General features: G+C 46.9%; 46 protein-coding genes and 1 riboswitch (2 of these 47 only partly in view). Of the genes, 15 read left to right on the forward strand and 31 right to left on the reverse strand.

Annotation, left to right across the window (positions count from 1 at the left end):
• On the forward strand, positions 1 to 730 hold the 3' portion of the coding sequence (locus GV64_RS16890) for an AraC family transcriptional regulator (protein WP_020583754.1). Its footprint begins 41 nt before the window's first position; the window shows 730 of its 771 coding nt (coding positions 42-771); the start codon falls outside the window, past its left edge; the stop codon is at positions 728 to 730.
• 3 nt (positions 731 to 733) lie between these two features.
• Here GV64_RS16890 and GV64_RS16895 read toward each other — a convergent pair whose 3' ends face one another.
• On the reverse strand, positions 734 to 1,483 hold the full coding sequence (locus GV64_RS16895; protein WP_020583753.1) for an SDR family NAD(P)-dependent oxidoreductase: 750 nt from the start codon (positions 1,481 to 1,483) through the stop codon (positions 734 to 736).
• Between the two features lie 91 nt (positions 1,484 to 1,574).
• On the opposite strand from GV64_RS16895, the gene GV64_RS16900 reads away from it, so the two are divergent.
• The 6 genes from GV64_RS16900 (at position 1,575) to GV64_RS16925 (ending at position 7,529) form a co-directional block, all read left to right on the forward strand.
• The gene (locus GV64_RS16900) at positions 1,575 to 2,747 is read left to right on the forward strand and encodes a sugar diacid recognition domain-containing protein (RefSeq protein WP_020583752.1); all 1,173 of its coding nucleotides are present in this window, start codon (positions 1,575 to 1,577) and stop codon (positions 2,745 to 2,747) included.
• Between the two features lie 123 nt (positions 2,748 to 2,870).
• The gene (locus tag GV64_RS16905) at positions 2,871 to 4,133 is read left to right on the forward strand and encodes a GntP family permease (protein ID WP_026258428.1); all 1,263 of its coding nucleotides are present in this window, start codon (positions 2,871 to 2,873) and stop codon (positions 4,131 to 4,133) included.
• Positions 4,134 to 4,144: 11 nt separating this feature from the next.
• The gene (locus GV64_RS16910) at positions 4,145 to 5,278 is read left to right on the forward strand and encodes a glycerate kinase (protein WP_020583750.1); all 1,134 of its coding nucleotides are present in this window, start codon (positions 4,145 to 4,147) and stop codon (positions 5,276 to 5,278) included.
• A 205-nt stretch (positions 5,279 to 5,483) separates the two neighbouring features.
• Positions 5,484 to 6,200: a hypothetical protein gene (locus GV64_RS16915; RefSeq protein WP_020583749.1), complete on the forward strand. Its 717-nt coding sequence runs from the start codon at positions 5,484 to 5,486 to the stop codon at positions 6,198 to 6,200.
• A 181-nt stretch (positions 6,201 to 6,381) separates the two neighbouring features.
• Positions 6,382 to 7,083 (forward strand): hypothetical protein, encoded by a 702-nt coding sequence (locus GV64_RS16920; RefSeq protein ID WP_020583748.1) that lies wholly within the window; start codon positions 6,382 to 6,384, stop codon positions 7,081 to 7,083.
• Positions 7,020 to 7,529 (forward strand): hypothetical protein, encoded by a 510-nt coding sequence (locus GV64_RS16925; RefSeq protein ID WP_152554102.1) that lies wholly within the window; start codon positions 7,020 to 7,022, stop codon positions 7,527 to 7,529. The genes GV64_RS16920 and GV64_RS16925 overlap by 64 nt, the downstream gene beginning before the upstream one ends.
• A gap of 42 nt (positions 7,530 to 7,571) precedes the next feature.
• Here the strand turns inward: GV64_RS16925 and GV64_RS16930 are convergent, their stop codons facing one another.
• From GV64_RS16930 to GV64_RS16945, 4 genes are all read right to left on the reverse strand, one after another.
• Positions 7,572 to 8,396, reverse strand: a complete 825-nt coding sequence (locus tag GV64_RS16930) for a MetQ/NlpA family ABC transporter substrate-binding protein (RefSeq protein WP_020583746.1) — start codon at positions 8,394 to 8,396, stop codon at positions 7,572 to 7,574.
• A 105-nt stretch (positions 8,397 to 8,501) separates the two neighbouring features.
• On the reverse strand, positions 8,502 to 9,158 hold the full coding sequence (locus GV64_RS16935) for a methionine ABC transporter permease (protein ID WP_020583745.1): 657 nt from the start codon (positions 9,156 to 9,158) through the stop codon (positions 8,502 to 8,504).
• Positions 9,148 to 10,179, reverse strand: coding sequence for a methionine ABC transporter ATP-binding protein (locus tag GV64_RS16940; protein ID WP_020583744.1), 1,032 nt, complete (start codon positions 10,177 to 10,179; stop codon positions 9,148 to 9,150). Before GV64_RS16940 ends, GV64_RS16935 begins: the two co-directional genes overlap by 11 nt.
• Before the next feature lie 203 nt (positions 10,180 to 10,382).
• Positions 10,383 to 10,458, reverse strand: a riboswitch (SAM riboswitch).
• Positions 10,459 to 10,503: 45 nt separating this feature from the next.
• On the reverse strand, positions 10,504 to 11,223 hold the full coding sequence (locus tag GV64_RS16945) for a sulfite exporter TauE/SafE family protein (protein ID WP_020583743.1): 720 nt from the start codon (positions 11,221 to 11,223) through the stop codon (positions 10,504 to 10,506).
• A gap of 378 nt (positions 11,224 to 11,601) precedes the next feature.
• On the opposite strand from GV64_RS16945, the gene GV64_RS16950 reads away from it, so the two are divergent.
• Positions 11,602 to 12,207 (forward strand): MarC family protein, encoded by a 606-nt coding sequence (locus GV64_RS16950; protein ID WP_020583742.1) that lies wholly within the window; start codon positions 11,602 to 11,604, stop codon positions 12,205 to 12,207.
• Positions 12,208 to 12,487: 280 nt separating this feature from the next.
• On the opposite strand, the gene GV64_RS16955 is transcribed toward GV64_RS16950, so the two are convergent.
• Positions 12,488 to 13,075 carry a thymidine kinase gene (locus GV64_RS16955; RefSeq protein ID WP_020583741.1) on the reverse strand — a complete coding sequence of 196 codons (588 nt, stop codon included), beginning with the start codon at positions 13,073 to 13,075 and terminating at the stop codon, positions 12,488 to 12,490.
• A 170-nt stretch (positions 13,076 to 13,245) separates the two neighbouring features.
• On the opposite strand from GV64_RS16955, the gene GV64_RS16960 reads away from it, so the two are divergent.
• A complete protein-coding gene (locus GV64_RS16960) occupies positions 13,246 to 15,660 on the forward strand; it encodes an ATP-dependent helicase (RefSeq protein WP_020583740.1) in 2,415 nt (804 codons plus the stop codon).
• Here the strand turns inward: GV64_RS16960 and GV64_RS16965 are convergent.
• Complete coding sequence (locus GV64_RS16965; RefSeq protein WP_020583739.1) at positions 15,637 to 16,146, reverse strand: hypothetical protein; 510 nt, start codon at positions 16,144 to 16,146, stop codon at positions 15,637 to 15,639. The two genes, GV64_RS16960 and GV64_RS16965, sit on opposite strands and share 24 nt — an antisense overlap.
• 168 nt (positions 16,147 to 16,314) lie before the next feature.
• On the opposite strand from GV64_RS16965, the gene GV64_RS16970 reads away from it, so the two are divergent.
• Both GV64_RS16970 and GV64_RS16975 read left to right on the forward strand, forming a co-directional pair.
• Positions 16,315 to 16,671, forward strand: coding sequence for a hypothetical protein (locus GV64_RS16970; protein ID WP_020583738.1), 357 nt, complete (start codon positions 16,315 to 16,317; stop codon positions 16,669 to 16,671).
• Between the two features lie 27 nt (positions 16,672 to 16,698).
• Entirely contained in the window at positions 16,699 to 17,034 is a 336-nt protein-coding gene (locus GV64_RS16975) for a hypothetical protein (protein ID WP_020583737.1), read from the forward strand.
• A 221-nt stretch (positions 17,035 to 17,255) separates the two neighbouring features.
• Here the strand turns inward: GV64_RS16975 and GV64_RS16980 are convergent, their stop codons facing one another.
• The 7 genes from GV64_RS16980 to ahpC form a co-directional block, all read right to left on the reverse strand.
• Positions 17,256 to 19,457: a YgiQ family radical SAM protein gene (locus GV64_RS16980; protein ID WP_020583736.1), complete on the reverse strand. Its 2,202-nt coding sequence runs from the start codon at positions 19,455 to 19,457 to the stop codon at positions 17,256 to 17,258.
• 155 nt (positions 19,458 to 19,612) lie between these two features.
• Positions 19,613 to 21,181: a long-chain-fatty-acid--CoA ligase gene (locus GV64_RS16985; protein WP_020583735.1), complete on the reverse strand. Its 1,569-nt coding sequence runs from the start codon at positions 21,179 to 21,181 to the stop codon at positions 19,613 to 19,615.
• Between the two features lie 88 nt (positions 21,182 to 21,269).
• Entirely contained in the window at positions 21,270 to 23,669 is a 2,400-nt protein-coding gene (locus tag GV64_RS16990) for a DNA polymerase II (protein ID WP_020583734.1), read from the reverse strand.
• A 143-nt stretch (positions 23,670 to 23,812) separates the two neighbouring features.
• Complete coding sequence (locus GV64_RS16995; RefSeq protein ID WP_020583733.1) at positions 23,813 to 25,198, reverse strand: 3-hydroxyacyl-CoA dehydrogenase NAD-binding domain-containing protein; 1,386 nt, start codon at positions 25,196 to 25,198, stop codon at positions 23,813 to 23,815.
• A 134-nt stretch (positions 25,199 to 25,332) separates the two neighbouring features.
• Positions 25,333 to 26,412, reverse strand: a complete 1,080-nt coding sequence (locus tag GV64_RS24450) for a homeobox domain-containing protein (protein WP_157237070.1) — start codon at positions 26,410 to 26,412, stop codon at positions 25,333 to 25,335.
• A 242-nt stretch (positions 26,413 to 26,654) separates the two neighbouring features.
• Positions 26,655 to 28,238, reverse strand: coding sequence for an alkyl hydroperoxide reductase subunit F (gene ahpF / locus GV64_RS17010; RefSeq protein WP_020583730.1), 1,584 nt, complete (start codon positions 28,236 to 28,238; stop codon positions 26,655 to 26,657).
• A gap of 199 nt (positions 28,239 to 28,437) precedes the next feature.
• Entirely contained in the window at positions 28,438 to 29,007 is a 570-nt protein-coding gene (gene ahpC, locus GV64_RS17015; protein ID WP_020583729.1) for an alkyl hydroperoxide reductase subunit C, read from the reverse strand.
• A 156-nt stretch (positions 29,008 to 29,163) separates the two neighbouring features.
• On the opposite strand from ahpC, the gene GV64_RS17020 reads away from it, so the two are divergent.
• Entirely contained in the window at positions 29,164 to 29,922 is a 759-nt protein-coding gene (locus tag GV64_RS17020) for a sulfite exporter TauE/SafE family protein (protein WP_020583728.1), read from the forward strand.
• 13 nt (positions 29,923 to 29,935) lie between these two features.
• Here the strand turns inward: GV64_RS17020 and GV64_RS17025 are convergent, their stop codons facing one another.
• The 7 genes from GV64_RS17025 to GV64_RS17055 form a co-directional block, all read right to left on the reverse strand.
• Positions 29,936 to 31,033: a hypothetical protein gene (locus tag GV64_RS17025; protein WP_020583727.1), complete on the reverse strand. Its 1,098-nt coding sequence runs from the start codon at positions 31,031 to 31,033 to the stop codon at positions 29,936 to 29,938.
• Between the two features lie 150 nt (positions 31,034 to 31,183).
• The gene (locus tag GV64_RS17030) at positions 31,184 to 32,452 is read right to left on the reverse strand and encodes an OmpP1/FadL family transporter (protein ID WP_020583726.1); all 1,269 of its coding nucleotides are present in this window, start codon (positions 32,450 to 32,452) and stop codon (positions 31,184 to 31,186) included.
• A gap of 286 nt (positions 32,453 to 32,738) precedes the next feature.
• Positions 32,739 to 34,109 (reverse strand): DUF1329 domain-containing protein, encoded by a 1,371-nt coding sequence (locus tag GV64_RS17035; protein ID WP_020583725.1) that lies wholly within the window; start codon positions 34,107 to 34,109, stop codon positions 32,739 to 32,741.
• 19 nt (positions 34,110 to 34,128) lie between these two features.
• Positions 34,129 to 35,721, reverse strand: coding sequence for a DUF1302 domain-containing protein (locus tag GV64_RS17040; RefSeq protein WP_157237068.1), 1,593 nt, complete (start codon positions 35,719 to 35,721; stop codon positions 34,129 to 34,131).
• Positions 35,722 to 36,106: 385 nt separating this feature from the next.
• Complete coding sequence (locus GV64_RS17045) at positions 36,107 to 37,792, reverse strand: hypothetical protein (protein ID WP_020583722.1); 1,686 nt, start codon at positions 37,790 to 37,792, stop codon at positions 36,107 to 36,109.
• Between the two features lie 299 nt (positions 37,793 to 38,091).
• Positions 38,092 to 39,222: a helix-turn-helix transcriptional regulator gene (locus GV64_RS17050; protein WP_020583721.1), complete on the reverse strand. Its 1,131-nt coding sequence runs from the start codon at positions 39,220 to 39,222 to the stop codon at positions 38,092 to 38,094.
• Between the two features lie 172 nt (positions 39,223 to 39,394).
• Positions 39,395 to 40,045, reverse strand: a complete 651-nt coding sequence (locus GV64_RS17055; protein WP_020583720.1) for a TetR/AcrR family transcriptional regulator — start codon at positions 40,043 to 40,045, stop codon at positions 39,395 to 39,397.
• 112 nt (positions 40,046 to 40,157) lie between these two features.
• On the opposite strand from GV64_RS17055, the gene GV64_RS17060 reads away from it, so the two are divergent.
• The 3 genes from GV64_RS17060 to GV64_RS17070 all read left to right on the forward strand — a co-directional run bounded on the left by GV64_RS17060 (position 40,158) and on the right by GV64_RS17070 (position 44,279).
• Positions 40,158 to 41,465, forward strand: a complete 1,308-nt coding sequence (locus tag GV64_RS17060; protein WP_020583719.1) for an aromatic ring-hydroxylating oxygenase subunit alpha — start codon at positions 40,158 to 40,160, stop codon at positions 41,463 to 41,465.
• Positions 41,465 to 42,010, forward strand: a complete 546-nt coding sequence (locus GV64_RS17065) for an aromatic-ring-hydroxylating dioxygenase subunit beta (protein WP_020583718.1) — start codon at positions 41,465 to 41,467, stop codon at positions 42,008 to 42,010. Before GV64_RS17060 ends, GV64_RS17065 begins: the two co-directional genes overlap by 1 nt.
• 136 nt (positions 42,011 to 42,146) lie before the next feature.
• On the forward strand, positions 42,147 to 44,279 hold the full coding sequence (locus GV64_RS17070; protein WP_020583717.1) for a hypothetical protein: 2,133 nt from the start codon (positions 42,147 to 42,149) through the stop codon (positions 44,277 to 44,279).
• A 45-nt stretch (positions 44,280 to 44,324) separates the two neighbouring features.
• Here GV64_RS17070 and GV64_RS17075 read toward each other — a convergent pair whose 3' ends face one another.
• From GV64_RS17075 to GV64_RS17120, 10 genes are all read right to left on the reverse strand, one after another.
• Complete coding sequence (locus tag GV64_RS17075) at positions 44,325 to 45,200, reverse strand: hypothetical protein (protein ID WP_020583716.1); 876 nt, start codon at positions 45,198 to 45,200, stop codon at positions 44,325 to 44,327.
• 176 nt (positions 45,201 to 45,376) lie between these two features.
• The gene (locus GV64_RS17080; protein ID WP_020583715.1) at positions 45,377 to 46,861 is read right to left on the reverse strand and encodes an MBL fold metallo-hydrolase; all 1,485 of its coding nucleotides are present in this window, start codon (positions 46,859 to 46,861) and stop codon (positions 45,377 to 45,379) included.
• A 110-nt stretch (positions 46,862 to 46,971) separates the two neighbouring features.
• On the reverse strand, positions 46,972 to 47,604 hold the full coding sequence (locus GV64_RS17085; protein WP_026258425.1) for a DsbA family protein: 633 nt from the start codon (positions 47,602 to 47,604) through the stop codon (positions 46,972 to 46,974).
• Between the two features lie 80 nt (positions 47,605 to 47,684).
• Complete coding sequence (locus GV64_RS17090; RefSeq protein WP_051087831.1) at positions 47,685 to 50,057, reverse strand: efflux RND transporter permease subunit; 2,373 nt, start codon at positions 50,055 to 50,057, stop codon at positions 47,685 to 47,687.
• 97 nt (positions 50,058 to 50,154) lie between these two features.
• Positions 50,155 to 51,279 carry a WD40/YVTN/BNR-like repeat-containing protein gene (locus GV64_RS17095; RefSeq protein ID WP_020583712.1) on the reverse strand — a complete coding sequence of 375 codons (1,125 nt, stop codon included), beginning with the start codon at positions 51,277 to 51,279 and terminating at the stop codon, positions 50,155 to 50,157.
• A 410-nt stretch (positions 51,280 to 51,689) separates the two neighbouring features.
• Positions 51,690 to 54,344 carry an aminopeptidase N gene (gene pepN / locus GV64_RS17100; protein ID WP_020583711.1) on the reverse strand — a complete coding sequence of 885 codons (2,655 nt, stop codon included), beginning with the start codon at positions 54,342 to 54,344 and terminating at the stop codon, positions 51,690 to 51,692.
• Between the two features lie 56 nt (positions 54,345 to 54,400).
• The gene (locus tag GV64_RS17105; protein ID WP_026258423.1) at positions 54,401 to 55,282 is read right to left on the reverse strand and encodes a DUF2797 domain-containing protein; all 882 of its coding nucleotides are present in this window, start codon (positions 55,280 to 55,282) and stop codon (positions 54,401 to 54,403) included.
• Positions 55,283 to 55,517: 235 nt separating this feature from the next.
• The gene (locus GV64_RS17110; protein WP_020583708.1) at positions 55,518 to 55,787 is read right to left on the reverse strand and encodes a YeaC family protein; all 270 of its coding nucleotides are present in this window, start codon (positions 55,785 to 55,787) and stop codon (positions 55,518 to 55,520) included.
• 244 nt (positions 55,788 to 56,031) lie between these two features.
• Positions 56,032 to 56,907, reverse strand: coding sequence for a rhomboid family intramembrane serine protease (locus GV64_RS17115; protein WP_020583707.1), 876 nt, complete (start codon positions 56,905 to 56,907; stop codon positions 56,032 to 56,034).
• Positions 56,908 to 57,001: 94 nt separating this feature from the next.
• Positions 57,002 to 57,671 carry the 3' portion of an NAD(+) kinase gene (locus GV64_RS17120; protein ID WP_020583706.1) on the reverse strand. It continues 215 nt past the right edge of the window, so 670 of the gene's 885 nt are visible here — the last part of the coding sequence; its start codon lies off the right edge, out of view — the gene reads right to left on this strand; the stop codon is at positions 57,002 to 57,004.

Raw genomic sequence — 57,671 nt, forward strand, 5'->3', positions numbered from 1 at the left:
ACTGGACTGCCCCTTGATGGGGATTGCTGTGGACTCAGGGCCGCACCAGTCAGGAGAGCACGCTCATCAAAAATCCCAGCTGCTCTATGCCGTTCAGGGGGTAATGACCATTACCGTTGGCAACCAGTTGCATATCCTCACGCCAAACCGGGCAATCTGGTTACCTGCAGGGCTCAAACACAGTGCAACAACGTCAGGATTTCATTACCGCAGTCTGTACTTCTGCCCACGTTCTTTTAATGATCTGCCGGAAGGCCCCTTTCAGCTGAACGTCACAGCGCTTTTACGAGAGCTTATTTTAAGAGTCTGTCAGTGGCCTGCTCATTACCCGGAGGAAGGGGCTGAGAAAAGACTGGCAGATGTTCTTGTTGATGAAATTCAAAATGCAGAGCAAAGTTCATTGCAGCTGCCATTACCTGCAGACCGGCGGTTGCAGGTCGTTGTGCAATTATTAATGGAAACACCTTCTGGCCAGTGGACAATGGAGGAACTGGCAAAGCAGGCTGGTGCCAGTGCCCGAACATTATCGCGACGATTCAGGGAAGAGACCGGGATGAGTTTCAGTCACTGGCGACAACAGTTATTACTGCTTAAGTCACTGGAATTTCTGTCTGAAGGACTTTCTGTGACCGAGGTGAGTTCGAGGCTGGGTTTTGCCAGTGACAGCGCCTTTATATCCATGTTTCGTCGTTTGATGGGCATCTCGCCAGGGCGCTATCTGAAACAGTGATCATTAAGAAGGCAGCTTTTCCCCGTCCCAGGCAAACAGGTGTCCACTGTCCCCAGGTGTCAGTTGATCAATCACATTCAGGAGCTGTTCTGCGGAATACTCGGCCGTAAAGAGTTTGCCTTCAGGCACACCGGACTGAAACGGCATGGATAAATGGCTATCAACCGTTCCCGGGTGCAGTGCTGCAATAATTGATGATTTGTTTTTTCTGCCGGTTTCAATGGCCAGGTTTTTTACAATCATATTCAGCGCTGCCTTTGATGCCCGATAGGCATACCAGCCTCCCAGTCGGTTATCAGAAATACTGCCGACTCTGGCGGATAACACCGCAAATACGTTCTTACGATTTCTAGCCATTTTGGGAAGGAAGTGTTTAGCGACCATGGCAGGCCCTGTCGTATTGATGGCAAACACTCTGGAAAAATGGTCAGCTTCGAAATCTTTGATGGATTTCTCCGGCTTAAGACCTTCCCCCTCATGGAGGATACCCGTCGTGATGATCACCAGGTCCAACGGTTCCGTGGTTAGCGCTGCGCCACTAGCAATACTGTTTTCATCCAGAAGATCCATGTACTGAACATCGACTTTATGCACTGCGTCAAAAGCTGCATCACTTCGTGAAAAAGCATAAATTCGGCTGACGGCTGGTATCTGTTCCAGCAAATGAACCATGGCCTTTCCAATGGCACCGGAAGCTCCGATGACAGCAACATTCAAACCTTCATCGAATGAACCCAATTTCAATTCTGTCATGGAGACTCCTTAGTACCGGTAGAAAACCCTTATTTTGGGAGCAGCCTCAAGCAGGTAGGCTGAACTGCGTTGCTTTTGACCAATTACTTATATGACAGCTTTTCTTACGGAGCCTGTAGCCCAGCAGATCGTCCAGCGGGCTATGAATATCATCCCACATAATGTCAATGTGATGGATCGGGCAGGCATTATTATCGGCACCGGTTTTCCTGAGCGAAAGCATCAGGTGCATGCCGGTGCTTTGAAAGTGCTTGAATCAGGCCGGGCCTTTGATATCGATGCCTCCCATGCCACCCGGTTAAAAGGGGTCCAGGCCGGTATTAACCGCCCTATTCGCTTTCGTCGAGAGATTATCGGCGTTGTCGGTGTCACCGGGGCGCCTGAGGCTGTCTCTCAATTTGCGGATCTGGTGGTGATGACCGCTGAACTGATGGTGGAAAACGCTTCCGTCATGTCAGAAATTCACTGGAACCAGAGGCAACGGGAAAATGTGGTTTCGGAAATGATCCACGGGGAAGCTGAGGTTGATGACCTGTTCGAGATCCGTACCCGCAAACTGGGTATTGACCCTCACCTTCCCAGGGTTGCGATGGTCATCAGTGCCAGAACCCGCGATGGCCGTGACCTTAAAGTACACGACATTGAACACATACAGCAGCTGCTCTGTCATCACCGGCCCGAAAATCTGGTGGCCCTGGTATGCCCGACACAAGCCGTTGTACTTCATAAAATCGACACTGCACATCAATGGCACCCTGACCAGGTGGATGACTACATTCAGAAAGTCATTGGCAAGATCGAAGCCTATGGGGATATTGATTTCAGAATCGCCGTGGGAAGGTATGTGCCGGGCCTTAATGGGCTTGCCATATCCTATCAAACCGCTCAGGAAGCCCTTCAACTTGGTCTGGAGCTAAATCCGGGAAAACGCCTTTATCGCTATTACGACTATCAGATGGACAGTCTTCTGCTGGAGCTGAACACCAGCTGGAAAGGCCGGGAATTTCAGCACATCATAAAGCCTCTGATTGCCAAAGATAACCGCGGTACCCTGCAGAAAACGCTTCGCCGCTATATCGACTGCCATGGCGACCCAGGCATTACCGCAAACAGCCTGCACATTCACCGTAATACGCTGAACTATCGCCTGGAACGTATTGAACAGCTGACCGGGCGTAATCCGCGCCACTTTCACGACCTGCTGTTTCTGCACTTCTCACTTCGCCTTCATGAGCTGAAAAACTGCAGGAAAGGAATAGAATAATTGTGCATATGCACAAAAACCTATGAACATTTCCCGCAAAATTCAGTCAATCCCACGATAACAGATGAAACGATTGTTCCGATAATAGCCGGCACTGAAAACTTCTTCATTCCGGTTTATTCAATGATTCAAATCACCACCCTGGGTGCCCTGAGCGGGCTGCTGATTTCCATAGGACTTATTCTGCGACGCGTGCCGCCTGCCTATGGCATGATGATTGGTGCATTTCTCGGTGCCATGATCGGTCTGGCCAGCCTGGGCGACAGTGTTACGCTGATGATCAATGGCGTAAAGGGCATTACACCTTCTGTACTGCGAATTCTCGCAGCCGGTGTACTGGCCGGTGTTTTGATTGAATCCGGTGGCGCAGGCGTCATCGCCGAAAAAATCGTGGATGCAGTTGGCGAAGCCAGGGCCGTTATTGCTCTGATTCTGGCCACCATGCTGTTGACTGCTGCTGGCGTCTTTGTCGATGTGGCGGTTATTACGGTTGCACCCATTGCCCTGGCCATTGCCAAACGCGCTAATATTTCCATTCTATCGGCATTGGTCGCTATGGTCGGTGGCGGTAAGGCGGGGAACATTATCTCGCCTAATCCCAATACCATTGCCGCATCCGATGCCTTCAATTTGCCACTCACTGATGTGATGATGGCTAATATTATTCCAGCCTTGGTGGGTCTGGTGGTCACTTACATTGTGGCCAAGATGCTGGTAAACCGTGGAACCAAAATCTCTGAAGAGATGGCAATCGAAGAAACCAGCCAAAATAACCACCCTTCCCTGCTGGCTGCTCTGACGGCACCTCTGGTCGCTATTGGTCTTCTGGCTCTGCGCCCTGTTGCCGGTATTGCCATTGATCCATTGATCGCCCTGCCGGTGGGTGGTGTTGCCGGTGCGCTGGCCATGGGACGTATCCGTGATATCAACACTTTTGCGGTGGGAGGTCTTCAGCGCATGAGTGGTGTTGCTATTATGCTGATCGGTACCGGAACGCTTGCCGGTATTATTGCCAGCTCCGGGCTCAGTAACTCCCTGGTTGAGTTCCTTAAAGCCTCCGGCCTGCCTGCCTACCTGCTGGCGCCATTGAGTGGCATGATGATGTCAGCGGCAACCGCTTCGACAACTGCTGGCACAGCCGTTGCTTCCAACGTATTTGGCCCCATTATTATTGCCCTGGGCATTCCATCACTGGGCGCTGCAGCCATGATGCATGCTGGTGCAACAGTACTGGATCACATGCCTCACGGCAGTTTCTTCCATGCGACGGGCGGCAGTGTCGGCATGGGCATCAGTGAGCGCCTGAAAGCACTGCCATGGGAGACCCTGATCGGCTTCTCCATGGCTGCTACTTCAACGCTGATTTATGGCATTCTTCAATTCTGAGGGAACAGACCATGAAAATTGTTATTGCACCAGACTCGTTTAAAGAATGCCTTACTGCAGCCCAGGTAGCACAGGCTATTGAAACCGGTTTGAAGCAGGTTCTGCCGGATGCAGAGTACATTAAAGTTCCAGTTGCCGACGGTGGAGAAGGCACACTTCAGTCACTGGTTGATGCCACCGGCGGCAGACTGATTGAGGTACCGGTCACCGGCCCAATGGGAGAGCCCGTTCAGGCCAGCTTCGGCTTGCTGGGTGATGGTGAAACCGCCGTCATTGAAATGGCCAGGGCTTCAGGTATTGAACTGGTACCTGCGGATCAGCGTAACCCGATGATCAGCACGACAAGGGGAACGGGAGAGTTGATTCTCAGTGCCTTGGATCACGGCATCAAGCGCATGATCGTCGGTATTGGTGGCAGTGCGACCAACGATGGCGGTGCCGGTATGATGCAGGCACTGGGCGTAAAACTGCTGGATGCTGATGAAGAAGAGCTGCCCTGTGGTGGTGCAGCATTATCAAAACTCTGTAGCATTGACACCAGCCAGATGGATGAGCGTCTGAAGCATGTTGAATTCATTGCAGCCTGCGATGTGGACAATCCTCTCACCGGAGCCAATGGTGCTTCTGCCGTGTTTGGCCCTCAGAAAGGTGCCAACCCTGAGATGGTTGAAGCGCTGGACCAGGCACTGAAACACTATGCCAGCCTTCTGAAACGCGACCTGGGTAAAGAGGTTGAGCAACAGCCTGGGGCAGGTGCTGCGGGAGGCATGGGGGCTGCTCTGCTCGCCTTCCTGGGCGCTGAACTAAAGCCGGGGATTGATATCGTAATGGACGCCGTCGACCTGGCGGAGAAAGTCATCGGTGCTGATCTGGTGATTACCGGAGAAGGCCGCATTGATGGACAGACGGCACAGGGTAAAACGCCTGTGGGGGTTGCCCGGATTGCTAAACATTTTGACCTTCCTGTGATTGCACTGGCAGGCTCTGTAGGTTCAGGTGTCGAAGCCGTTTATGAACGTGGAATTGACGCTCTGTTCCCGATTGTTCATGGCGCCGTACCACTATCAGAAGCACTGGCTAATGGAGAAGAAAATTTGATCCGTGCAGCCAGAAATCTGGCCAGTACCTTAACGCTTCTCCGCTGATAATATTTTAAATTAACCACAGAGTCACAGAGCAAAGCCTTCTTCTTTATCTCTGTGACTCTGTGTATTTGTGGTAGCTCTCTTTCCTCCTCAAATATGCCCCCTCCCCGAACAGTCATCCAAATAGTGCAGGATGATTCCCCAATGCCGATATGAGCTATGAACCCCCTGTTTTTCATTCGAGCAGCTTTACCCGGGATTGTTCATGGCCAAAGAACCTGAAGATAAAAATAATTCTGATGACAATGATAATGGCAATGTCATCGATATGTTCACCCGCAAACCTCTGGATGAGGTTAATCAACACCAGATTATCCGTATAGCCCCAGAGCTGGATGGCATGGAAATGCTCTACAGTAACGATGCCAACCCCGGCAAATTGTTCAGCATGAAAATACTCTGCTGGGCACTGATGAAAGATGGAACCATTGATGCACTGATCCCCTGGTTAAACAAAGTTGTCCCGGCAAGAGAACTCAATGACCCACTGAACGGCCACTGGGAGGGTTATTTTGACAAAGTTCACGATCACGCATTTTTTGAAGTTCCGGAACACAGGGTTGCAGAGCTAGAAAATGCCGTAAACTATTACCCTCCAATAGAAGATACGGATGAAGCGATAATCGTTCAGGAAATTCCGGACACTATTGGCACACATGCCATACTCACGGAAGACCAGTTCAAAACCATTGTTCTGGTTCATGTAACCAGCTGGCGCCTTTATAGCGATGGCCGGGTGATGGCCATGGTGGCCGATGACAAAAAAGTGGAAAACACGCCGGTACTACCGGGCGATGAGTGCCTGTTTGCCGCCCAGGATCATGAAGATTTCCATTACTTTTTCCATTATGTGATTGCCAACAAGATCAAGCATGGTGATCCGGAGGCTTTAGCCGCGTTTACTCACCTGGTCGAAGGGTAATAACCCCGTATAGAACCACCTTCAGAGCTTGCCATAGCAAGTAGTCAGAGCTGCTTGCTAATACTTATATCAAGAGCTAATTTGATACTTTCCTATGCCCCCTTCCCGCTGAAGATAATCAATCCAACAACCAACTCAACCTTTTTAAAACTTTCTTTAAAAAGCCAATGGAGTAAAAGATATGGAGCCCGGACCATCGGGATATTCAGGTGTAAACAATACATCTACGGCCCCTCACACTTACGCCAGTTTCTCGACCAATAAAACTTCAAGTGTCGAGTCTGTGCTTGAAAAGGCACGTATTTTCCGTTTTCGTGAGGTGGACGTAATTGTCGGATATACAAAACAATATATTTCAAACAAAAGAACTAACTCATATATAGACGCCTCAGGAAAACACTTTGTATTTCGAGATGCTTCGCCTCAGTACCTAGCCAGACGAAAGGTCGAAGTAATGACTACTTTCTTTGAATCAACAACTCTTGAATTATTTAAAGGTGCCAATGATTCTGAACAACCTGCTCCCAATTCATTGCTTAGTCATGCATTCGAATATGATGCTTTTATTAGACAACATGCCAGAAAAATCATGAATCATGAGGCTATACCAGACTTTTTAAAACGACTTGGGAATTCTGGACAGGAACATCTCCATTTTCTGCAAAAAATAGCTAGTGCAATGCAGGCAAAAACCGAAGTCAATCCAGAACAGGATGGACAATATCTTTTAGCTCTCTGGGTTGAGCTTTCCAACGCTATGGCTTTCAGAACTTCAGGAAAAAAAACGCCCCTTTCCCACAACCTTTCACGTGGAGCTGCATGGCAAAACATGCGGCTCAGAACCAAAATAAACGTCAGTTTTCAGATCAAAACCACGAGCTGACAATCAAGACTAAAAGAATGAAAAATGAGCCAGAGCAAACAACCAGCTCACAACTTCCAAGACAAGACTCTACAAGTTCAGAAGACACTATAATTTACAACTCTGAACCAGTTCCTGTGGAAAGTTCACGCCCCCAGAGACAAAACAGCAGCTATTCTACTCACATGGAAAAGAGTGATGATACATCAACTGAGGATGATATTGGTAATGACCCAGAAGAGGATAATTTCTTAGATAAAGCGAGAAAGGAAGGGAAAAGTGAAGCTGAGATTGCAGTATTAAAATTTAACTACCTTATAAGTCAGGCCATGAAAAATGCACAGTTAATTCAGCAAGAACAAATGAGAACTGGTCATCCAAGTATCTCGGATAATGAAAAAAGAAAAATGATGAGAAGCTTGTATGAAGCCCAACCCATAGTAAAGAGTATTCTAACTAAAAAATAATAAGCCAGGCTGGAAGCAATAAGCTTCCAGCCTTAGAAATATTTACTTCCAACCTGCTACAGAACTGCCCTTAAACAGCTCAGCAGCCTTTGCTTCGACGGTGTCGGTCTGGTAAGACTTAACCAGTGCGACTACGCGAGGGTCTTCCTTATTATCTTCACGGGTAACAATGATATTCACGTATGGTGAATCTTTATCTTCTACCAGCAGGGCATCACGGGTTGGAATGTAACCTGCAGGTACCGCATAGGTATTATTGATAAAGGCCATATCCACATCATCCAGAGAACGTGGCAGTTGAGCCGCATCCAGTTCAATAAACTGGAAGTTGCGTGGGTTCTCAACAATATCAGCTGGCGTTGCTTCCAGATTATTCACATCGTTCAGTTTAATGAAGCCACGCTGATGCAGAAGAATCAGTGTACGGCCTTCATTGCTTGGGTCGTTAGGAATAGCAATTTTGGCACCGTCTTTCAGTTCACTGATGTCTTTCAGCTTTTTGGAATAGGCGGCAATGGGGTAAACAAAGGTATTGCCGACAGCCACCAGTTTAAAGCCACGGTCACGAACCATACTATCCAGATAAGGACGGTGCTGGAATGCATTGGCATCAATACTGCCATCAGACAACGCTACGTTAGGAGACACATAGTCAGAGAACTCAATCAGTTCCACATCCACATTATGGTCTTTTTTGGCGATGTCCACGGCCACTTTCATAACATCAGCTTCAGGACCTGCCATCACCCCCACCTTTAGAGGGCCATTTGGATCATCAGACTGACCACAACCAACCAACAACGCTGCTGATGCTAATACCGCCGAACTGGCCAGAATTTTTACCGTTTTTAGAATATTAAAAGTCATTTATTACTCCCAGACTTTATCAACGCTCTATTAACACCGTACTTAGCTTTAAAAAGTGCTAATAGACTCCCAACAATCAGTTTATTAATAATTTTTTAACTGTATTCAGTGACTGCGATCATAATGCTGTTGAAGCCGATCACCGATCATCTGCAATAACTGAACAAGCGCAATCAATACGACCACCGTGGCCAGCATAATGACACCATCAAACCGCTGGTAGCCATAACGGATTCCCAGGTCACCAAGACCACCTCCACCTATGGCACCTGCCATGGCAGAATAACTGACCAAAGTGACCAGAGTAATCGTCATACCGTTAATCAATCCCGGCCTGGCTTCTGGCAACAATACCCGGGTGATGATTTGCAGAGGGCTGGCTCCCATAGACTGAGCCGCTTCCACCAACCCCGAAGGCACTTCAATCAATGCGCCTTCTGCAATCCGGGCAACAAAAGGAATAGCGGCTACCGTCAGTGGAACAATCGCTGCGGTTGTTCCGATAGAAGTCCCCGTCAGTAGCCTTGTCAGTGGGATGATGGCGACCATGAGAATAATGAAAGGAATGGAGCGACCAGCATTCACAATACCACCCAGAACCATGTTGGCAGCCCGGTTCTCGAGAATACGCCCTTCACGGGTGACATAAAGCAGAACCCCGAGAGGAATACCCAGCAGAAAACAGATACTGCCAGAAAACGCCACCATGTAGAGGGTTTCCCACAGAGCCTTAAACAACAGCGACCATGCATCAGCTGACATAACCAATCACCTCTACCTGGACATTGTCTTTGAGAAACTGTAGAGACTGGTCAATGCCTTCAGGCTCACCCATAATCTCTACCATCAAAAAACCCATGGCCTTTTCATTCACCGTTTCAATATCTGCCTGCAGAATATTAAAGTCTGTATTAAATTGACGAGCAGCCTTGGTGATCAGCGGCTGGACAACGCCCTGCCCAACAAAAGTAATTCGTACGACAGGCCTGGCACCGTCAGAAGATTCTGGCTGAAAACGTGCTTCAATTTCTGCGATTGGCTTCTCATGAATCGCGCTGCGGACAAACTCTTTAGCCAGATCAGTTTGAGGATTAAGAAAGAACTGCTCAACTTCATTCTCTTCAATAATCTTCCCAAAGCTCATAATTGCCACACGGTCACAGATGGTTTTCACCACATCCATTTCATGGGTAATAATCAGAACTGTAATTTTCAACTGCCGGTTAATGTCTTTCAGCAATGAAAGAATGGATCGTGTGGTTTGAGGATCCAAAGCCGAAGTGGCTTCATCACACAGGAGAACTTTCGGTTTACTGGCCAGAGCTCTGGCGATAGCAACCCGCTGCTTCTGACCACCTGAAAGCTGGGCTGGGTAGCTGTGCCTTTTATCGCCCAACCCTGTCAGCTCCAGCAAAGGCATAACCGCCTGTTCAATCTCCTGTTTACTGGCACCTGCCAACTCCAGAGGTAAAGCGATATTGTCGTAAACGGTTCGGCTGGAAAGCAGGTTAAAGTGCTGAAAAATCATACCAATGTTATGGCGAGCCAATCGCAACTCTTTTTCAGAAAGCCGGGTCAAATCCTGACCGTCAACCAATACCTCACCGGAGGATGGTTTTTCCAGAAGATTGACACAGCGGATCAGCGTACTTTTACCAGCACCACTGGAGCCAATAACACCATAAATCGTACCTTCAGGCACACTGAGGTCCACTCCATCAATGGCCTTGACCTCAGTGCCGCCAGGCGCAAACACCTTGGTCAGGTTTTTCAATTCAATCATTACAGCTCCTGCCTACAACTGCGCTGGATGATGAGTAGCAATGTCTAAACATCTGTTAAAACAGATAGAGTATTTGTCAGATAGTTCCAGTTCAGGGAGGGGGAAATCATACCCCGGAAACCGCTCCTGCGTTTCCGCGATACCGTACATCCATGTACATAAAAAAACCACCCTGCTGCTAACAGAGTGGTTTCATAAGGAATTCTTTATTGAAACCCTTCTTTTAGCGGAATTTGTAATGCGCCCGCAAGCCAAGGTCAAATCAGCGCATGAGTGTACAAACTATCCAAAATAGTGATTTCTGTCAACTCCCGCCAAGTAACATCAAACGGCAGACAGAATAGCGGTTATTCCTGAAATACTGCAGAGAACAAGCATTATCTGACGAATCCTTTCCTTTTCAACCTTCTCCGCAACTTTGCTGGCCATCCAGTGCCCCGTTAACACCGCCGGAAAAAGACACAGGCCATAGATCAGCTGCTCTTTTGATAAAAGATCATTAATACCCAGCATAACCAGTGAAATAAAACTGCCAACCACAAAAAATACGGCCAGGTTTGCCCTGATCCGGTTACCACTTTCATTCTGCAACAGCAGAGCCATGGGAGGGCCACCAATTGATGCCGCCGTCCCCATCATCCCGGAACATAAACCAGCACTGAACAACGTGAATGGTGAGGTTTTCAGCTTATAAGGAAAAAGGCTCCCGACAACGGCAAGAAGAACAGCCCCACCCAGCACCAGACTGAGATGCTGGGTACTGACCAGCATTAAAATCATCACGCCGAGTATGGATCCGGGCACCCGACCCAGCAGGGCATAACCCAGAATTGAAACATCTATCTCATTGGCATAACGTCTGGCGGAAAGCGCGCCGATCGCCATACCGGAAAAAATCAGCGGTCCCGGAACCAGGACGGGATCAATTTGATAGAGAAAGGGTGCAGCAACCACTGCCATACCAAAGCCTATGGTTCCCTGAACAATAGCCCCCAGGCCAACAACACCCATTGCAGCAATCATCTGCAGAAGTGACAGTTCCATGAAAGTACATCCAGCAAAGACTTCAGAAGTCACTCAAATCTCTGCTATATTATTTTTTCGAATAAAAAAAGAAGGATAAATTATATAGAGATACTGTCAGCTAAAACATACGTACTGGTAATTTTTTTGCCTGCAGAGTGCTTAATAACTGGACAACCGACATTTGTCTTATTTAATAAAAGAGGAAGGAATATTTTTAATCAGTCATGGCTTTTACTTTTCAGTTTTTCTCATAAAAAGGTGCCATGAAATAAAGAACAGATGTCGTCAGGTATTTTCGCAGTTTTCTACCATTCATATTTTTTCTCTACATGAATGGCTGCCAGACTTCATCCCACATGTCCCTAACACCCATAACCAGCATGGGCAGGTATTATTATGGAGCTCTTCTTCAAAGATTTCATTATGCTTTGGTCTACCATTGATCCGGTAGGTACTCTGGCATTGTTCACAGGACTCACAGCCCGATTATCAAAATCACAAAAGCGTAAGGTGGCCCTGAAAGCAACGACTTACGCTTTTGTTATCCTCCTGTCGGCCCTGGTTCTCGGGCAGATTATTTTAAAGGCGATGAGTATCCAGCTGATATCCCTACAACTAGCCGGAGGCATCATCCTTTTCCTTTTTGGTCTACAGATGATCTTTTCCGACCCTGAAGAAGGGACTGGTTCACGGGAACCAGGCCATCAGTTGGCAGTATTTCCTCTGGCAGTTCCTTCGATTGCCAGTCCCGGAGCGATCATGGCTGTGATTGTGCTTACAGACAATAATATGAAGACCTTCACTCAACAAGCCATGACCGCAGGAGCCATGACTTCTGTCCTGCTGATTACCTGCGGGCTCATGCTCATTGCGGACCGGATTTTCCGGGTTATCGGACATAATGGCTCGGCAATCATCATACGGGTTATGGGAATGATACTGGCCGCACTGTCTGTCGAGCTGGTTATGACAGCCCTTGGGGTTCAGCGCTGGATGAGCTAGACATTCAGCAACTCCCTGTCAGGATTGAACCAGAAACCTACCAAGAGTACAAAGTAAAAGAGAAGTACTTCTTCGGGCTCTTAATGAGCTTATATCCAAAGGTTTTCAAGTTGCTACGCAGCAGCAAGCAAGTGAAGCTCCGGGAGTCTTGAAATAGCCGGTAACAGGGCTGAGCTGCGTTCCAGCTAGCGAATGCCAGCCAACAAAAGTAGCAACTTGAAAGGCAACGGGTATAGTGGTTTCAAAAAAGAAGCTCCATACCCTGCTGCGATCTATCTTTCTAGCTCTCCAGGCCCATCATCGACTTATAATGTTTTCTACAAACCGACAGATAGCTGTCGTTACCACCTATCTGCACCTGACTGCCACTTTTAACAGGATTGCCTTCACCATCAAGACGAAGCTGCATATTGGCTTTTTTCTCACAGCATTTACAGATGCTCTTCAGCTCCGTTAGCTCATCAGCAATACTGAGCAGAACTTCACTGCCAGCAAACGCCTTGCCAAAAGCATCAGTACGAAGCCCAAAACAAAGCACCGGAATGCCCAGAACATCCACCACGTCGGAAAGTTGCCATACTTGTTCCGGTGTCAGGAACTGTGCTTCGTCCACCATGACACAGGCAATATATTCTTCGCTGTATTCTCTGGCAATTTGCTGCTTCAGGTCATCCTGCTGGGTAATGGCTACCGCTTCGCTTTGCAAACCAATCCTTGAAGTAATTTTCCCCACACCAAAGCGATCATCAATCACCGGGGCCAGGAGCAGCACCCTTTTACCCGCACTCTCATAATTATGAGCCGATTGCAGAAGGTAAGTACTCTTGCCCGAGTCCATGGAAGAAAAATAAAAATAAAGGGAGGCCATTACACGTTGATCCTGAGATTGATGGTTTAATTATTCCGTCATTGTCGCTTTATCTCCACCGAAATTACCGCACACCATTTTGTAAAAATGCTTACCACTGGTTTTTACCGGCTATGTCAGCCCTCGTTTTTTTGCTAGCCTTCTCTGCTTCCAACCTTTGCGCGTACTGAATGAAACTGACACCACACCAGCAAGCTGTTGCCAATCATGATAAAGATCATGCTCTGTGCATTGCCGTAGCGGGCTCCGGCAAAACATCCACCCTGGCACAGCTGGTGAGCAATCTACTCCAGAAAGGGGCAGACCCACGGCGAGTGATGGTGATGATGTTCAACAAAGCGGCGCAAATTGATTTTTCGAAGAAGCTTCGTACCCTAATCGCCAGTGAGACAGACGCTCTGAATCAAGACCAGCTGTTACTGCCAGAAATACGTACCTATCATGCAACGGGCTTGAAACTGCTCAGAACACTGGAAGGCTGGGGAGTTCGTGAACCTTACAGCAAGCAACCGCTTTCGGAAAAAGTGGTTGAATTACAGGTCAGAACCCTGATCCTGAAGCTCGCACCAGAAGCCATTAAAGACCGTATTCGCTCAGATGCTGCCCGTCAGATCGAAACAGTCATCAGCTTTATAGAGTCCGTGAAGGCTCATTTAACCAGCCCGGAACAGTGGTTTGAACAAACGGGCTATACTGACGACTACCGCTTTTTTATTAAACTGTTCAAACAGTTTGAACAGTGGCGTCATCAGCAACAGTCCATCACGTTTACGGACATGCTGTACGATCCGGTCAAACTGATTCTTGAAAATCCACAGCTGATTCCCAGAGTTGAAAACAAAATGGACTTTATCATTGTGGATGAGTATCAGGACACATCGACCCTTCAACACCGTTTTACTCAGCTGATTGCAGGACAGCGGGCCCGAATGGTGGCCGTGGGAGATCCGGACCAGACCATCTACGAGTTTGCCGGTGCGAATATCGGCAATATTCTGAACCACTTTCAGCAGGATTACGGTGACACCGGTGAAGTAAAAGAACTCAGCATGCCCCACACCTTTCGCTATGGTCACAGCATTGCCCTGGCTGCCAGCCATTTAATCAGCCAGAACCGATCCCGTAAAAATGTGCTCTGTATTGCCCATCCGGAAAACTCGCCCTCTCTGATTCGTATCAGCCAGCCAGGATCTGACGACAGTCGCTTTGTGGTTGAGTCACTGACGGAATACCTTGCATCCGGCACACCACCAGAATCCATTGCTATTCTGGTGAGGGTCTGGGCTCAGGCCGTGCCTATTGAATTGAACCTTCTGGAAATGGGCATCCCCTACACCAGCGATGGCCCTTCCCTCTTCCAGCGCCCGGAAATTGAAGCACTGATCGATGCAATGGTGATGGCCAGCGGCGGCCTGGCAGAACTGGAGCCCGATATCCGATACCACAAGCTCACCAGACTATTAACTCTGCCACACATTGGCCTGAAACATCATCATATTGACTGGCTATGCCAACAGCTCAAGGGAAATAGTCATCAATTTGGCAAGGCCCTGGAAAAACTGGCGCCTGAATTAAAAGACATCAGCGATTTTCAGGCAGGCAAACTAATAGCCCGGGCAGAGCTGTTTACACGGCTCGAGCAAAATGGACTTCAACAAAAAGCCCATACACTGATTGCTGCCTATATCCAACAGTCAGAGGTATACGACAGCCTCAGATCCATGAGCCTTAATGAGCAGAGAACCGATGAACAGATTCTGGCAATAAAAGGCTTCCACCGCTTTCTGAAGCAGCTTAACGAAGACACACCCAGCTGTTGCAACCATATATACGATCTGATTGAAAAGCGAAAAAAACAGAAAGCTCAACGACAGCGTTCCAGAAATGGTATCACTCTCAGCTCATGCCATCGCGCCAAAGGACTTGAGTGGCCAGTTGTGCTGTTACCTGGTTTAACCCGCCAATACTGGCCCTTCCTGCGGGAAGACGAACTCGCTACTCTCTCTCCTGTAAAGAGCAGCAATGCCATTGAATCAGAGCGTCGCCTGCTCTATGTAGCCATGACGCGGGCAAAACAGCAGTTACACCTGTTTACAGCTGAAGGAGACCTGGCTGGCAGCAGCGCTATGAGAGGGAAAAAAACTCAGGACAATATCAGCCCCTTTGTACTGGAAATGAACCTCCCGCACGTACTTTCCCTTGGTAACCTGCTCCATGAAGAGTCTAATGATGCACTGGCCGAAGCCATCGAAAAAACGGGGCTAACACCTGTATCAAATCGCTACGTCTGTTCTGCTCGCCCATCACTGGTCACAAGGCTAAAGAAGGCACCCATCATTAAAACGTCCAATCACGCCTCTATTGCCTCCAACAACAAACAAATCAACAGCCCGACCCAAGGGGTATGCAGCGATGGCCCCTGGCAACTCAGGGCTATTATTGATCACGCCATCTTTGGCCGTGGTGAAGTGATTGAAGTCAATGACAGCAATTTCTCTATCCGTTTTGACAGTCGTCAGCACGGCGTTAAACGTTTTGCCAAAATTGAAGAAGTTCGTCATCTATTCAGGGTCCTCACGGCCTGAATCACTTAGACTGCCACAACGCCTCTTCAAGCCGACTTCAAAAAGTCTGGTTACCCGCGTAAATCGTCCGGCATTCAGTCTAGACTCATGTGTGAGCGGGCCCACATTCTGCTTAAACAAGTACATTCCCACCGACTCATCATCCGGCATAAGTACCATTTCATAAGAAACTTCACCGCCTTCAAACACCTCTTCACTGGCCAGTAAGCCTACTTCAATACCATTTTTCGCGAGTTTCCTGATATACCGGTACTTTCCCTGCAACACCTGCTCTGAGCCAATAACCTGATAGACGTAGCCACTGCGCCCAAAGTGCATCAGAAATTGAGAGCCTGCATCAGAGCTGTCAGATAACTTCACACCGCCGTCCTGAAATAGAAAAACCTCGCCCTCAAGTTTTACTGGCAACAGTCCCTGACAGTAGCCAATACAGGATGATGCACAGAGAGCAATAGACAAAAAAAGACGAAATACCTGACTGGCCATGATGGCTCCCTTGTTTTCAGGAAAGCCGGTAATACTAGTCCGTAAATCTACGACCTGTGTTAATTACTGATTCTGATCAAATGGAGGCGACCGTGATTATCCTGCGCAAATTGACTCCCAAAATTAAATTATACTGATGATGGTTTCACTCTTCCGATGGAGTTCCCGATGTTTTACATAGTGAAGGTGGGATTATTTTTTCTATCCTTTCTGCTGCTCTCAGCCTGTTCGGTACTTGATCATCAAGAGCCCTCCCGGGAAATTCATCCCGTCCCTCCCGACACGCTTCAGGAAAACACCCTTTATACAAATATGACGGCCTATGGTAAGTACATGGGGTGCAGTGCCGGAGTAAAAAACCTTGGTGGACCTCAGGACGGCTGGGTTATGGCCCCCTCACTACCAGGCACCTATGAAGAGTACCTCAGTGGCTGGGAAGCAGGGTTCAGGAAATGTCGGACAAGTCTGGGCCCCGAAGAAACTTCGGGAGGTCCAGTGGTCCCCCCGGGAGACCTTTACCCTTGAGTTTCATTCTTTATTTTGGAGTCTCTTATGTTTCCATTAATGAGATGGGCATCATTTTCTCTGATGATACCGATACTTCTTGCCTGTTCTGAGATCAATAAACAGACATCGCCACAGAAAAGTATGCCTCCTCCTCCAGACATCACCCAGGATAATACGCTGTATACCAATATGCGTACTTATGGCCAATATATGGGCTGCAGTGCCGCAGAAAGAAATGAAGGCCTGCCTCAAGCAGGCTGGGAACAGGCCCCCTCCCTGCCAGGGACCTATGAAGAATACCGCACTGGCTGGCAGGAAGGATTTAATAAATGTCGAATCGGCCTTGGGCCTGTAGTGCCTCCTGATGGAGTCTATCCATAGTCCAATGACACTGACTTAAGCTGAAAAGCCCCGTAAACATGGGGATTGATACAGATTGAGGGATTTGAATTGGAACCACAAAGATCACGATGAAGAGCTTTTCTTTTCCTTTGTGCTCTTCGTGGTTCAAACTCTTGAATGCCTTAAAGCCTACTTACTAGCATGACTTTTCCTCTTAAGTCAGTGCCATTGATCCATAGCCCCAAGACATAAGACGTTATCTACTTACGACGCCCTTTTTTCTGTCGGCTGGACGTGCTTTTTGACTTGCTGGCTGAACGATTATCCCATTGTCCGCCTCGTGCTTTTTGAAAAGTACCAGGTGTCTTTACCCGCTGGCCAGATCGTCTCTGCCCTTTCTGCTCTTCTTCCGGCACCAGTTGATGCTTACCAGCGCCAATAAGGTCAGAGCGATTCATATCCCGTAGAGCCTGACGCAAGAAGGGCCAGTTTTTCGCATCATGGTAACGGAGAAAAGCCTTCTGTAAACGACGCTGATCAAGCGTTCTTGGCGTGTAAAGACGAGGACTTTTATAGCTGATCCGTTTCAGCGGATTTTTCTCAGCATGGTACATGGCCGTCGCCAGCGACATAGGCGATGGATAGAAGGTCTGTACCTGATCCACACGGAACTTGTTTTTCTTCAGCCATAAAGAAAGGTTCAACATATCTTCATCTTCGCAGCCGGGATGAGCCGCAATAAAGTAAGGAATCAGATACTGTTTTTTACCCGCCTTCTGAGAGAAGTGCTCAAACATCTTTTTAAACGCATCATAAGTCCCCATACCCGGCTTCATCATCAGGTCCAGGGTGCCTTTCTCAGTATGTTCCGGTGCGATCTTCAGATAGCCACCCACATGGTGAGTCACCAGCTCTTCCACATACTCAGGATCTTCTACTGCCAAGTCATAACGAAGGCCAGAGGCGATGGCGATTTTCTTGATACCCGGCAACGCCCGTGCTTTGCGATAGAGTTCAGTGGTCTGCTTGTGTGAGGTTTTCAGGTTTTTGCAGATACCCGGAAAAACACAAGAGAGTCGACGGCAACTGGCCTGAATCTGATCATCCTTACAATTCAGGTGATACATATTCGCGGTTGGACCACCCAGGTCAGAAATCTGACCAGTAAAGCCCGGCACTTTCTCACGAATATCTTCCAGCTCTGCCAGCACTGACTCGTGTGAACGACTCTGGATCACTCGCCCTTCGTGCTCAGTGATAGAGCAGAAACTACAACCACCAAAACACCCACGCATAATGTTCACGGAGGTTTTAATCATGTCGTAAGCCGGAATTTTAGCATTACCATAAGACGGATGTGGTCGGCGCTGATAGAACAGACCAAAGACACCATCAATCTCAGGTGTTTCCAGCGGGATTGGTGGCGGATTGACCCAGAGTTCACGATTGCCGTGCTTCTGTACCAATACCCTGGCATTGTGCGGATTGGACTCCTGATGCAACACTCTCGAAGCATGGGCATAAAGTGACGGGTCATTGCGCACTTTTTCAAACGAAGGCAGTCGTATACAGGTCGTTTCAGGGTTCAGCTTTTCTTCACGATGCAGTGGCATCGGAATAATCCGCACCGGCTGAACCTCATTAATGGATGAACTCTCTTCGGTTTGACAGCTTTCTTCTTCTTTATAGTCGTAAGGGCTGGATCCAAATGCTTCCTGCAGAGAACTGATATCCCGTGGCCAATCGATTCGGGAAGAGTCGATTTCTGTCCAACCACCAGGCACCTGCGGCTTCACAACCACGGTACCGCGAACATCATGGATATCTCGAATATTAACCCCGGCAGCTAACCGGTCGGCCACTTCTGCCATGGCCCTTTCTGCATTTCCGTACAGCAAAATTTCTGCGGTTGCATCCACAAGAACTGAACGTCGAACCTCATCACTCCAGTAATCATACTGAGCAATACGGCGAAGACTGGCTTCAATCCCCCCCAGAATAACCGGAACCTCACTGTACGCCTCTTTGCAACGCTGGCTATAAACAATCACCGAACGATCCGGCCGCTTGCCGGGTTCCGCATGGGGTGTATAAGCATCGTCATTACGAACTTTCAAATCAGCCGTATACCGGTTGATCATGGAATCCATATTGCCGCCGGTAACCCCAAAAAACAGGTTGGGTTTACCCAGACGTTTGAAGTCTTCCGCATTGCTCCAGTCCGGCTGGGCAATGATCCCTACACGAAAACCCTGAGATTCGAGAAAGCGGCCAATAACAGCCATACCAAAGCTGGGATGGTCCACATAAGCATCACCAGTAACAATAATGATGTCGCAGGAATCCCAGCCCAGATCATCCATTTCCTGACGGGACATGGGAAGGTAAGGGGCTGTGCCATAACATTCTGCCCAGTACTTGGGGTATGAAAACAGGTCAGGGGCAGTTTTTGGTGTTGGCATGGATTATTCAGTGCAGTGATTAAAAACCCGCTATTCTCACAGAAATCGGCGATCAGTCCTACCTCGGTTTTCAAACGATGCACTGATTAATTACGATAAACGACTCAGAAAAACCGGCAAAAGCCGGTTTCAGCAGGGGGAAAAGCGAACAGAGACTATTCTTTCGACGCCACTTTCACCCATTCCCTTAACTCTCTTTTCAACACTTTACCCGTTGCACTGAGCGGGAACGCCTCAAAGACCCGGACATATCGAGGATATTTGTAATCCCCCAGCTGCTGCCGCGCCCAGGTTTTTACCAGCTCTGGTGACAGCTCCCGACCTTCATGCAGTATCAGGCAGGCCATGATTTCTTCCACATAGTAGTCATCAGGCACTCCAATCACGGCAGCCTGCATAATATCAGGGTGGGCCAATAGGACCTCTTCGACCTCACGGGGGTACACATTAAACCCACCGCGAATGATCAGGTCTTTCTTGCGATCGACAATATAGTAGTTACCCGCCTCATCGCACCGGGCAATATCACCGGTAAGAAACCAACCGTTATTAAGCACTTCAGCCGTCTGTTCCGGCTTGTTAAAATACCCCTTCATGACATTGTGCCCACGGATGGCCAGTTCTCCATCTCTGTCAGGGGGCAAACTATTGCCATCCACATCGACGATTTTCAGGGATACTCCGGGAATCGGGCGACCAATAGAGCCGGGAATCCGCTCCTGATCAGTTGTATTGAAACAGGCAACCGGCGACGTTTCCGACAAACCATACCCCTCAAGCACCGTAACCTTGAAGTTGGCTTCAAACGCTCTTAAAACTTCCAGCGGCATTGGACCACCACCACTGATACAGAGCCTGAGCCGATCCGTAATCGTTTGCCGGTCACTTTCTCCCACTGAATCAACCGCTGCATTCAGGGCGATGTACATGGTAGGAACGCCTGAAAAAAACGAGACCTCTTCCCGAGCCAGCAGCTGCAGTGTTGTCTCAGCATCAAACCGAACCATCAGCACCAGCGTGGAGGCAGAAGTCACAGCGTGAAGCATATGCGCTGTCTGGGCAAAAGTATGAAACAGCGGCATGGCCACCAAATGGGTATCATTGACATCGGTAGCCAATAACGCCGAACAGATTAGCGCATTCATCGCCAGGTTATGATGGGTCAGCTCAGCACCCTTAGGCTTGCCCGTAGTCCCTGATGTATAAAGGATCGCGGCAGTATCATCCGCTGAACGATCTTCCGGATCATCCATTGGTGTATTGGATAAGAGCATCGCCAGCGTTGGCTGGTCCTGCCAGCTATCCGTTTGCAGACTACTGGTAATGGCAAAAAAGTGCTGACAGCTGTTTACCTGATTAAACGCTTCCAGTCCGAACTGCCCTAAAGGCAGTTCACTGGTTCCTTCAAAGCAGAGAAAGGCTACCGCCTGACTGTCCGAGAGATGGTAAGCAATTTCTTTTGGTTTCAGAAGAATATTGAGAGGCACCACCACGGCACCAGCGCTGAGAATACCGTAGTAAACCATCAAAAACTGGGGAAGGTTCGGGCAGCTCATGACAACCCGATCACCGGGCTTGATACCCTGCTGCTGTAATCCCTTGCCAATACTGGCCGAAGCACTTTTCAACTCCTGATAGCTGATGCGCACATCACCAAACACGATGGCGGTTTTATCAGGATATACAGCAGCACTCCGATAAAGGAAATCAGCAAGATTAGACATTGAAACAACCACTCTGAACAGGAACGGAAAATATCGACTCCCATCAGAAAGTAGTTACCGGTCATTAAAAACTCAAACTATTGGCTATTTAAAACAGACTGGATTGGGAAGTAATGATTTTTTCAAAGTCCAGATTTACAAAAGGCAGGACGCCTTCTGCAATCGGTTTTAACTGTTTGGTAACGTAGTGATCGTAATCAATGATGCTATTTAAATATTCCAAAGGCTCTGGGCCATTTATAGTGATGACGTATTGAACAGAACCTTTGTTCTGGTATTGCAGCGGCCTACCCTCTGCCCGGTTCTGTTCATCCGCCATGCGGGCAGCACGCACTTGAGGAGGCACATTTTTCACATAATCACTTAAACGGCGGCGCAGTCGTTTTTTATAAACCAGCTGGTCATCCTTTTTACCCTGTTGAACGGCATTAACCGCATCCAAAATATAAATAGAGGGGTCACTGCCAGCAAACACCAACCGAAGCAGCTCTGCCTGAAATTCCCGAGCCAGAGGTGTCCAGTCTGACCGGACAGTCTCAAGCCCTTTGCAAACCAGTTCTTCACCGCTTTTACCAACCTTCAAACCGGCATAACGTTTCTTGCTGCCCGTTTCAGACCCCCGGGTAGTCGGCATAAGAAAACGTCGATAATGCGTTTCATACTCCATTTCCAGATAACAAGTGAGTCCCAGAGAGTCTTTTAACAAATTCCGCCAACGACGATTAATACCTGTTGCCAACTGCTGTCCGATCTCATCAGCCTCATTATGGGAAAGTTTTTTTCCCAGAAGGACAAAGATGGAATCCGTATCCCCATAAATCACCTGGTGTCCACTTTCTTCAACCCATTTTGAGGTCTGTAACATAATTTCATGGCCACGCATCGTGATAGAGCTGGCCAGGCGGGTATCGTAAAATCGGCAACCACCGGAGCCCAGTACCCCATAGAAAGAATTCATCAGGATTTTGATCGCCTGGGAGCGAGCACTGTCCTGCTCGGCTTTGGCCTGGTCACGTTGCTGCCAGAGCTGGGTAATAATCTCCGGTAAAAAATGCCGCTCCCTGGAAAAAAGCGCACCTTTAAAACCGGGAATGGCACTCTCCGGATGTTGTAAACCTTCCACCAGCCCCAGTGGGTCTACTTTAAAAGTGCGAATAATGGAGGGATACAGACTTTTAAAATCCAGAACCAGTACATTGTTGTACAAGCCCGGCAGTGAATCCATGACATAGCCACCCGGCGAGGCCAACCCTCCCCCTTCAGGAAGATTGGGAGCAACGTATCCGGCACGATGCAGTTTCGGAAGATAAAGGTTGGTAAAAGCCTGCACAGAGCCGCCGATTCGATCCAGCTCCAGCCCGGTCAGTTCGCTGCGTAACCGGAGAAAATCCAGCAATCGTGTTTTTTCAAAAATCTCCATTACCAGACGACAGTCTTCCAGGTTGTACTTTGCCAGCTTCAACTTATTGTGATGAAAATCGTGAGTAATAGCGCTCAATCGATTATTGACATCGTCAATCGCTTTTCCTTTGCCCAGCAACTCTCGGGCAACGGACTCCAGGCTAAAACTGTCAAACTGCCAGGTCGCGGATTTAAGAGCATCAATGCCATCAACCACCATCCGTCCGGGTATTGCAACATAGCCTTGACCTGGTTCAGTGGTTCGTTCCCGCCAACTGGCAGATTGCCAACCTCTGCCCAAACGCAGTGGCATTCGATATAGAGCTGCACGTTTCAACAAAAGCCGAAAATCGAAGTTGATAACATTCCAACCAATAAACAGATCCGGGTCATACTGTTCTACCTGAACTTCCAATGCTTCAAGCAATGCCCGCTCATCCGTAACCCATTGAATAGTAAGTTCCGTCTCTACTGCACCTTCTGGCTCTATACCTGCTGAAGGCTTTTTATATGCTGAGGGCTCTCCAATCATGATTACCGTCGAGATGCTCTCCCCATAGAGACCGATTGAGTAAAGCTCACCTCGGGCTGAACACTCAACATCCAGAGAAACAACCCGAAATGACGGCACATATTGAGCTGGCCGGATACGGGCATGGCGATACTCCAGAAATCCCGGTCTCTGAATCGGCTCACCCGTAAACGCCAGAGGCCCATAGGTAAAGCGCTCCATCAGGTAGCGGTCATGCAGGCGGATATCCGCCTCATATATGAGCAGAGACTCAGAGCTGAGTAACCGCCGAGCTCGCTGACTGCTATCAATGGTATTGAAGTAGAGTGCAGTGACAGGCTGATGATGAAACGTGGTTAATTCCAGGTGCCGAAGGGAAACAGTTATCTGGGCATGATTTAGCAGCATTTCAGCTTGTTTAAACGCAGCCGTTTCGACAAAAAAGACGGGCTGTTCTCCTTCGAGAACAAGACATACCGGTTGGTCATCCGTAACCAGCCAGAAAACCATTTCAGTCTGGTTACGCCGGTCAGAACTCTGTCTGCTTAGTAGAAAACCTTTTTGTCCTGATGCCATTCTGAAGATTGTGGAAAATGAAGATAGTACCATCTTACCTTGATTCAATATGAAAGGTCAGAGGGCGATCATATTCTTCCCCGCTTCAAAATGGCTTTTCCTGTGTCATCAGGATTGACCTGCTTTAAAAAACACCAGACATCTCAATGAGTAACTTCAGGCAAACCAAAAGAGACAGGGAACAATTGATTCAGCCTGCTGAAAAGACGATCCTGCCCGGTAAGAATGTTAAGCAGATGGTCCATACTCTCCGGCGATATGACACTGTTACGAAGCACCGTATGTCGATACTCCTGTATAGTAATGCCTGCTAACAGATATACCGCCATACGTAGCTGTGAGCTGACATTCAGATAGTGAATAATGTCACCTCCATCAGGAGCAGTATGGCCAGCGACTTCTGGATACCGCTCTTCCAGATTCAGCTCTTTATTAACCATTCTATTGAGCTCACTTTCCCAGTGTGGAGACATCAGGCCATTTTGCCAACCATACTCAAGCAGGCCTTCCTGGTTGGCAGCGCTAGTCTCCAATAATCTGAATATATTTTTCTGAGTGCAATCAGGTCGGGTACAGGGAGGGTAAAATGTCTCTCCCTTTCCAGCCATATCCCGAACGAAAAGTGGCATCTCGGAAGAGCAGGCCCCATAGGTTTTCCAGACATGACGGATATCAATGGCAGTATTCAGACTAATCATATCCATGGTTCCAAAAATACCCAGTGGCCGGTTATAAACAATAATAAAAGCTAAATCTGCCAGCTGTCGATTGATAAGATTCTTACCCAGCATATCGATAAAGTGTTCTTTAATTCGAAACCAGATGCGATTGAAAGAGTGACCAATCTGATCCTTAATCTCCAGACCATGATTATTTAAACGAAACGACTCTATCCCCAACCGGGCATTAAAACGTTCCACGGTTCTGGCGGTTGTTTCAGCCTGCAACAGTTTTTCTGATTGGTCTGCTGACACTTGAGAATCACTTTCAGTGATAGGGCCATATAGCACACCCACCTCACTGGCTGCGCCATGGGGTGAGTACATATGATTCACGGATACCCTGGTTTTCTGATGTTCCGGTAGATATTCAGTGAGAACGGAGACAGGAATTGATGAGGAATTGCTGGCAACCACCACATCCGTTTTACCAGCAGACTCCAGCTTATCAAGTACACCTTCGATCAGAGCCTGCTTTTTCCAAACATTTTCGTTAATCAACTCCTGAATAAAAATAGTATCGGCCCACTCACTCTCCAGTACCTGATCATAGTGGGTTCTGTAGGTAAACGTATGTTGGTCTGACTCTGCTCCCCAGCGCGCTACAGCTTCATTTATTCTTTTTGGCTCCGTATCAACAATCACAACTTTTACATCATCACCCAGCTTTTGATGCAATTTGTGAGTAAATACCTTGCCTGTTCTTCCATAGCCTAGGACAACAACCGTTTCAGAATTTCCCGCCAAACTATAAAAGAGTACAAAAATACATATCAAGACAGACGTTTTTGGCAACCGGAAATAAAACATTTCTCAGCCTCCAAGCTGAAAATAAAAGGTATTCTCAGTCTAGAAAGTAATCTGAAACAGTCGATCATCCGATGCAATATTTTTACTTCATGCTAGCCGGATCATGAGAACTCGGTTGGCTATGAATGCACTAACTAACTTTGAGTATAAAAATTAAAGTGTGGCTGAGATGATAGCTCTTTTTTCTGCTGCGCTGGATGACTTACAGGAGGTTGAAAGTCTGGGTAAATACTCTGAGCCGGATCTTGAACCGGAGTTGACGCTGACAACTTTTCTGAAATATCGTCCCCCTGACTACTTGATGTTTCACTTGTAGAAGCTGAAGCAGGTGCCGTGAGCTCTCTTAACTTTTCTTGCATTAACTGAAGAGCCATTTGATCTGTCTCTGCAGTAACTTTAAAGACCTTTATATTTCGATCTTTAAGAAGGGTATATGTATGGCTGTTACTGTGCGTATCAGATACTGCCTGTGAGAAACCCTCAACCTTATTTACCTCTCTAACATTTCTTTTATTTAATTCTTCAGCATAACAGTCTTTGTTTCTTTTACTCTTCATGCGTCTGTTTGCAAACCATATCCCTACCTGGCTATCAGAAAGATCCAAGGTTGTCGCAAGGTTTTCTTTGACTACACGATCAGGATACCGGCTGCTTTTATAAGCAATTTCTAGCCCCCTAACCTGCGCCTCTGTGAAATTACTCCTCTGATGCCCACCTTTTTCAGCTCTGAAAGCAGCACGATAATTTGCAGTACTATTCTTACTTTCAGCATAACCAATATCCCCTGCTACATTTGTTTTCTGAAAAGTTCTCGCAGTTGAAGGGTGCCCTGCCATTAATGCAAGGGACTGAGTTGTACCTGGCCCATAGGGTAGACTGCCTGAAGATCCATATACATTAGAAAACGCGGAAGATGCGCGACTGGGTATATATGGTAATACAGAAGGCCATGATGACACATTCGGAGGATACAGTGACCCGGCTTGAGGAGTCAGATACGGAAAAGAAGGTTGACCTAATCCGGAAAAATCCGATCGCTGATTTAACGAATTCACAGCCTGTGATTCTGATGTTTGAACTGAGAATCTTCCTAAAGAAACCTCATTCTTTGGAGGCTTATAGCCACCTGGAGAACCTTGTGGACTTTCTGTAGAGATTCTCACCTGGTCTGGTGATGGTTCTGGTGACCGAGTAAACAGCCTTGCTGAGTCCATAGGGTATAAAGCCAGGTTGATGCTATTAAATACCATACTAGACACAGTGATTAAAAATTCTATTTTCTTTTTATCTTTTCTTCACACATGACTTTGCAAAATATTAAATAGAGAAACATGAGTCCATATTTCCAACAAAACTTGTCAGGCATAAACCAAAAAGCCCCTGATTGATATCAAGGGCTTTTACTTTTTATGACTACTTGACTGTTTTTACCTCTAAAACATGTTTGTCGCAGCAATCAAGCAGCCTTCTGCTGCTGAGGCTCCGGCGTACGAATCAAGTAATCAAAAGCACCCAGCGCCGCATTCGCACCACTGCCCATCGCAATAATAATCTGCTTGTAAGGCGCAATGGTTACATCACCCGCCGCAAATACACCTGGAAGAGACGTTTCACCCTGGGCTCCGACGATAATCTCGCCACGTGGTGTCAATTCCAGAGTACCTTTCAGAAACTCTGCATTTGGTACCAGACCAATCTGGACAAAGATACCCGACAGTTCAACCGCTTTACTTTCATCTGTTGCCCGGTCGGTGTAACGCAGCCCGGTCACCTTCTCACCATCGCCCAGCACTTCAGTGGTCAGTGCTTCGGTAATGATATCGATATTGCCCATGGAGCGCGCCTTGCGCTGCAGTACTTCATCCGCTCGCAGTTTGCTATCGAATTCCAGAACCGTCACGTGCTCAACGATGCCTGCCAGGTCGATTGCCGCTTCAATACCGGAGTTGCCTCCACCAATCACAGCAACTTTCTTACCTTTGAACAAAGGGCCATCGCAGTGTGGGCAGTAAGCGACACCTTTACCACGATATTCCTGCTCACCCGGAACATTCATCTCTCTCCAGCGGGCACCGGTAGCGATGACCAGTGAGCGGCTCTTCAGGGTTGCACCGCTTTCCAGCTCAACCTGAATCAGGTCACCCACCTGTTCCGCCGCAACAATCCGGCTGGCACGTTGCTGAGTCATGATATCGACATCATAATCGCGCACATGCTCTTCAAGACTGGCAGCCAGCTTTGGACCTTCAGTCGCCTTAACAGAGATAAAGTTTTCAATACCCACAGTATCCATCACCTGACCACCAAAACGGTCAGCAACAATACCGGTACGAATGCCTTTACGAGCACTGTAGATAGCCGCAGCAGCACCCGCTGGACCACCACCAACGACCAGCACATCAAACGGTGCTTTTTCAGAGATCGCTTCCGCCTGACGTGTTGCAGCACCGGTATCCAGTTTATTCAGAATTTCCTGTAGAGAGATACGCCCCTGGGCAAACAGTTCTCCATTCAGGTAAACCGATGGCACGGCCATAACCTTTCGCTCATCCACTTCTTTCGGAAACAAGGCGCCATCAATCATTACGTTGGTGATGTTGGGATTCAGAGCAGACATGATATTCAAAGCCTGCACCACATCCGGGCAGTTCTGGCAGCTCAGGGAAACATAAGTTTCAAAACGGTAGTTTCCTTCCAGCGCTTTCACCTGCTCAGCCAAGGCATCATCAACTTTGATCGGGTGACCACCACTGTGCAAAAGTGCCAGTACCAATGAGGTGAACTCATGCCCCATTGGCAATCCCGCAAAACGGATTTCACTGCCAGTCTCAGCAGAACGAACCAGCATTTGAGGCTTCCGTTCATTGCTATTGTCAGATTTCGCTACACTGACCTTTTCAGACAAACTGGCAATGTCGTTCGCCAGTGATTCCATCTCTCTGGATTTATTACTGTCATCCAGAGAAACCACCAACTGTACCGGAGTTTTCAGGTTTTGAAGATAGGCTTGTAATTGGGTTTTCATGGTTGTGTCGAGCATAGTCACACCCTTATATTCTTGAATTTGTATTTGTTAAAGAGAAAATATCGTTTTGCTTTTGTCTATCAGGCTCTTGCAGATAAGCCTTTTAAAGCTGACCAGGAATGATGAATACTCGGTTTACTCATCATTCCTGGTCAGCCTTTAAGTTCCCCCCCAAACTAGAGGTTAGAGGGGAACACCAGCCAAAATCTGTCGTTTAGATTTTGCCTACCAGATCCAGAGAAGGCGCCAGAGTCTCTTCACCTGGCTGCCATGCAGCTGGGCAAACTTCGCCATCGTGCTCAGCAATGTACTGTGCAGCTTGAACCTTACGAACCAGATCCTTAGCAGAACGGCCAATGCCCAGGTCGTTAGTTTCGATGGACTTGATTTCGCCCTCTGGGTTGATTACAAAGGTACCGCGCAGTGCCAGACCTTCTTCTTCAATCATCACACCGAAGTTGCGGGTGATAGTGCCGGTTGGGTCACCGATCATTGGAAACTGGATTTTTTTGATGGTGTCAGAACCATCATGCCAGGCTTTGTGAGTGAAGTGTGTATCAGTAGAAACGGAGTATACTTCCACCCCCATAGACTGAAGCTTTTCATAGTGATCAGCCAGATCACCCAGCTCAGTTGGGCAGACAAAAGTGAAGTCAGCAGGGTAGAAGAACACAACAGACCACTTGCCCAGCAGGCTCTGTTCAGTCACATCCACAAACTCACCATTATGGAAAGCAGTGGCTTTGAATGGCTTGATAACGGTGTTAATCAGAGATTGAGTCATTTGATTTACCTTCTCGGTTGGTTTGTGTCGTTCACGTGATAAAGGTTACGCCCAAAGCATCAAACATCAAAATTAATTAAAGAAATACACTCAATAGATTTAATTAATCGAAAGAATTCGGGTTTATAAACTAAAAGGCATCAGCAGGAACGGTTTATGGAAGTGACAGTAGCATCATCCACAATACTGATTGCCCTGGGCATTCTGGCAGGCATCATCAACACACTGGCGGGCGGAGGCTCCAATCTGACACTGCCAGCTCTGATGGTAATGGGCATGCCAGCAGATATTGCCAATGCCAGCAATCGGGTGGGTATCTTCCTTCAGAGCCTGACTGGTGCTCTGGGTTTCAAGAAGCATAATCGCCTGGAAAGTGATGAAATTCTACCTATGATGATTCCCACCCTTCTGGGTGGTTTGGCAGGTGCATTGGCCGCCTCGTTCAGCCCTGAGTGGATACTGAAACCAATGCTGCTCGGTGCTATGGTGACCATGAGTCTGATTATGGTGCTGCGGCCAGCGATGATTATTCCACCGGAAGGGACTATTCCACTGAAGGTTGCTGACTCCCCCAAATCCTGGATAGGTCTGGCCATAGCGGGATTCTATGGTGGCTTTGTACAGGCTGGGGTGGGCTTTATTCTGCTGGCAGCGGTGTGTGGTGTACTTCGTTACGACCTGGTGCGCGGCAACGCACTGAAACTGGTCTGCACACTGGCTTTTACCCTGGTTGCTCTTGTGGTTTTTATTGCCCGTGATCAGGTGGCCTGGATTCCTGCCTTGATTCTATCGATTGGCTTTATTATTGGCGCCCATCTATCGGTGAAGTTCGCCATTAAAGCGAAACCGGAGACACTGAAAAAGCTGTTGCTAGTGATGACTATTTGTGGGTGTTTTGCGGCGATGTTTTTTTAAGGTCATAAGGAAGCTATGACTTGAACATCTTGGGTAACTCACTTTTCATACCCTCAATATTCACAACTATGTGGGTTGGCTGCTGACTCCATCGAACACAATTAAAAGTTTCATCATCTGCCTCAATATGAAGCAATTTATTTAAGGATTTTTCCAAAATCGTAAAAGCCTGAAGGTCCACAATGACTTCACTCTTAGTCTCATTTGTGTAAGCAATTCCTTTACATTGGCCAGAGCTAACCGTCGCTAATAAAAATGGCAGGATCGAAAGGTGTTGATAATATGAATACTCTTTCCAATTCTCTAAATCAGCTGTTGAATGTACATCAGCTGAACTATTTATCGATGGCATAGGTATCTGTATACCCTGCCCCTTTCTTGAAGCCATCTGTTGCTTTTCCGTGCCTCCTGCCCCGACCAGATTAACTTGTTCATTTACACTTGGCTGAGGCCAAGATACTGGAAATCGTCCTGTCTGCATCTGCGCAGAATTTAAACGGGCACTCTGATCATATGTATACCTTTGATTTATCAAATGGCTCTGATTACTTACAGATGGCCTTTGGTATGGTGAACTCTCAAAGTTCCTTTTTTGTTGTAATTGGCTCATTGCTTTGAGCCGCTGCAGTGGATAGCGATTGTCCTGAAAATACTGCCCATGTTCAGCCTGCAAAATGTTGGCTCCGCTATGGCCTGCCTGAAACGTATAGTTCTGCGTAGTGGTTCCTTTGGGAGAGAGACCAGCCCAATAGTGACTATGTAAAGTAGTACATGGCTGTCCTTCACTTCTCAAGGATGGATAACGTGAGGAGGGGTGCAGGCTAGCTGTAACATGGGTGACAGAACTTACTTGCCCATGAGAAAAGCTATTTTGCCTACCTTCAACCATTGGTTTGTTTTGAGCAACAACGCTTTCCTGAAGCTGTACTGATTGAACTGGCTTAACATCACTAATTGAACTGACTGAATGCCCGCCAGCAAGACTACTTGAGATAGACTTTGGACTATTACGAACCTCTGCCTCTGTTGAACTGTCATCAGATCCATTTGATCCTTCTACTGAAGATATATTAGAAAAAGTCAGAGAGGGAAGATTGACACCTTCATTCATTTAAACGCTTCCTGTCAGAGCTCTTTTGACAGGAAACATAGTCAAGATATAAGTGGTTTGCAGAAAGAATATTTGGAATATAAAAAAACCCGGCAACTGCCGGGCTTCTTTTTCCTCGTCATATCTTTTCGATAATGTTGAGACTGGGCTTTAGAAACGCTTGGTTACCGATGCACTGAATACATGAGCAGTGTTGTCGTACTCACCCTCAAGAGTCAGGCCACCGTTAACAGAGCCATCGTTATTATAGTTTTCCTCATCAATCTTAACCTTTGATGCAAACATGTAGCCATAAGCTGCATCAACGGTCCAATCATTCCCAAGTTCATACTTGGCACCAACCGTTAACCAGTTACGATCACCGTCAGGAATACGTGCAGTTCTAAACTCATCTTGAACAGGAGTTTGATCAAATGCATAACCAGCTTTTAAGGTCAGCTGATCACTGTATTTATAACTACCACCCACTGCGAAAGACCAACTATTTTTCCAGTTTTCCGGTACATAAGTAATGACTGTAGAATCACTTGGATCTAATCCGGAGATTGGACCACCGCCTTGATCAGATTCAATGACAAGTTTGTCAAAACGGCTCCAACGGGTCCAGGTCGCCCCAGCCATAACCGTCCAACGGTCATCTAATTCATGTGTAGCACTAAACTCCAGAGTCTCTGGCAAAGTGATATTAAGTTTAGCTTTTTCAGAAATTCCTGCAGGCTGAAGTGTCGCATCGCCTTTAAGTTTCAAGTCTATTTTTGAGCGATAACTAACCCCTAAAGAAGTGGTTTCCAGTGGTTGCCATATTGCTCCAATGTTCCATCCATAAGCCCAATCATCACCCTCAACCAATACAGCAGTGGCTGGAGAGGCAGGGTTAATAAATCTACTAAGTTCTCCTTCCGCATAGGTTGCAAAGAGTCCTATACCGAAAGAGAGTTGATCTGAAAACTTATAAGCAACTGTTGGCTGGAGGTTAATTACAGAAACATCTGTTTCGTTGGCAAGGTAACGTCCGGCCCAATCATCGTTGTAGTCAGTGGACGAACCAAAAGGAGCGTACATTCCCAATCCAAACGATAACTGATCATCAATAGGCATTGAGAAATAACCAAAAGGAATCACCGCTGTGTTCAAAAATTCATCATTGGTGCTGGCTCCTGCAAAGCTGCCTTCACCTTTGAAATCACCTTTTGGCACAACGACACCGCCACCCACAGTCACCTGCCGCTCTTCAAGCAGCGCGATACCCGCTGGGTTAGCCGCCATAATAGAAGCATCTTCAGCATTGGAACCCCGCCCCGCATAAGCAGTACCCGCAGCAGCCGCTGAAGACTCATTCAGGGCAAAACCTGCAGCACCAGCCTGCATGGCCAGTGTCAGTGTCGACAGGGCAAAGAGGGATTGATTTATTTTTTTCATAGTAACTTCCCTTCAGGCACATCGTTAGGTGCATTTTTATTGTTGTGTGAAAACTGCGTGCATTTTCGTTAGCGGATGTTAAAACATTTGTTTGAATTTGAAAAGCAATACACCACCTCTGCGTAAATTCCAGTAACAATTTGGTCAAATCGCACTCAACTCAATCCATTCAGCAATACTATTAGCAGCAGGAAGCAAGAATCAGGAAGCGAAAAATCTTAAAGATAAAAAAGGCCGGAGCAAGCTCCGGCCAAAAAGACTTTCATGAGATCATCACGAAAGCGTACTAACGGACCCCAAGTTTCTTCAAGGTCGAAGAGGTGAAATAAGAAAGCTCTTTCTGTTCGCGGTTAACAACCATCGGTGGGTGCGGGTTACGCAGCTCATTCGCGAAGTATTCCCGTGAAATCAGATCGTGGTGTATGGTTGAACGACGATCCATTCCTGGCATATCAAAGAGATTTAGCGAATTAACCATGGTCGTACGCCACAACTCATCACGGTTATCGTACTGGTCTATGGCGATAGGGTTCCACTGGTCTTCATCGATAAACAGAACACGAGTCTTATAAACATTACGCTCGCCTTCTTTCAGCTCGGCTTTGACCACCCAGACCCGATGCAGTTCATAACGCATAAACTCTGGATTTGGGTGACCTTTGGTCAACAGTTCATCAAGGCTGACATCCGGACTTTCAAAGCGATAAGCGTTGTAAGGAATGTACATCTCCTGCTTGCCGATCAACGTCCAGTTGTACTTATCAGTAGCACCGTTAAAGCCGTAGGACTCATCAGTGGTACGCCAGTTACCCAGGCCTGCCGGTGAATCATATTTAACCGTTGGCGCTCGGCGGACACGACGAATACCAGGTGTATAGCTCCAGGCAGCCCGTGGTTCAGCACTCTGATTCACAAATTCATGAACCAGCACGGTCTTGCCTTTTTCCCGGGTCGGCGCCAGGGCTTTAATAATTGAAGCGGAACGCGGAAGCTCTTCTTTCTGGAAGGTTTCGAAATCCAGTTCCGGATTAAAGTAAGGCGCTATCCGGGTAAAATCACTCACCCCTTCCAAACGGGTGCCGTTGCGATAAACAACTGCATCCGTAATTCGGTAATCCGAGTAATAAGGCCAGTTATTGAAAGCCATATTCCAAATCACTTCCAAAGGACCCTGGGGAATAGGAAAAGGCACACTGCCAAAAGCATTCAGTACACCATTGCCGTCTGATGTCAGCTCAGCACGGGTAGCATTGGCACGAACCTGTTGGATACTGAAGTCCGAATACATGGCATCCCGATGAGTCGGATAGACCGGCATTTTAAACGTCTTAGGGTACGTTTTGAACAGGGCCTGCATCCCCGGAGTCAGCTTATCTTTGTGCTGATCCATATTGTCCGCAGTGATCACAAACAGTGGTTTCTCATCAGCATAAGGATCCGGATAATGATCACCGGGCTTATAGCTGGCGGGTGGTTTGAAGTTCGGATTCCAGGCTGGAATGGTACCGTCGGCATTGCCCGCCATCTCGGCACCAAATGGAGTCAAGTCCTTGCCCAGACGAGCGGCTTCCTGCTCACTCACTTTGGCGGATACAGAAGTGGCCATCAGGGTCATCCCTGCCATGGTCACAGCCAGTAAAGATTTTGTTATTTTCATTATTATCTCTCCAGGCGATTTAGAAGGAGTACTTCAGGTTAACGGATACAAAGTCACGGTCAGTGTACTGATTCTCTTCATAAGACCCGAAGTAGGCACTGTAGTTGATACCCGCTTCCCACTGAGTCTTATAAATAAACTTGGTACCCACACTGACACGGTCAGAGTTCTGGCCACGGGTAAAGCCACCGGCAGCAGAGTTACCATTAATGTTATGGCTGAAGTTGACTGGTACTTCCATATTGGTACCGGGGAAGACACTGTTGTACTTCAGGGTTACAGAGCCTGCGATACCAGCACCAGACTCATCCATGGTGATATCAGCATAACCTGGTAATTCATTGTTGTTGTTGATGCCGCGTACTTCGTTATAGCCAAATTCGCCAGAGAAGACGACATCATCGGCAACAGCAGAAGCACCAAAGGAATGAATCACAGAAACCTGAGCCTGTAGCGTATCCGCTCGACGGATGGCATCAGTACTCGTATTGAAGCCGGCTGGATTCACAGCCGCATCTTTACGATAGGCAATTTCACCACCAACATTGGTATCACCAATCAAAGTGCTGAAGCTAAACCCAATAAGTTTAATATCTTCAATAAATTCTTTGTGATAGGGCTGAATGATACCCACTGGACCAGGATTAAAAATAATTTCTCTTTCACCAAGAACAATGGAAGGGTTTTTATCGTGATAGTTAATATAATAAAGCCCGAAGTCAGTGCCGTACCCTAGATTCTCTGCATAATAATTTAATGCGACACCCCACTGCCCTGTATCTCTTGCATCAATATCTGTTTCTCTTGGCATAGTAGTGGGTAACTGCTGCCCAACAACAAGAAGACTATCTCCTGCATTATCCAGACTATCACTGGCTCCAAAATAACTACCTGCCTCACTGACTTCATTCTGTGCCCATTCCCACTGGCTATAGGCAGCAACACTGAGAGTGTCATTGATATCATACTGTGCAAAGACCTGACCAACAGGAAGCAGAATATCTTTAACTTCAACACCAGGAACGGTTGTCTTGGTTGCATCGGCCGGACTCATTGCAGAACTGATACCCGGAATAAAGAGGCTTTCACCCCAGCTCACGACCTGCTTACCCACTCGCACATTTAAAAGCTGATCTCGGATATCAAAAGAGCCATAAACAAAGGCATCAAGAATCCGAGCATCAGAGCCATGAGCATCTCTTACTTCTTCACTGAAGCCATCATGATTTCCATTGCCGTTAAATGTAGCTTCGGAATCATTATCATTAGTGCCGTAGTAGGCTCCATCATAGAAAGCACTACCACGGATAAAAGCACCATAATTCTTATACTGAATATCGGCTTCACTCAACACCGAGAAGCGATTATTGACCATGGCACCTTTTTTGAAATTACGGTTACCATCATCGTTATTAATATCAGCCAGGGCTTCAGCATCCTGCTCACTCACCCGCCATCCAGCACTGTAACCCACCGTCGTATCCCAGTGAACAGTGACCTCATCAGCAGGCTCGAAAGAGAGGGCATAACTGTTCTGAACAGCACCGGTAGCCACCGCGGCAGACACAGCCAACGCCAGGATCGACTTCCTTGGTATTATTGTGTTTTGCATTATCAACTTCTCGATCGGTTTATTATTGTTGTTGTCATTCGACTGGGGCTGATCGTCAATGCTGCTGGCGCGCATTTGAATTTATTCGGTTTATCAATCAGCACTGCCATGAAAATCTACTAACCGGCCAGCATCTTCCCCCGCCAGATTCCCACTGTTATCTACCATAAGTCTGTATCCGGCCATCAGCAATGACAAAAACGGCCAAAGCTGTTCCACCAATTTTATGGAATTCTTTTTTAACCACAGAGAGCACAAAGATCACAAAGAAAAAGACGAGATTAAATGAACTAAAAATAGTTTACGGGTACATCCAGAGAGAGCCCGTTAATAAAAAAGCCGGAATCAACCGGCTTTTTTATCAGTTTTAAATACGCAATAGTAATTAATTGCTGGCTGTATTCAGAACTTCATCTTTTCTTGGTTTCAAGCGTACCTTGCCAAAAGAAGTACCAAAAAAGATATGACCATCTTCATCGAGCAATACGCCGGCAAACAACGTATTATAACGCTCGTCACCCAGCACATAATGAAAGACAGACTCACCAGTAGACCAGTTAATGCCTTCAAGCGTCCATTTACCGTTCCTGGCTCCTGTTGTATAGAGCATATCAGACCCGGCACTGACCAGAGGCATGGCATTCGGTGAACTTAACGAGGTATTTACCCAGGCATTTTCCAGACGTTGCTTTTCAGGGTTCCAGGCGAACTTCTGAATACCGTAAGGCTGATACTCTTCACGAGTCCCGAGAAACCCGTTTAGTAACATGGCGGCTTTCTCTGGAAAATACCAGGGCATTTTGGGCGTATTATTGACCATTACCGCACCATATCCAGATACCACGACCGATTGCTCTGACTGAACTGACAGCTCAGGGTCGCCCATATCAACGCGGATAATACCGGCAACACGACGATCATTGGCTTTCGGTAATTTTTCCCAACTGGCAGGAATCTCATTCCTCCAGTAGAGCAGAAGGTTCATTTTCTTATCACCATCAGTGATAACAACAAATTGATCTTCATCACCAAAACCCATCAGGCTGGGCGTAGACCCGGTACCCTGTCCAGCCGTATTGCTGTACTGAACAGCCCATGCTCCATCTTTTTCATCAATAGACAGCTGCTCATTTTTCCAGATCACTTTATGCATATGATTCTGGGAAGCGACATAGATACCGCTTTCATCAACCGCCTGACCATTCCGAACCCAGCCTTTACCGGTAACACCGGTAGCAGCATTCTCTGCATCTTCTTCTACAGCATATTTCAGACGAACCACACGCTCTTCAGAGAAGTCTTTTTTAACAGAAACGATATAACCGTGTTCAGTAGCAAAGACAATCCAGCCATCGAAGGTCATATTCATGCCAATCATCAATCCACTGACCGAATCAGGCATTGACCACTGACGTTTTTTTACAATTTTGCTTTTTGAATCATCAGGGTCGGCATCACCGTAAACTGTAATACCCCGACCACCATTGTCACCAATATAGTAATCGTGATTGTTATCCAGCAACGTGTAGACACCGGAGAGTTCCTTAAACATATCGGCCTGTTTAAAGGCAAAATACATGGCGGAAATCCCTTCTCGGGAGCGCAGCTCTTCTAATGCATTTTCAATTTCAGGACGACTGAATGTCTTTCCTTCGACGGAATAGCGATCAATAATATTGAAGCTGTCGTGCTCTGCCTTGAATACCCCATTAGCACCATTACTCCAGAGCACTCTTTTTCCGTCAGGGTAAACGCCTGAGATACTGGTACCAAACTGGAAGGGGCCAGTATGACGATACTGCAACTCAAAATCATCCAGTGTACGCGACGGCCCAACCGGACCGGGCTGGGGAACCGAATCCTGCTGGGCTGAAGTGGTATGACCGATAGGGTTGGTGGAGTCCGCCAGATGCGGATTACGAGGCGCCGGATTAGCTGCATCAACCTGACCAGCAGCAAAAAGACTACCAACCAAAAGAGCACTAATTCCAAGACTTCGAGAACGTTTACAGCATAAAGCAGTCGAGCGAAAGACTTCCCCAAAAAGGGATTTACGGCTTGTTATATCCATTGTCGCAATGCTTCTTTTTTTATAGTTGTTTTTAGATCCCAGATTCCAAAGATTAAACAGAACTATGCTGGAAAATATCTTTGGAACAATGCCCGTACCTTAAAATCAAAGCCAACAAACAAACAATAACAAAATCGGCCACAAAAAAAGCTTTTCTGAAACAACGAAAAACACAAAGAAAGTGTTCATGGTTTTCTAAGTCAGGCACACACCCTCATTCCCACGGCACTCCGTGGGAATATCTACCTGATAACAGAAGACATACTCAACCACACAGGAGAAGGGAAAGAGTTAATGTACTATCCCAGCGTGGCAACACTTTTCAGAATCAAACGTACCAACATGGTCTGACGGGTAACGCCTGTTTTTGAAAAAATAGAACGAAGGTGCGCTCTGGCAGTATTCCGGCTAATCCCAAGCTCTTCAGCGGTTTCATCCAGAGTAAGTCCATTCGCCAGAATCATTGCCAACTGAGCTTCAGCCGGAGTCAAATCAAACAACGTTTTCACAATATCCCTGGGGGCTTGAGAATGCTGATCCGGATCGCCCACAAACAAGACAACAGAAGGTGTATGTTTAGCCTTAGACCATTGAGAAGGGGGTACAGAACGAACCACAATACCCAGATCACTCTTGCCTGAAGGTCTTTGCACTCTAAGCGCTTCCACTACGGATGGCTGATTGTCATTCTGTGCAGCCAATACATCTCGTATCAATTCCTTCAAACGCCGGGTATCACGGCTGCTGCCGACCTGAAGAGAACCACCAATCAGCTCAATGCCATCCTTCGCCTTCAAAAGATCGCCCGCCACCTGATTGCTTTGCAGAACCTTGGCTTCTTCATCAAGGATAATGGTACCTACCGCAAGCTGATTAACGGCCCCGGCATAAAGATTTCTCTCGGTTTCAATTCGCCCCAGCTGGGTATGCAGCTCAATAGCCTCCTGAAGATGAGGAACCAGCAACTCAACCAGTTCCTTATCACCCGCATTAAAGTTTTCACCTTGATAACCACGGCTGATTCTCAAACTGTACTTCGCGCCATTCTCTGTACTGATATCAACACCAAGCACATGAAACACATCCATGGGCTCGAGAAACTGTCGACAATATTCAGAATTTATACGCTCATTGCCAGAAATAAATTCGTCAAGACTGACAACTTTTGCACTGGGCAAGTCAACAAAAGGGTCCATCGCGTAAAAATGACTGTTATAGGAAGCGACAAAATCTTTTCCGGTAGAACCAGTGGTAAGAAAAAGACCATCATGGTCATCAGTGGGAGGGCTAATAACAATCGTCACATAGTTAGCATCCAGCTTACTTTGTAGACGATCAAGAAAGCCCGACCATGGAACGCTTTCCAGAATCCCCTGATACAGGGCTTTAATTAACCGGCTAAACTCTTCAATATCGATGGTATATTTCATAATTTATTCTTTTTTTACTCATTATCGTCTAAGCGGACGATAAAAAACCGAGATAGCTTGTGCTAATTTAACAAAAAAGAATTAAAAAAACTGTACGCATTGTGTTTTTTCTATAAATCATCTCAACCTTACTCTTAATTCGCAGGACTCATACTACCCGCAAATTAGAGAGCTACACAAAATCATTAAGAATCACATTGGATATTTTCTGCAAAAGCGCTGTTTGCTGATCCAGACAGGAGTCAGAAAAGGCATCCCTGCCTGATATCTGCTCAAACAATTTAGCGGATGTAAAATAACCAAGACAGAGGTTAAACCAGTTCACAATAATCAATGCCACTTCAACATCGGTTGCATTTTTTTTAATCTGTAAATGGCGAAATAACTGCTGCCCTCGCACCACCAGACTGGATAACCACTCTTCCAGCCAGACACCACCAGAACCATCAGACTGCAAAAAACTGTCAGTAGAGAGTGCTCTTTGTAGCAAGATAACGACATGAGGAGAGCGGGAAAGCAGGCGAAACATCACGGCAGGAAGAAGCTCAATCTGCGCCTTATCAATTTCGCTGACTGATAACATATTATCCATTGTATCCGCCAGCGGTCTGAGCGCCCGCTCCAGAACCTGCCGGTAAAGTTCATCTTTGCTCTTAAAATGACGATAGAGGCCTGGTTCACGAATACCAACGTCACCCGCCACTTCCCTCAAACTCGTACCACTGTATCCCTTTAATGCAAAAATACGCTCAGAGACGTCCAGTATTTTTTGAGCAGTTCGCTCACCTTTGGTCATTTTTTTATCAGCAATCACATCAGTCATGACCTAAATGTTATCAGCGATTAACTTTTTTTCAAACAAGGCATTGATAAAAAGTTAATGTGTGATAACTTTTACCAGCGAATCGCTTATTACAATAACAAAGGAACACACCATGCCGATGGACTTACCACTGAGCAAGCTGGTCAGCGACGATGGCAGTCATGTTCACCGCAAGATATTTACTGACCCCGCGCTTTACGAACTGGAGAAACAACACATCTTCAGTAAAACCTGGATATACATGGGGCACGAAAGCCAGATCCCGAAAGTCGGGGACTTTATTACTAGCTTCATCGCTGAAACACCGGTCATCGTTTCCCGCGCTGGCGACAAAGAAATCTACGTCACCATCAATAGCTGCAGTCATCGCGGTGTTCCGGTCTGTCGCGCCGACCAGGGCAACACACGTCGCTTTGTCTGCCCTTATCACAGCTGGACCTTTAATAATAAAGGCGATCTGGTATCAATCCCTCAGGAAAGAAAGGTCTGCAATAAGCCTGACAAAGCAGAGCTTGGCCTGAAGCGAGTTCCCAGGGTTGAAACCTACAAAGGACTGATCTTTGCCTGCATGGATGAAAATGTAGAGCCTTTGACAGACTTTCTTGGTGAGATGGCCTGGTATCTTGACTGCTTCTTTGACCGTTTTGATGGCGGTATTGAGGTTATTGGCAGCCCCCACAAATGGACCATTAACTGCAACTGGAAACTCCCCGTTGAAAACCATCTTGGGGATATCGGTCATGGCCCCTACCTTCACGGCTCCATTCTACAAGGCACGCCTCAAGTACAGGAACTGGAAGACACCGGCCTGAACGTAGTTCCAAAGCCTGGCCACGGACTTTCCGTCCGACTGATGCCTGAAGGCACACCGGACGAAATGTGTATGTTTGGCATGGATGGTGTTGCCGGCATGGACCCAGAGGTCAACCAGTACCTTAGAGAAAGCCATAAGAAAGTCACTGAGCGCCTGGGGGAAGTGCGCTCTAGACTGAAACCCCTCTGTTACAGCGTTTTCCCGAACCTGTCGTTCCTCTGGCCAAATATGACCCTGAGAACCAGCCATCCCCGTGGGCCTGGTCAAATTGAATACTGGTCATGGTTCGTGATCGAGAAGAATGCGCCAGAACACATTAAGGAAAAACTAAAAATCCATTACACCATGATGTTTGGCCCCGGCGGCCTTCTGGAAGGTGAAGATGCCGAAGCCTGGTCACAACAGTTCAGCGGTAGCAATATCGATTATGCCGATGATCGGACCTATTACTACGGCCTTGGCCTTGATGAAGAGGAAAGTCATCCGGAAATCCCTGGCAAAGTTGGCAGCTGTTTTAACGAGCACTACGCCAGAGAATTCTACCTGCAGTGGCGTCAGCGACTGGAACAGGGTATCCAGGAAACTTCCAAGCTGGAGATCAAATAATGACCGAAATTACCCGTGACCTGATCAGTGACGTTGAGCAGTTTTATTACCGTGAAGCCCGGATACTGGATAACCGTGAATATCAGCAGTGGTTGAGACTGGTGACCACTGACGTTGAATATCGAGTGCCTGTTCGCTATATCCCTCAACCGGATCCCAAGAAAAAGGAAACCGAAGCATTCTTGAGCGTGGAGCAGGAACTGAGCCAGGGACTTGAACCCGACTTCAGAAAAGAGAACTTTTTTATTCTTTCGCTCAGAGTAATGCGCGCCTTCAAGCTGAACTCCTGGACGGATAATCCTCCTGCCAGAACACGTCGTTTTATCAGCAATGTTGAAGTGTTACCGGCAGAGCAGGAAGGCTACTATGAGGCCTATAGCAACACGATGATCTACTACAGTCGCCACCAGAAAGACAATCACACTTTCACTGCACAGAGAAAGGACCTTCTTCGTTTAGAAAAAGGTGAACTCAAGATTGCTAAACGAGAGGTCATCATTGACTGGAATGTAATTACGGGACCATCACTGAGTATTTTCTACTGAGTGTACAGTCTCCAAAGAAGGCCTCTGAAATCAGGAGCCTTCTCCCCCCACCTAAAAAGCAACACATTACCTATTTAGCAAACTATATTCTGCTTTCGTCTTAGAAACTATCAAACTACAAGGCAGTCTCGGAACAGTGAAACCCTCTGCACCATCATTATGTATTGCGCTAAATGGCATAATACAGGAAGCAAGCGAACAATTGAGTGAGCAGGAGGCAGTGCTTGGAGCTCGCAAGGTATGCACACTACTTCTTTCCCATGCCACTCCTCTAACACTGGGAGATATCGGACATAATCTGGGAGGACGAGCTATTCATAACCTTCCACTTCTAAAGAGATACATAGATACCGCGACTGCCAGAAACTGGGTTTTCTCTTTCCAGAAACCAAAGGAGAGCATCGTTTTTGAACCTACACACCACCTCAAACTTATAGAAGCCTGCGTCGCTGGTAAACTGGATGAAGTAAAACGTTATGAAGAAGGAATTCACGATTTCAACTACTGGTTAAACAGCATCAATGAAATACATCAAAAAAATGAAATTTGTCCACTAATAGCAGCTATTGAGTCTGGTAACAAAGAAGTGGTAGCACACGTTAAATGTCAGGGAGCAATCTTCCCACCCCGACCAGGCCAAAGAAATGCCCGCAGCAACATACTCCATTACCTTGCAAAAACTAATTATATAAGAACTGCATGCAGCGTACTTTTTGAGAAACCAGAGTTGTTACACAAAAAAAACAAAAAGAAAAAAACACCACTTGATATTGCTATAAGTTTAGACAATAAACCAATGGTTAGACTATTCGAAAACAAACTTGACCCATTGAAAAAGGCAGCACCCAATAGATGCACCACTGCAACTAAGCCTGCATTAACTGAAAGGCAGGAAACCGTCAAAATTGTATCAAGAGCAACCCTCAGCTTTCCAAAAGAAATGACTGTAGAAGAAGTTATACTATCAGATTCAGAAACAGAGTATTTAGACTCTGAAACAGAGCATTCAGAAAGTGGAGGCAACAATGACTTAATGAATGAGCTAAAAGATCTAGAATGTTGCTCTCACACCGGATTAGAAGAGTTTGATTGCTTCTCTGAGCTAGATTGCGAAGAAACAACAGAAATCGACCAGAGTTTAACAAGTAGTAATACCGCCCCTTTATTTAAGTTCACAACCGAATTCGATGAGCTTGAGAATTTTGCTGAACCCACAACAACACAAGTTAAACAACATGAAAACTTCGATGACACTCACGATTCAGAAGAACCTTCTGGAAGCAAGCGTCTACTTGATAACACCTATACAGAGGAGACCTGCAATGATGCTACAGGCGGTAAAACAATAATTTCTGAGGGTTCTCGACAAATACCATCTCCACTGACAACCCCTCCTGAAATAAAAGAACATTCCAGCACTACCAGACCAAAACTACGACTGAAAGATTTTGCCAGAAAGTGCCATCCAGCTTCTGACTCCGAAAGAACATTAGGAGTTCGCAATCACTTTCACGACCATATACTAGAAGCAATAAGCAACCAGCCTCCGCCTATCATTAGTACCCAACCACGTCCTACTCCCCATAACAACACCTTCCCGGTTATTATTGTAGGAAGTACATCTTTTGAACAGTACGTCTATTTTCATTGGGGACCACATCCTCTAGAGCTTTTAAAAGACTTATTACTACCAGAAGGCATAAATAAAGAACTCCTGCAAATAATTTTAACCCCAAGAGATATTGACCTTTCAGTCAAGAAAGGCTTCTTAATGGAGGAAATTACACATACAGCGAGTAAATGGATCAAAAAAGCAAGGAGTGACTATAAACCTGAACTAGGAAAAACCAGAATTGAAAAAGGTGATGAGTCTACTGAGAATAATATTATCATCAGAAGAGTACTTTTATTGAAAGATAAGCCACACCCTAGAAAAGAAGATATTGTTTACGCCGTTGACCTGTCACAGAGCAATGACGTTCAAGATTACAATGAGCTAGAAATTAGAAAAAATTTATTAATACAAGGAATTGATAAGATTATTCAGAGCGAACTCAAGTTTACTCAGCGCCCCTCTGGTATGGAAGAAAGAGCTCTGAAGGCAATTGCCCGCCTATACCTACTGGGTGCATTAGAAACTGTACATCCTAAACTCAATCAACCAACAAGGAGGCTATTAGCAGTCGCACTTCGGGAAATTCCATATCATGATGCTGTATTTCATCAATTTGCACAGTCATTAGAAGACTCTCCACTCTACGTGTTCTGAACAGGAAAACAGCAATAAATTATAATTCTTGAATTTCTTTTGTTATCAATCCGCACCAAACCGATAAACCAAAGACCCCATCAAAGTCTGTCGACCATCAAACCCAGCTTCAACGACCCCCTGAAGTTGATCAGAAAATTCAATTGTCGCACCCAATGTCGGGCTCCACGGGTTATCCGCTTTAACATCCAGCTCCATCACCATTGGTTCAGATACCCCTGGCAGCTGCTGCTCTACGGTAATCCGCTGATCCAGCCAGAGATAGCTGACACCCGCCATCCACGTAACGGGAAACTCTCCAATACGAGAGGTATAACCAACACGGGGAGTCACCATCACAGCATTCACTCTTGAGCTCACGACATTCAGTTCAGCTCTTGAAGCATTTATGTCCAGAGTAGTTACCCACGACCCTTTGCCATAGATCAAGGTAGCACCAAGCCCCCAGTTGATACCATGATACTTCTGATACATGGTCATTGTTGTGCTTAATTCTCCACCCGGGAAGTTAGGGGTTGGATCAAATACCGTAGTACTGTCTACTAATGTCTTACCTTCCATGTAGCCCGCCATCAAGTAGACATTCATAAAAGGTAACAACCAGGCATCCAGCCTGATATTGGAAACCCGACTATCGTCCTCTACCCGGTTAAATGTCAGGTCTTTAATATACTCTCCCGCTCTGCCCTGAAAGGTAACACCTCCAAGTTTACTGTCCTGCTCCATAGACATGGTGGTAATGGAAAGCCCCCAGGTTTTTGGCATTTTGGTTCCTTCAGGCACCCACTCACTGCCAAAAATCGGGCCTGAGCTTTCGCCAAAACGAGAGCCGACAGCCATCTGGGCATCATCAGCTACAACGGTATAACTTAAACAGATCAGTAGAAAGAAAACGGAGAAATGGCGGAGTACAGCTTCCATGGGAATAATTCCTGAACTTTGCTTATTTATTATTGTTATCAGGTCCTTTCAGCCCTTACCCCCATGGTATTAAAAGGGCGTAGAACCATCAATAACAAAAAAGGCTAATTATCAGGAATACAGCTGAAATTGAGAGAAAAGCAGGCTGAGAATAAGCCTGCCTGATTCAGATAAAATTAACGACCCGCTTCAAGCTGCTTCTGGCGAGCCCTGGCCATCTGGTCTATGTAGGTGAGCATTTCCTGAGTGTTGGTTGAAGGATCTGAAACCCGTGCCTTATAGACATCAATTGTCAACTGCTGCACCTCAGGATGGTCAGGATCGGCCATCCAAGCCCAGTCAGCCATATGACTGGCCAGGGCAAGATCTGTTTTCATTACCTCACGAGCTCTGGCAACCAGCTGATCGATACCACCAGCTAAGCCGGCAATCTCAGCACCACGGGTGGCCCAGGGCACTGGTGACCAGTCAGACGGGATATCATTCCACCATCCGGTGTACTGCTTAAGCAGCATTTTGGAGATATCCTTGGCGGACACATACTTCACCTGAAGTGTTGGGTGCTCAGACAGTTCTTCAGGCAATTCAATACTGTCGATAATCAGGTCTTTTCGAATCCCTTTATTCAACGCAGTAATGGTTTGCTCTGAAATAGACTCAAGCGCCTGGGCCAGTACAACAAAGTTTTCCTCAATCGCTTTACCCGTAGTAATACCTTCCCCATGAGAAGGCAATAGAACCTGAGGCTTCAATGCCGCCATTTCCCGCATAGTTTCAGCCCACTCCTCCACGTAACGCTGAGAACGCTTGCCATTCCCCACATTAGGCAGAAAACCCTGATAGAAATCGCCCACTGCTATCGCTTTTCGACCTGGCACCCAGACATACAGGTGATCATCGGTTTCACCCTTGCGATGCTGCAATACAAATTCCTCTCCACCAATCGTCAACTCCAGACGATCACTGAAGGTTCTGGTCGGCCAAACCAGATCATCCCGACTGGCTGGCAACTCATCCGCAGGCTGACTCATGTAGTTAGCCAGTGAGCCCCGCAGCTTTATATAACGCTCAAAGCGGGGAATGATGTTCTCATGGGCAATAATCTGGGCATTCGGACTGTCTTCAACCAATGCATAGGTGCCATAGGCATGATCGGTATGGCCATGAGTGATAATAATGGTATGAATAGGCTTATCGCTGACGCTGCGAATCGCCTTGATCAACGCAGGACCAGCCGGCGCCATGCCAGTATCAATAACCACCAGCCCTTCGTCAGTCTCCAACAGGATGGAGTTAACAATCGGCATATGAATAATCCACATGCGATCACCTGCCTGCTTGACCTCGGTCATATCCAGTGCATCCTGAATGGCGGGCTCATAATTTTTGCCAAAAATATGCTGACCGATATTTTTGGAGAAATTTCCCCCAAAGCCACCACCTACCATGACTCGCTCGATAAGCTCGGGGTTTTCAATTAACACGCGCTCGCGAATATCCCCGCTGAATTTATCAGCAACTGTACTCAGTGCTGACTGCTTTACCACATTGGCACTGCTTCGGACCTGATCACCCAACTCTGTACCACTGAGCATCACCCCCACACCGGTAAACACCAGTGCTGTTGCTGCATAGCCAATCAGGCTTTTTATTTTTGCCATTTTTTTACCACTTTTTTTATTGTTTGATCAGCATTAATCTCGAGTGATTAAAACCAGAGAAGCACACACCATCATCGTCTGATAAGACTAAGAAATTTATAAGCAAGCGTTTATTGCATCAAATCAGCTACACACTCCAATACTCCTGAGGCGCTCTTATAGTCAACTGGAATCGGGTAAACCGTCCCACGCTTTTCAAGAAACAGGCTTGGAAAACTATTCCCTCCGATACTTCTCGAAAACCGGATCTCTTTTGTTAGTAACGCCTTGCACTCTGGCGAGTTAATGAACTGTTCAAAACACGCTCTATCAAGACCTATTTGCCCTGCACAATTCAGTAGTACCTCAAGATCTGATGGGTTTTCTGCCTTGAGGTAATAAGCCTGCTGAATTGCAGTATTCATAGAGAACTCACCATCACGATCTGATAATTCTCTGGCTGCAATCACTGCCCTGCAAGCAAGATAGGTAGAGCGTCGCGGAATATTTTTTACCCAGAAGTCATAATTAAATTCAGTTCCCAGCAACTGCTCAATCTCATGCCAGTAACTTCGAATTCGTTTAGCCATTTCTATAGGCATCGGCTCATCAGAATCTGGAGCAAGACCACCCACAACACTACGTACTGACAATTCATCAGGCTCATACCCCTGTTGAATAGCCCTATAAACCTTCTGCCAGACTGGTGCAAAACCCCAGCACCAACTACACATTGGGTCATGAACATAAATTAGCGTCGCCATAGCCTAGAAACCCGCAGCCTAGAAAACAAAAAAATAAAGCCGGCATAAACCGGCTTTATTATTGAGAGCAAAGACTTACTTTATACAGAGGTTGCCGGGGTAGCACCCTTAACACTCTGCCCTTTTGCCTTACTACCCAACAGCAGCCTGGCAAGGGCAGGCAACAACCAGATCGCACCAATCATATTCCAGACAAACATAAAGGTCAGGAGAATACCCATATCCGCCTGAAACTTCAGTGGTGAGAAGATCCAGGTACCGACACCAATCGCCAGAGTCACACCGGTAAAGGTTACCGCTTTGCCCGTAATCTTGAGTGTTGAGTAATAAGCTTCTTCCAAAGACATTCCCTGCTTCATGAAACTTTCTAAACGGCTGTAGATGTATATTCCATAATCCACTCCAATACCAACACCCAGGGCAATAACCGGTAGCGTTGCCACCTTAACCCCAATACCCAGATAAGACATCAATGCCTGACAGAGAACGGAAGTTAATCCCAACGGGATAATGATACAGAGAACCGCTTTAACCGAGCGGAACGTGATAAGACAGAGAATACTCACCACCGCATATACCCAGAACAGCATCTTATTCTGAGCCTGGGCAATTACCTCATTCGTGGCGGCTTCTACGCCAGCATTACCGCTGGCCAAGACAAACTGGAAGTCTTCCGTATTATTAATGGCAGCAAAATCCTGAGTTGCCTTAACCACACGCTCCAATGTTTCAGCTTTGTGATCATCAAGGAAGAGAATAACCGGTGCACTGGAGCAGTTGGTATTAAACAATCCTGCCGCATTGGCCACTGAACTGTTAAGCACATAAGGGTTACGGGAGAGGCTCTGCCATTTCATACTCCCTTCATTCAACCCTTTGATGACCTGCTTGGAAACGGTGACCAGTGACAGTGCAGACTGAACACCAGGCACATTTTCCATATGCCACATGTATCGATCAATGGCATCCATCACCGGGTAGCTGGTACAGCCCTCAGGCTTGGTTTCCAGATAGGTGATAAACAGATCGGCACTGGTTGAGTAATTACTGTTGATAAACAGGTTATCCAGATTATACCGCGAGTCCGGATGAAACTCCGGAGCCCCTGGATCCAGATCACCAATTTTAAGGTCTGTCGCTTTATAAGCACCGGCAGCAAAGCCCAGCAAAGCGATAAGGATCGAAACAGGCATTACTTTAGAACTGGCCAGTTTTGCAACCACACGCCATATTTTTGCTTCTTCCTTCTGGCTTTTCCTCGCGTAATCAACGGAACGTTTGCTGACTTTGATATACGACATTAGAACAGGCAGCAATACCAGGTTCGTCAGGATAATGGTCGCAACACCCACGCTGGCAGTAATCGCCAGATCCTGAATAACCTGAATATCAATAACCAGAAGGGTCAGGAAACCGATAGCATCAGAAATCAGTGCCACCATGCCCGGAATATAGAGTGTTCGGAAAGTACGGCGAGCAGCTGTCAGTGAATCTGCACCCTGGGCAGTTTCAACACTGATACTGTTAATGATCTGAACACCATGACTGACACCAATGGCAAATACCAGAAAGGGCACCAACACGGAGTAAAGATCAAGACCGTATCCGAGCGTCGCCAATAGACCCATCTGCCATACAACCGCAGTCACCGACGTCAGCAGCGGGATAATCGTACTTTTCAGACACCGGGAATAAAGGAACAGCAGAATACTGGTTACACCAATGGCAATAATAAAGAACCAGACAATGGCTTTAACGCCATCAAACAGGTCACCAAAAACCTTGGCAATACCCACAATATGAAGATCAACACCTTTCTCTGCGTATTTGCTGCGCAATTCTTCAAGCTGGTCTGAAAGGTATTGGTAGTCCAGGTTTTCACCGGTTTCCGGGTTCTTTTCAAACAAAGGCGCACTTACAATACTCGAGCCAAAATCATTGGCAATGATCTGCCCCACCTGACCGGACTTCAGAATATTTTCCCTGAGAAGATCAAGGCTGGCTTGAGTTCCATCATAATACTCAGGAATAACCGGCCCACCGGTAAAGCCTTCCTCTGTCACTTCAATCCAGCGAACCGTTGGCGTCCAGATGGACTTCATATTGGCCCGGTCGACACCCGGGAGATAAAAAACGTCATCATTAATCTGCTTGAGCAATTCCATATACTCAGCAGAAAAAATATCGCCATCCCGGGCAGCAACCGCTATCCGAATGGTATTACCGGAGTTACCACCATCCTCCATATGCCGAAGCATATTCTGGATAAAAGAGTGTTCCAGCGGCACCATTTTCTGAAAACTGGCATCCACTCGTAATCCAGTGACCAGTTTCCAGGTGAGAAACAATGACACTAGTAGAAAAAACAGACAAACCCGCAGGCGATTATTGAAGATCATCCGCTCCATAATCGGTTCGCTGCTTTGATACGATGAGTGATTAAAAGACGACATAACTGGCTGCCCCGGATTCTTTTTAATTGTTTTTCTTATGGCTTATATCAAACAAGATCACTGCCTTATCCACGATAAAACAGCACTCCAACCGCCTCTACTCCAACACATTACCTTCCAGGGTCATCCGGTAGGCGCCACCCTGGCCAACAACCACTATAAACCCATCATTACTGGGTGCGAGCGCACTCAGCGTCATACGATCAGGCCGATGTGAAACGGATAAACCAGCCTTTGCTCCTGAAGACAAACCAGCGCCATAGCCCGAACCTGTTAATACGGCTCCGGAATTACCAACCAGCGCAACACTGCCATCAATCAGTTTTGCCGAACCAAAGAGCGTCTGCTCGGTACCAGAGCTTAGCGGCTGCCAGGTTTCCCCCTGATCCTGACTCTGATAAATATTGCCTCTCAGACCATGAACCAAAACCTGACCATCATCACCGCTGACACCAAACCATGACCCCTCATAAGGGCTATTCAAGGTTGTCCAGGTTTTACCAGCGTCTGTGGAACGATAAAGAATCCCTGCCTCTCCGGCCAGAAAGAGGTTACCCTGACCATCGTCATTAATAGCGTTGTAATGAAATTCATCATCATTGGCAACGCGGTCATCAACAAAGTCCCAGCTTTGACCACCATCAACGGTTTCAATGATGTAACCGTAAGCCCCCACGGCAAAGCCATGAAGGTTATCTTCAAACCATACATCTAAAAGAGGAATCGTCGCTTCACGATCAACATACACCTGCAACCAGGTTTCTCCGCCATTTTCAGTTTTTAGAACAATGGCATCATGGCCTACGGCATACCCAACCTTTTCAGAGGGAAAGTGTACGGCTGTCAGCATTTGCATCGTCGGTACGCTGGCCTGCTGCCAGCTAACCCCATGGTCATCGGAAAATACTATGTGGCCACGTTCCCCAACAGAAACCAGCCTTACGCCACCATCAGTACGAGTGACATCAAGCAGCAGGCTGTTAGCCGCCTTTGGAGATTTAATCGCCGGGCGATCAAGCGAAGACTCTGAAGAGGAAGCATTTACTGGCCCAGCTGAAAAGATTGCAACGGAAAGAACCGCACCAAGTACCGTATGAAGTACCCCAGTAACACGACTTTTTTTTGCAGGTTTAGTCTTTACACTGCTTTTCACAAGAGTGCCCAGACCAACTGAACCACCCCTGTGGTGACTCCCCCTAATGAAACCAGAGGCAACAGGCATACGACTCCCCTTGTCTTAATATTCTTGTTTTTAGTGCGACGATTATAAACAAACATTTTTTGACAACGAAGCACATCCGGTCATAGATGCAGCAAATGAAACGATTGTTTACAAAAAAGATCGCTCGCTTGCTTTCTTATTTTTAAGATCAGGGCATAGCAGAGCATCAATACAGCGACCAACTTTACCGAATAGAGAAAATAAAATTCTCATCCAAAGGGACTATTGCGATTTTTTTTTCACTCGTTAGTAGGATTGTTTGGCAATTTGATGACTTTAAGATCTATTTGAATTCAGAAAGAAAGGGGTGAGAAATTGGTAACTCCTCACTTCACAGAGAAGGGCTCACCATGTTTTATACACCGGTTCCTTTTCCAAGAAAGAAGCCGGTGTATAAGGAAAGCGAAGAATCAAAGACTCTTGGTCACTACCTCATAGACATCAGAAGACAGACCCGGTGTGGCTTTAATTCTCTCCAGTGCTTTGCGCATCCGCTCACGGCAGCCGGGCTCAAATTTACGCCAGCGCGTCAGAGGCGTCATCAGTCGTGAAGCAATCTGCGGATTTTTCTTATCAAGATCCAGCAGTTGATCAGTGAGGAATTCATACCCCAGACCATCCGTACGATGAAACTGCTTCATATTTCCAGCAAAACCACCTAAAACAGAGCGCAGCTTGTTAGGGCTGGTTTCATCAAAGACTTCGTGTTGCATCAACGTCAGGATGTGCTCCAGAGTTCCCAGCGATGGGCTGGCAGCCTGCACTGATAACCATTGGTCCATCACATTGGTATCTTGATGATACAGCTCCAGAAAATCTGCCAGTACTTCATCAATCAATTCACGGTCATGATTACCGGCATTAATAACAGAAACCAGTGCAGCGAAGCGATCCGTCATATTGGATGCTCCATGATACTGTTGTTCAGCCAGAGCCAGCATGGCTTTATCTTCGATGCTGGTGAGGTAGGACAAACAGGTATTCTTCAGTGTTCGCTCGGCAATATCCTCTGCCTCAGGTCGATAAGGCTTATGCACATTTAACGACTGCCACAGCGCTTCAAGTGAGTCTTTGTGCGCTTCTGCAATGGCTTTTTTCACCTGCTGGCGAGCCTGGTGAATGAACTGGGGGTATACTTCGACCGCCTGCTCAGCCAGTGAAGCCTCTGATGGCAGAGACAGCATTTCTGCCTTTACGGCAAGATCCAATGACTCATCATTAATGACCGTGCCAAAGGCTTCAATCAAGCTTCGATCCACAGAAAGTTCACGCCCCTGTTCAAACGCAGCAACCATTTCATCAATGACACTGTTGGCCAGTCGCTGCCCCGCATCCCAGCGATTAAAGTGATCGCTGTCATGCTCCATAAGGAACAACAAATCTTCCCGGGAGTAGTCATACTTCACGCGGACCGGTGCTGAGAAACTTCGCAAAATAGAAGGCAGCGGTCGTTCTTCAATATTATCAAAAGCAAAGACTTCTTTTTCCTGCTTAACATCAAGCACCTGATCAGTAGCACCGCTCTCGTTAAGAACCAGCTCATCTCCCTCAGCATCCAACAACCCCAGGCGAACAGGAATATGGAAAGGCTCCTTTTCTTTTTGTCCTGGCGTCGCAGGACAGGATTGTTCGATGGTCAGTTTGTATTGTTTCTTATCTTCGTTGTACTCATCAGTGATGTTCAGCACCGGTGTACCTGCCTGACTGTACCACCGGCGGAATTGTGTTAGATCCCGCCCTGAAGCATCCTCCATGGCTTTGACAAAATCTTCACAGGTCACCGCTTGCCCATCATGACGCTCAAAGTAGAGGTCAGAGCCTTTACGAAAGGCTTCTGCACCAAGAATACCGTGAATCATGCGTACGACTTCTGCGCCTTTTTCATAGATAGTCACAGTATAAAAGTTGGATATTTCAATAAATGACTCAGGTCTTATCGGGTGAGCCATTGGCCCAGCATCTTCCGCAAACTGAGCGGTACGAAGGACATTGACATCCTCAATCCGTTTTACACCCCGAGAGTTCATATCAGCAGAAAATTCGGAATCCCGGAAAACAGTGAATCCTTCCTTAAGGCTCAACTGAAACCAATCCCGACAGGTCACCCGGTTGCCGGACCAGTTGTGGAAATATTCATGGGCAACAATCGCTTCAACCCGCTGAAAACGGGCATCTGTCGCTGTTTCAGGACTGGCAAGTACACAGGCTGAATTAAAGATATTCAGCCCTTTGTTCTCCATGGCCCCCATATTGAAATGGTCGACAGCAACAATCATGAAGATGTCCAGGTCGTATTCCCGACCATAAACTTCTTCATCCCATTTCATGGACTTCTTCAGCGAGATCATCGCATGATCACACTGGTCTATATTGTGGGCTTCCGTAAAGATTCGCAGGGTTACTTCGCGACCACTCATGGTGGTGAAATGATCTTCAACATGCTGCAGGTCGCCCGCTACCAGCGCAAACAGATAACTGGGCTTTTTAAATGGGTCTTCCCAGGTTACGTAGTGCCTACCATCGTCCAGTTCTCCACGTTCAATGTCATTACCGTTGGAGAGGAGTACCGGATATGCGGTTTTGTCTGCCGTAATTCTGGTGGTGAACCGAGACATCACATCCGGACGATCCAGGTAGTAGGTAATCTTACGAAAACCTTCTGCCTCGCACTGGGTACAGAACATGCCATTGGACTTATAGAGTCCTTCCAGGGATGTATTTTCCTGTGGATTGATACGGCAAACGGTCTTGAGAGTGAAACTCTCTTTGAGTGACAAAATCTTGAGAAAGCCACCCTCTACCTTGAAGTCTGAAAATGGCTTGTCATCGATCTCAACAGAAATCAGTTCAAGGTCATCCCCTACCAACACCAGCTCAGGAAGGTTATCTTCACCCTGTTTGCCTGACTTGTTATCAAGGTTACGATAAATACTCAGAACCGAAGTAACCATCGTATGGTCTTCATAAAGATCAAAAGTCAGGTTCGTTTGATCAATCCAGTAGTCAGGTGCCTGATAATCTTTCAGGTAAATCGCTTTTGGTTGCGAGTCTTTCATCTTGTTCATCCCACTATTTATTTCACAAGCGAACTGCTTCGGTTCTGTGATTAATCGACAGTTGGTTAATTAACAGCCACGCTCACCTGATAGGCGGTATGTTTGCGGATATTGACCACACCATTATCCAAAATCAGATATTGTCCTTTAATCCCAAGTAACACGCCCTCAATCAGTGGCTCCTTGTCAAAAGATCGGGAGGTTACCTTGGCAGGGTATTCAAGCACAGGGTAAACAATATCAAGTACTGCAGGCTGACCAGTCTCTAAAGACTTAACACCTGCCAGAGGTTGTATCGCCTGAATTCCAAATTGCTCCTGCATTGCAGCAATTCGACTGCCATTCATATCCAGTAACTCAAGAGCACTTTCCTGTAGATCCAGAGGATCAGCCGGTCCCTTCAGCATAGCTCGCCAGTTGGTCCGGTCATTAATAAATTCTTTAAAAATAGTCTCCAATAACCCAGACTGCCTGCGGGTAGCTACCCGTATAAAAGGCATCGCCTGACTGGCTCCCTGATCAATCCAGCGGGTTGGAACCTGGGTTGCCCGGGTAATGCCGACCTTTAGACCAGAGGAGTTTGCCAGATAGACGACATGGTCCGTCATGCAGAATTTATCACCCCAGGCAGCATCACGGCAGGTTCCTTGATCATAATGACACTTCTCCGGACTCATTATGCAGGTGTCACACTGGGGGAGCTTTTTAAAACAGGGATAGCAGAACCCCTGGCTAAAACTCTTCTTGGTTTTTCGGCCACAGTGGCAGCAATGAATTTCACCGTGGTACTGCATGGACAGCTTACGCCCAAGCAGATCATTCAATGGCAGCAATTGATCGCCAATGGGCAGTTGGTAGGTAACCTGTCTCTTGCTGCCATCTTCAGCCCCTGTCAGAAGGTCTGAATGCATTTTACTGAGCGATCCCGTGATTGTACTTTCGGACACAGTTGTACTCTTGTGAAAAGTAAGAACCACTCTGTCATTGGCTGACAAAGCGACATTAAGCCAGGAGGCTGACCGAGAATAGACAACCCTACTGTGGTGGCAGCAAATTGGTCTAGAAATTCCGTTTTGTTCGGCAAATAGAACCACTATTCACTTCACAAAACGGAATTTTTATCCTCAATTTTCTACCATCCTCGCTAAGGGCGCTATTCTCGGTCAGCCTCCTGGTGAATCTTCAGTTTTTGAAACGAAGAATGGTTGCTTCTTCAGCAGGCACATCTTCAACGGAGGCCTTGCTGTCTGATTTGCATTTGGCTGGCATATAACCGACTCGTTCTGACTCCGGCAGGTTTTCATACTCATAAGCAATGACCGCCTGCAGACTGGCATCCCGCTCATCCTGAGTCATCGAACGACCATCAGGCCACTTACCCAGCTCAAGAGCCAGTTTTAGAGACTGATGAATTGCGGGTGTCATCTTTTTCAGAAAAGCATCTAACTGCATTGTATCGAATCCTTTTCGCTTTCTACTTCAAAGCACCTTAGGTTCTGTGTTCTTACAGATAACCATAGGGTTAGTTAGGTTATGTTGACATGAGATTGCAGGCTCAGTGATTCATATAGCTGTCTTACACAAGGCGGACTGCTGCAGGTGTAGTGGTGCTACATCAAACCAATCCAACGAAGCTGGAAGGCAGCTATAAAAGCCACCCTACGGGCTCAAACCAGCAACCTTATGTCAACAGAACCTAGCTCTCAATCTGTCGTTCTTTAAATAACAAACCTGCAATAGCACCCAACAAGCAGCCGGCAACAAGACCACCAGTATGTGCAGCATTGGCCATATTGCCAAAGCCTATACTACCCAACACCCCAGTATAACCAATCACTAGCCAGGCCAGCATAAAGCCATAATAAAGGGGTGGCAGTCCAAACTGCCAGTGACGGTCAACCTTCTCCCGAGTCATGCAATAGCCCATTAAGCCATAAACAACACCGGAAAAGCCGCCAAAAATACTGTCATCTCCACCCCAGAAATATTGGGCAAAATTGGAAAGGACTGCACTAAAGACAATGATGGCTAACAAATGTAAACCACCCTGACGCACTTCAAGCCGGCTTCCAAAAATATAAAGTGCCAGCATATTGAAAGCCAGATGAGTAAAGCCGAAGTGAAGAAATATTGGACTGATCAAACGCCAGTATTGTCCCTGCTCCAGCCCCATGGACAGGCTGCCAAAGTAGAGGTAACCATTAGCCACCTGAAAAGGGACAAATGAGAACCAGGACGTCGCATGCCAGTCTGCGCCTGCCCGCGTAATTAAGGCAACTACGAGACAGGCAGCGATAAACAGAAATGTTATCGGCATACGCCGCCATGGAATCCCTTTGAGTATGCCGCCTGTATTCAGGCCTCTTCTGGGTGGCGCTGATGGTAGCTTCAGATCACCGGATTGCCACTGTTGATAAAGGCTGACAACCACATGAGACTTTTCTTCATTCTCTGTCCAGATTACTTGTTTACCCGACTCTTCCGTAATTTTATGGGGAATCCCCTGTGAGTACAGAAACCAGGAAAGGTCGCTTAAATTGATATCTCCGGGGAGTTCCAGTGCCCTGTGCATGGGTTAATTATCTGTCTCTTCTCTGGTTTACGTAGGCCGACTCCTAAAAGAAACCGGCGACTGGTTGTCGGCTCTAAAAGCGAGCAGATCTACATTAACAGCGTTCTTCCTGATAGTTCCAACGTAACTTGGAACGACAGGATTCATAGAAATTATGATTCAATGGATGCAAAAGCTTCAGCCGCTGAGATTTTTTATGAATGGTAATTTCATCTCCGGGCGCTGAGGTAATATGGATCTGCCCATCACAACTAATCTGTGGGTAAATCGTATTCTCGTGGCGAATAACCAGCTTCAGCTCACTGTCCCCGTCCACAACCAGGGGACGGTTAGTTAACATATGGGGGTACATAGGCACCAGGACAATAGCATCCAATCTTGGATGCATAATGGGGCCTCCACCAGAAAGCGCGTAAGCTGTAGACCCTGTAGGCGTGGCAATGATCAATCCATCCGCCCGTTGTTGATAGACAAACTGACCATCAATATACAGCTCAAACTCAATGATTCGTGTCGACTTACCGGGATGAAGCACGACATCATTCAATGCATCTCCCTGGCCAATAACCTTCCCTTTCCGGCGCACACGGGCTTCCAGAAGAAACCGGCTTTCTGCCAGATAGCGACCTTCCAGAACCTCTGCCAGCTGGTCATCGAGTTCATCCGGTGAGATATCGGTCAGGAAGCCTAAACGACCACGATTGATGCCAATCACAGGAATGTCGTAAAGAGCCAGCGTTCTGGCAGCCCCCAGCATACTGCCA

Source organism: Endozoicomonas elysicola (assembly GCF_000710775.1).
Lineage (GTDB): Bacteria > Pseudomonadota > Gammaproteobacteria > Pseudomonadales > Endozoicomonadaceae > Endozoicomonas > Endozoicomonas elysicola.

What these genes read in the sequence shown, in the direction of transcription:
- GV64_RS16990 (WP_020583734.1), bottom strand. Translation starts at nt 23,669, where the DNA reads ATGGCATCAGGACAAAAAGGTTTTCTACTAAGCAGACAGAGTTCTGAC.
- GV64_RS16915 (WP_020583749.1), top strand. Translation starts at nt 5,484, where the DNA reads ATGGCCAAAGAACCTGAAGATAAAAATAATTCTGATGACAATGATAAT.
- GV64_RS17110 (WP_020583708.1), bottom strand. Translation starts at nt 55,787, where the DNA reads ATGCAGTTAGATGCTTTTCTGAAAAAGATGACACCCGCAATTCATCAG.
- GV64_RS16925 (WP_152554102.1), top strand. Translation starts at nt 7,020, where the DNA reads ATGGCAAAACATGCGGCTCAGAACCAAAATAAACGTCAGTTTTCAGAT.
- ahpC (WP_020583729.1), bottom strand. Translation starts at nt 29,007, where the DNA reads ATGACTCAATCTCTGATTAACACCGTTATCAAGCCATTCAAAGCCACT.
- GV64_RS17040 (WP_157237068.1), bottom strand. Translation starts at nt 35,721, where the DNA reads ATGCAAAACACAATAATACCAAGGAAGTCGATCCTGGCGTTGGCTGTG.
- pepN (WP_020583711.1), bottom strand. Translation starts at nt 54,344, where the DNA reads ATGAACAAGATGAAAGACTCGCAACCAAAAGCGATTTACCTGAAAGAT.
- GV64_RS16970 (WP_020583738.1), top strand. Translation starts at nt 16,315, where the DNA reads ATGTTTTACATAGTGAAGGTGGGATTATTTTTTCTATCCTTTCTGCTG.
- GV64_RS17045 (WP_020583722.1), bottom strand. Translation starts at nt 37,792, where the DNA reads ATGGATATAACAAGCCGTAAATCCCTTTTTGGGGAAGTCTTTCGCTCG.
- GV64_RS16900 (WP_020583752.1), top strand. Translation starts at nt 1,575, where the DNA reads ATGACAGCTTTTCTTACGGAGCCTGTAGCCCAGCAGATCGTCCAGCGG.
- GV64_RS17050 (WP_020583721.1), bottom strand. Translation starts at nt 39,222, where the DNA reads ATGAAATATACCATCGATATTGAAGAGTTTAGCCGGTTAATTAAAGCC.
- GV64_RS17055 (WP_020583720.1), bottom strand. Translation starts at nt 40,045, where the DNA reads ATGACTGATGTGATTGCTGATAAAAAAATGACCAAAGGTGAGCGAACT.
- GV64_RS16950 (WP_020583742.1), top strand. Translation starts at nt 11,602, where the DNA reads ATGGAGCTCTTCTTCAAAGATTTCATTATGCTTTGGTCTACCATTGAT.
- GV64_RS17080 (WP_020583715.1), bottom strand. Translation starts at nt 46,861, where the DNA reads ATGGCAAAAATAAAAAGCCTGATTGGCTATGCAGCAACAGCACTGGTG.
- GV64_RS16955 (WP_020583741.1), bottom strand. Translation starts at nt 13,075, where the DNA reads ATGGCCTCCCTTTATTTTTATTTTTCTTCCATGGACTCGGGCAAGAGT.
- GV64_RS17060 (WP_020583719.1), top strand. Translation starts at nt 40,158, where the DNA reads ATGCCGATGGACTTACCACTGAGCAAGCTGGTCAGCGACGATGGCAGT.
- ahpF (WP_020583730.1), bottom strand. Translation starts at nt 28,238, where the DNA reads ATGCTCGACACAACCATGAAAACCCAATTACAAGCCTATCTTCAAAAC.
- GV64_RS17090 (WP_051087831.1), bottom strand. Translation starts at nt 50,057, where the DNA reads ATGTCGTCTTTTAATCACTCATCGTATCAAAGCAGCGAACCGATTATG.
- GV64_RS24450 (WP_157237070.1), bottom strand. Translation starts at nt 26,412, where the DNA reads ATGGACTCAGCAAGGCTGTTTACTCGGTCACCAGAACCATCACCAGAC.
- GV64_RS16985 (WP_020583735.1), bottom strand. Translation starts at nt 21,181, where the DNA reads ATGTCTAATCTTGCTGATTTCCTTTATCGGAGTGCTGCTGTATATCCT.
- GV64_RS17065 (WP_020583718.1), top strand. Translation starts at nt 41,465, where the DNA reads ATGACCGAAATTACCCGTGACCTGATCAGTGACGTTGAGCAGTTTTAT.
- GV64_RS16920 (WP_020583748.1), top strand. Translation starts at nt 6,382, where the DNA reads ATGGAGCCCGGACCATCGGGATATTCAGGTGTAAACAATACATCTACG.
- GV64_RS16940 (WP_020583744.1), bottom strand. Translation starts at nt 10,179, where the DNA reads ATGATTGAATTGAAAAACCTGACCAAGGTGTTTGCGCCTGGCGGCACT.
- GV64_RS16945 (WP_020583743.1), bottom strand. Translation starts at nt 11,223, where the DNA reads ATGGAACTGTCACTTCTGCAGATGATTGCTGCAATGGGTGTTGTTGGC.
- GV64_RS17020 (WP_020583728.1), top strand. Translation starts at nt 29,164, where the DNA reads ATGGAAGTGACAGTAGCATCATCCACAATACTGATTGCCCTGGGCATT.
- GV64_RS16910 (WP_020583750.1), top strand. Translation starts at nt 4,145, where the DNA reads ATGAAAATTGTTATTGCACCAGACTCGTTTAAAGAATGCCTTACTGCA.
- GV64_RS16935 (WP_020583745.1), bottom strand. Translation starts at nt 9,158, where the DNA reads ATGTCAGCTGATGCATGGTCGCTGTTGTTTAAGGCTCTGTGGGAAACC.
- GV64_RS16960 (WP_020583740.1), top strand. Translation starts at nt 13,246, where the DNA reads ATGAAACTGACACCACACCAGCAAGCTGTTGCCAATCATGATAAAGAT.
- GV64_RS17025 (WP_020583727.1), bottom strand. Translation starts at nt 31,033, where the DNA reads ATGAATGAAGGTGTCAATCTTCCCTCTCTGACTTTTTCTAATATATCT.
- GV64_RS16905 (WP_026258428.1), top strand. Translation starts at nt 2,871, where the DNA reads ATGATTCAAATCACCACCCTGGGTGCCCTGAGCGGGCTGCTGATTTCC.
- GV64_RS16895 (WP_020583753.1), bottom strand. Translation starts at nt 1,483, where the DNA reads ATGACAGAATTGAAATTGGGTTCATTCGATGAAGGTTTGAATGTTGCT.
- GV64_RS17035 (WP_020583725.1), bottom strand. Translation starts at nt 34,109, where the DNA reads ATGAAAATAACAAAATCTTTACTGGCTGTGACCATGGCAGGGATGACC.
- GV64_RS17115 (WP_020583707.1), bottom strand. Translation starts at nt 56,907, where the DNA reads ATGCACAGGGCACTGGAACTCCCCGGAGATATCAATTTAAGCGACCTT.
- GV64_RS17075 (WP_020583716.1), bottom strand. Translation starts at nt 45,200, where the DNA reads ATGGAAGCTGTACTCCGCCATTTCTCCGTTTTCTTTCTACTGATCTGT.
- GV64_RS16980 (WP_020583736.1), bottom strand. Translation starts at nt 19,457, where the DNA reads ATGCCAACACCAAAAACTGCCCCTGACCTGTTTTCATACCCCAAGTAC.
- GV64_RS16930 (WP_020583746.1), bottom strand. Translation starts at nt 8,396, where the DNA reads ATGACTTTTAATATTCTAAAAACGGTAAAAATTCTGGCCAGTTCGGCG.
- GV64_RS16975 (WP_020583737.1), top strand. Translation starts at nt 16,699, where the DNA reads ATGTTTCCATTAATGAGATGGGCATCATTTTCTCTGATGATACCGATA.
- GV64_RS16965 (WP_020583739.1), bottom strand. Translation starts at nt 16,146, where the DNA reads ATGGCCAGTCAGGTATTTCGTCTTTTTTTGTCTATTGCTCTCTGTGCA.
- GV64_RS16995 (WP_020583733.1), bottom strand. Translation starts at nt 25,198, where the DNA reads ATGTTTTATTTCCGGTTGCCAAAAACGTCTGTCTTGATATGTATTTTT.
- GV64_RS17085 (WP_026258425.1), bottom strand. Translation starts at nt 47,604, where the DNA reads ATGGCGACGCTAATTTATGTTCATGACCCAATGTGTAGTTGGTGCTGG.
- GV64_RS17030 (WP_020583726.1), bottom strand. Translation starts at nt 32,452, where the DNA reads ATGAAAAAAATAAATCAATCCCTCTTTGCCCTGTCGACACTGACACTG.
- GV64_RS17095 (WP_020583712.1), bottom strand. Translation starts at nt 51,279, where the DNA reads ATGCCTGTTGCCTCTGGTTTCATTAGGGGGAGTCACCACAGGGGTGGT.